This window comes from Tardiphaga sp. P4_G1 (assembly GCF_056401215.1).
In genome coordinates, this window is the sequence record NZ_JBFUJU010000005.1 from 172,339 (window position 1) to 227,465 (window position 55,127).

General features: G+C 61.7%; 57 protein-coding genes (2 of these 57 only partly in view). 34 read left to right on the top strand and 23 right to left on the bottom strand.

Annotated elements, in window-relative coordinates; translation table 11 throughout:
• The 8 genes from AC1DUY_RS13495 to AC1DUY_RS13530 form a co-directional block, all read left to right on the top strand.
• Positions 1 to 336: the 3' portion of a flagellar hook-basal body complex protein gene (locus AC1DUY_RS13495; RefSeq protein ID WP_478114860.1), read on the top strand. The gene continues 1,521 nt to the left of window position 1, outside the view; only the last 336 of its 1,857 coding nucleotides appear in the window; its start codon lies off the left edge, out of view; the stop codon is at positions 334 to 336.
• Between the two features lie 58 nt (positions 337 to 394).
• The gene (gene flgK / locus AC1DUY_RS13500) at positions 395 to 2,296 is read left to right on the top strand and encodes a flagellar hook-associated protein FlgK (protein WP_478114862.1); all 1,902 of its coding nucleotides are present in this window, start codon (positions 395 to 397) and stop codon (positions 2,294 to 2,296) included.
• A 7-nt stretch (positions 2,297 to 2,303) separates the two neighbouring features.
• A complete protein-coding gene (locus AC1DUY_RS13505; protein ID WP_478114864.1) occupies positions 2,304 to 3,926 on the top strand; it encodes a flagellin in 1,623 nt (540 codons plus the stop codon).
• Positions 3,927 to 4,209: 283 nt separating this feature from the next.
• A complete protein-coding gene (locus tag AC1DUY_RS13510) occupies positions 4,210 to 6,447 on the top strand; it encodes a DUF1522 domain-containing protein (protein WP_120291378.1) in 2,238 nt (745 codons plus the stop codon).
• 382 nt (positions 6,448 to 6,829) lie between these two features.
• Positions 6,830 to 9,112 carry a DUF1522 domain-containing protein gene (locus AC1DUY_RS13515; protein WP_231079898.1) on the top strand — a complete coding sequence of 761 codons (2,283 nt, stop codon included), beginning with the start codon at positions 6,830 to 6,832 and terminating at the stop codon, positions 9,110 to 9,112.
• A gap of 256 nt (positions 9,113 to 9,368) precedes the next feature.
• Positions 9,369 to 9,746 (top strand): flagellar biosynthesis repressor FlbT, encoded by a 378-nt coding sequence (gene flbT, locus AC1DUY_RS13520; RefSeq protein WP_089265190.1) that lies wholly within the window; start codon positions 9,369 to 9,371, stop codon positions 9,744 to 9,746.
• 3 nt (positions 9,747 to 9,749) lie between these two features.
• Positions 9,750 to 10,115, top strand: a complete 366-nt coding sequence (flaF, locus tag AC1DUY_RS13525; protein WP_089265189.1) for a flagellar biosynthesis regulator FlaF — start codon at positions 9,750 to 9,752, stop codon at positions 10,113 to 10,115.
• Between the two features lie 95 nt (positions 10,116 to 10,210).
• On the top strand, positions 10,211 to 10,570 hold the full coding sequence (locus AC1DUY_RS13530) for a hypothetical protein (protein ID WP_478114867.1): 360 nt from the start codon (positions 10,211 to 10,213) through the stop codon (positions 10,568 to 10,570).
• Between the two features lie 9 nt (positions 10,571 to 10,579).
• Here AC1DUY_RS13530 and AC1DUY_RS13535 read toward each other — a convergent pair whose 3' ends face one another.
• The 4 genes from AC1DUY_RS13535 to AC1DUY_RS13550 all read right to left on the bottom strand — a co-directional run bounded on the left by AC1DUY_RS13535 (position 10,580) and on the right by AC1DUY_RS13550 (position 13,114).
• Positions 10,580 to 10,966 (bottom strand): hypothetical protein, encoded by a 387-nt coding sequence (locus AC1DUY_RS13535; RefSeq protein ID WP_439072480.1) that lies wholly within the window; start codon positions 10,964 to 10,966, stop codon positions 10,580 to 10,582.
• Positions 10,967 to 11,130: 164 nt separating this feature from the next.
• Entirely contained in the window at positions 11,131 to 11,625 is a 495-nt protein-coding gene (locus AC1DUY_RS13540; RefSeq protein WP_478114869.1) for a hypothetical protein, read from the bottom strand.
• 17 nt (positions 11,626 to 11,642) lie between these two features.
• Positions 11,643 to 11,990 carry a flagellar assembly peptidoglycan hydrolase FlgJ gene (gene flgJ, locus AC1DUY_RS13545; RefSeq protein WP_478114871.1) on the bottom strand — a complete coding sequence of 116 codons (348 nt, stop codon included), beginning with the start codon at positions 11,988 to 11,990 and terminating at the stop codon, positions 11,643 to 11,645.
• Positions 11,990 to 13,114 (bottom strand): flagellar basal body P-ring protein FlgI, encoded by a 1,125-nt coding sequence (locus AC1DUY_RS13550; protein WP_089265184.1) that lies wholly within the window; start codon positions 13,112 to 13,114, stop codon positions 11,990 to 11,992. The genes flgJ and AC1DUY_RS13550 overlap by 1 nt, the downstream gene beginning before the upstream one ends.
• A 327-nt stretch (positions 13,115 to 13,441) precedes the next feature.
• Here AC1DUY_RS13550 and AC1DUY_RS13555 point away from each other — a divergent pair, with 327 nt between their 5' ends.
• The 4 genes from AC1DUY_RS13555 to AC1DUY_RS13570 all read left to right on the top strand — a co-directional run bounded on the left by AC1DUY_RS13555 (position 13,442) and on the right by AC1DUY_RS13570 (position 15,906).
• Entirely contained in the window at positions 13,442 to 13,852 is a 411-nt protein-coding gene (locus AC1DUY_RS13555) for a flagellar assembly protein FliX (protein ID WP_478114873.1), read from the top strand.
• A 250-nt stretch (positions 13,853 to 14,102) separates the two neighbouring features.
• A complete protein-coding gene (gene dksA, locus AC1DUY_RS13560) occupies positions 14,103 to 14,513 on the top strand; it encodes an RNA polymerase-binding protein DksA (protein WP_068735634.1) in 411 nt (136 codons plus the stop codon).
• Between the two features lie 202 nt (positions 14,514 to 14,715).
• Entirely contained in the window at positions 14,716 to 14,979 is a 264-nt protein-coding gene (locus tag AC1DUY_RS13565) for a hypothetical protein (protein ID WP_120291376.1), read from the top strand.
• 138 nt (positions 14,980 to 15,117) lie between these two features.
• Positions 15,118 to 15,906, top strand: a complete 789-nt coding sequence (locus AC1DUY_RS13570; RefSeq protein WP_478114876.1) for a 2-keto-4-pentenoate hydratase — start codon at positions 15,118 to 15,120, stop codon at positions 15,904 to 15,906.
• 134 nt (positions 15,907 to 16,040) lie between these two features.
• On the opposite strand, the gene flgH is transcribed toward AC1DUY_RS13570, so the two are convergent.
• Genes flgH through flgF form a run of 4 tightly spaced genes read right to left on the bottom strand, consistent with a single transcriptional unit; the run spans position 16,041 to position 19,524 of the window.
• Entirely contained in the window at positions 16,041 to 16,793 is a 753-nt protein-coding gene (gene flgH, locus AC1DUY_RS13575) for a flagellar basal body L-ring protein FlgH (protein ID WP_478114878.1), read from the bottom strand.
• A gap of 5 nt (positions 16,794 to 16,798) precedes the next feature.
• Entirely contained in the window at positions 16,799 to 17,947 is a 1,149-nt protein-coding gene (flgA, locus tag AC1DUY_RS13580; RefSeq protein ID WP_478114880.1) for a flagellar basal body P-ring formation chaperone FlgA, read from the bottom strand.
• 11 nt (positions 17,948 to 17,958) lie between these two features.
• Positions 17,959 to 18,747: a flagellar basal-body rod protein FlgG gene (gene flgG / locus AC1DUY_RS13585; RefSeq protein ID WP_089265180.1), complete on the bottom strand. Its 789-nt coding sequence runs from the start codon at positions 18,745 to 18,747 to the stop codon at positions 17,959 to 17,961.
• A gap of 12 nt (positions 18,748 to 18,759) precedes the next feature.
• The gene (flgF, locus tag AC1DUY_RS13590) at positions 18,760 to 19,524 is read right to left on the bottom strand and encodes a flagellar basal-body rod protein FlgF (RefSeq protein ID WP_093756620.1); all 765 of its coding nucleotides are present in this window, start codon (positions 19,522 to 19,524) and stop codon (positions 18,760 to 18,762) included.
• 362 nt (positions 19,525 to 19,886) lie between these two features.
• On the opposite strand from flgF, the gene fliL reads away from it, so the two are divergent.
• The 5 genes from fliL (at position 19,887) to AC1DUY_RS13615 (ending at position 26,576) form a co-directional block, all read left to right on the top strand.
• Positions 19,887 to 20,378, top strand: coding sequence for a flagellar basal body-associated protein FliL (gene fliL / locus AC1DUY_RS13595; RefSeq protein ID WP_093756619.1), 492 nt, complete (start codon positions 19,887 to 19,889; stop codon positions 20,376 to 20,378).
• An 18-nt stretch (positions 20,379 to 20,396) separates the two neighbouring features.
• Entirely contained in the window at positions 20,397 to 21,596 is a 1,200-nt protein-coding gene (gene fliM / locus AC1DUY_RS13600; protein ID WP_410001823.1) for a flagellar motor switch protein FliM, read from the top strand.
• Positions 21,593 to 22,030 carry a DUF6468 domain-containing protein gene (locus AC1DUY_RS13605; RefSeq protein WP_089265176.1) on the top strand — a complete coding sequence of 146 codons (438 nt, stop codon included), beginning with the start codon at positions 21,593 to 21,595 and terminating at the stop codon, positions 22,028 to 22,030. The genes fliM and AC1DUY_RS13605 overlap by 4 nt, the downstream gene beginning before the upstream one ends.
• Positions 22,027 to 22,797, top strand: a complete 771-nt coding sequence (locus AC1DUY_RS13610; RefSeq protein ID WP_089265175.1) for a MotE family protein — start codon at positions 22,027 to 22,029, stop codon at positions 22,795 to 22,797. Before AC1DUY_RS13605 ends, AC1DUY_RS13610 begins: the two co-directional genes overlap by 4 nt.
• Before the next feature lie 98 nt (positions 22,798 to 22,895).
• Positions 22,896 to 26,576, top strand: coding sequence for a tetratricopeptide repeat protein (locus tag AC1DUY_RS13615; protein ID WP_478114884.1), 3,681 nt, complete (start codon positions 22,896 to 22,898; stop codon positions 26,574 to 26,576).
• A gap of 13 nt (positions 26,577 to 26,589) precedes the next feature.
• On the opposite strand, the gene fliP is transcribed toward AC1DUY_RS13615, so the two are convergent.
• Both fliP and AC1DUY_RS13625 read right to left on the bottom strand, forming a co-directional pair.
• Entirely contained in the window at positions 26,590 to 27,342 is a 753-nt protein-coding gene (gene fliP, locus AC1DUY_RS13620; protein ID WP_115029880.1) for a flagellar type III secretion system pore protein FliP, read from the bottom strand.
• Positions 27,339 to 28,421, bottom strand: coding sequence for a flagellar biosynthetic protein FliO (locus tag AC1DUY_RS13625; protein ID WP_478114886.1), 1,083 nt, complete (start codon positions 28,419 to 28,421; stop codon positions 27,339 to 27,341). The genes fliP and AC1DUY_RS13625 overlap by 4 nt, the downstream gene beginning before the upstream one ends.
• A 375-nt stretch (positions 28,422 to 28,796) precedes the next feature.
• Between AC1DUY_RS13625 and flgB the strand changes: the two genes are divergently transcribed.
• From flgB to AC1DUY_RS13675, 10 genes are all read left to right on the top strand, one after another.
• Positions 28,797 to 29,210 carry a flagellar basal body rod protein FlgB gene (flgB, locus tag AC1DUY_RS13630; protein WP_093756616.1) on the top strand — a complete coding sequence of 138 codons (414 nt, stop codon included), beginning with the start codon at positions 28,797 to 28,799 and terminating at the stop codon, positions 29,208 to 29,210.
• A gap of 29 nt (positions 29,211 to 29,239) precedes the next feature.
• Entirely contained in the window at positions 29,240 to 29,665 is a 426-nt protein-coding gene (gene flgC / locus AC1DUY_RS13635) for a flagellar basal body rod protein FlgC (RefSeq protein WP_089265171.1), read from the top strand.
• Between the two features lie 16 nt (positions 29,666 to 29,681).
• The gene (gene fliE / locus AC1DUY_RS13640; RefSeq protein ID WP_478114889.1) at positions 29,682 to 30,008 is read left to right on the top strand and encodes a flagellar hook-basal body complex protein FliE; all 327 of its coding nucleotides are present in this window, start codon (positions 29,682 to 29,684) and stop codon (positions 30,006 to 30,008) included.
• Positions 30,009 to 30,050: 42 nt separating this feature from the next.
• Positions 30,051 to 30,314: a flagellar biosynthesis protein FliQ gene (gene fliQ, locus AC1DUY_RS13645; protein ID WP_068735669.1), complete on the top strand. Its 264-nt coding sequence runs from the start codon at positions 30,051 to 30,053 to the stop codon at positions 30,312 to 30,314.
• Positions 30,315 to 30,327: 13 nt separating this feature from the next.
• Complete coding sequence (fliR, locus tag AC1DUY_RS13650) at positions 30,328 to 31,098, top strand: flagellar biosynthetic protein FliR (RefSeq protein WP_068735671.1); 771 nt, start codon at positions 30,328 to 30,330, stop codon at positions 31,096 to 31,098.
• Between the two features lie 10 nt (positions 31,099 to 31,108).
• Complete coding sequence (gene flhB, locus AC1DUY_RS13655) at positions 31,109 to 32,182, top strand: flagellar biosynthesis protein FlhB (protein WP_093756615.1); 1,074 nt, start codon at positions 31,109 to 31,111, stop codon at positions 32,180 to 32,182.
• Between the two features lie 160 nt (positions 32,183 to 32,342).
• The gene (cckA, locus tag AC1DUY_RS13660) at positions 32,343 to 34,916 is read left to right on the top strand and encodes a cell cycle histidine kinase CckA (RefSeq protein ID WP_478114892.1); all 2,574 of its coding nucleotides are present in this window, start codon (positions 32,343 to 32,345) and stop codon (positions 34,914 to 34,916) included.
• Between the two features lie 215 nt (positions 34,917 to 35,131).
• On the top strand, positions 35,132 to 36,169 hold the full coding sequence (locus AC1DUY_RS13665) for a Tim44 domain-containing protein (protein ID WP_439073058.1): 1,038 nt from the start codon (positions 35,132 to 35,134) through the stop codon (positions 36,167 to 36,169).
• Positions 36,170 to 36,359: 190 nt separating this feature from the next.
• A complete protein-coding gene (locus AC1DUY_RS13670) occupies positions 36,360 to 37,049 on the top strand; it encodes a lectin (protein ID WP_478114894.1) in 690 nt (229 codons plus the stop codon).
• A 181-nt stretch (positions 37,050 to 37,230) separates the two neighbouring features.
• Positions 37,231 to 37,938, top strand: coding sequence for a glutathione S-transferase (locus tag AC1DUY_RS13675; RefSeq protein ID WP_478114896.1), 708 nt, complete (start codon positions 37,231 to 37,233; stop codon positions 37,936 to 37,938).
• Between the two features lie 19 nt (positions 37,939 to 37,957).
• On the opposite strand, the gene AC1DUY_RS13680 is transcribed toward AC1DUY_RS13675, so the two are convergent.
• From AC1DUY_RS13680 to AC1DUY_RS13690, 3 genes are all read right to left on the bottom strand, one after another.
• Positions 37,958 to 38,632: a methyltransferase family protein gene (locus tag AC1DUY_RS13680; RefSeq protein ID WP_478114898.1), complete on the bottom strand. Its 675-nt coding sequence runs from the start codon at positions 38,630 to 38,632 to the stop codon at positions 37,958 to 37,960.
• Between the two features lie 103 nt (positions 38,633 to 38,735).
• Positions 38,736 to 38,906 carry a hypothetical protein gene (locus AC1DUY_RS13685; RefSeq protein WP_170849544.1) on the bottom strand — a complete coding sequence of 57 codons (171 nt, stop codon included), beginning with the start codon at positions 38,904 to 38,906 and terminating at the stop codon, positions 38,736 to 38,738.
• Positions 38,907 to 39,062: 156 nt separating this feature from the next.
• A complete protein-coding gene (locus tag AC1DUY_RS13690) occupies positions 39,063 to 39,536 on the bottom strand; it encodes a hypothetical protein (RefSeq protein ID WP_231079917.1) in 474 nt (157 codons plus the stop codon).
• A gap of 201 nt (positions 39,537 to 39,737) precedes the next feature.
• Between AC1DUY_RS13690 and AC1DUY_RS13695 the strand changes: the two genes are divergently transcribed.
• Complete coding sequence (locus tag AC1DUY_RS13695) at positions 39,738 to 41,390, top strand: fumarate hydratase (protein WP_439059325.1); 1,653 nt, start codon at positions 39,738 to 39,740, stop codon at positions 41,388 to 41,390.
• A gap of 115 nt (positions 41,391 to 41,505) precedes the next feature.
• Positions 41,506 to 42,180, top strand: a complete 675-nt coding sequence (locus AC1DUY_RS13700; protein WP_478114900.1) for a DUF429 domain-containing protein — start codon at positions 41,506 to 41,508, stop codon at positions 42,178 to 42,180.
• Positions 42,181 to 42,241: 61 nt separating this feature from the next.
• Here the strand turns inward: AC1DUY_RS13700 and AC1DUY_RS13705 are convergent, their stop codons facing one another.
• Complete coding sequence (locus AC1DUY_RS13705; protein WP_089265163.1) at positions 42,242 to 42,808, bottom strand: helix-turn-helix domain-containing protein; 567 nt, start codon at positions 42,806 to 42,808, stop codon at positions 42,242 to 42,244.
• Positions 42,809 to 42,917: 109 nt separating this feature from the next.
• A complete protein-coding gene (locus AC1DUY_RS13710) occupies positions 42,918 to 43,907 on the bottom strand; it encodes an SH3 domain-containing protein (RefSeq protein WP_478114901.1) in 990 nt (329 codons plus the stop codon).
• A 399-nt stretch (positions 43,908 to 44,306) separates the two neighbouring features.
• Between AC1DUY_RS13710 and AC1DUY_RS13715 the strand changes: the two genes are divergently transcribed.
• Positions 44,307 to 45,008: an Ig-like domain-containing protein gene (locus AC1DUY_RS13715; RefSeq protein WP_478114903.1), complete on the top strand. Its 702-nt coding sequence runs from the start codon at positions 44,307 to 44,309 to the stop codon at positions 45,006 to 45,008.
• On the opposite strand, the gene AC1DUY_RS13720 is transcribed toward AC1DUY_RS13715, so the two are convergent.
• The 4 genes from AC1DUY_RS13720 to AC1DUY_RS13735 all read right to left on the bottom strand — a co-directional run bounded on the left by AC1DUY_RS13720 (position 45,005) and on the right by AC1DUY_RS13735 (position 48,252).
• Entirely contained in the window at positions 45,005 to 45,577 is a 573-nt protein-coding gene (locus AC1DUY_RS13720) for an inner membrane-spanning protein YciB (RefSeq protein ID WP_439077823.1), read from the bottom strand. The genes AC1DUY_RS13715 and AC1DUY_RS13720 overlap by 4 nt on opposite strands.
• Positions 45,578 to 45,633: 56 nt before the next feature.
• A complete protein-coding gene (locus AC1DUY_RS13725) occupies positions 45,634 to 46,209 on the bottom strand; it encodes a hypothetical protein (protein ID WP_093756607.1) in 576 nt (191 codons plus the stop codon).
• 90 nt (positions 46,210 to 46,299) lie between these two features.
• Positions 46,300 to 46,623, bottom strand: a complete 324-nt coding sequence (locus AC1DUY_RS13730) for a hypothetical protein (RefSeq protein ID WP_478114906.1) — start codon at positions 46,621 to 46,623, stop codon at positions 46,300 to 46,302.
• A gap of 225 nt (positions 46,624 to 46,848) precedes the next feature.
• Positions 46,849 to 48,252, bottom strand: coding sequence for a carotenoid oxygenase family protein (locus AC1DUY_RS13735; RefSeq protein ID WP_478114908.1), 1,404 nt, complete (start codon positions 48,250 to 48,252; stop codon positions 46,849 to 46,851).
• 109 nt (positions 48,253 to 48,361) lie between these two features.
• On the opposite strand from AC1DUY_RS13735, the gene AC1DUY_RS13740 reads away from it, so the two are divergent.
• A complete protein-coding gene (locus tag AC1DUY_RS13740) occupies positions 48,362 to 49,096 on the top strand; it encodes a TetR/AcrR family transcriptional regulator (RefSeq protein WP_309948665.1) in 735 nt (244 codons plus the stop codon).
• A gap of 51 nt (positions 49,097 to 49,147) precedes the next feature.
• Here AC1DUY_RS13740 and AC1DUY_RS13745 read toward each other — a convergent pair whose 3' ends face one another.
• The 3 genes from AC1DUY_RS13745 to AC1DUY_RS13755 all read right to left on the bottom strand — a co-directional run bounded on the left by AC1DUY_RS13745 (position 49,148) and on the right by AC1DUY_RS13755 (position 51,651).
• On the bottom strand, positions 49,148 to 49,729 hold the full coding sequence (locus tag AC1DUY_RS13745) for an amino acid synthesis family protein (RefSeq protein ID WP_478114910.1): 582 nt from the start codon (positions 49,727 to 49,729) through the stop codon (positions 49,148 to 49,150).
• A 50-nt stretch (positions 49,730 to 49,779) separates the two neighbouring features.
• Positions 49,780 to 50,640 carry a fumarylacetoacetate hydrolase family protein gene (locus AC1DUY_RS13750; protein ID WP_478114912.1) on the bottom strand — a complete coding sequence of 287 codons (861 nt, stop codon included), beginning with the start codon at positions 50,638 to 50,640 and terminating at the stop codon, positions 49,780 to 49,782.
• A gap of 162 nt (positions 50,641 to 50,802) precedes the next feature.
• Positions 50,803 to 51,651, bottom strand: a complete 849-nt coding sequence (locus AC1DUY_RS13755) for a GntR family transcriptional regulator (protein WP_478114914.1) — start codon at positions 51,649 to 51,651, stop codon at positions 50,803 to 50,805.
• On the opposite strand from AC1DUY_RS13755, the gene AC1DUY_RS13760 reads away from it, so the two are divergent.
• From AC1DUY_RS13760 to AC1DUY_RS13770, 3 genes are all read left to right on the top strand, one after another.
• The gene (locus AC1DUY_RS13760) at positions 51,631 to 52,623 is read left to right on the top strand and encodes a zinc-dependent alcohol dehydrogenase family protein (RefSeq protein WP_478114916.1); all 993 of its coding nucleotides are present in this window, start codon (positions 51,631 to 51,633) and stop codon (positions 52,621 to 52,623) included. The two genes, AC1DUY_RS13755 and AC1DUY_RS13760, sit on opposite strands and share 21 nt — an antisense overlap.
• 40 nt (positions 52,624 to 52,663) lie before the next feature.
• The gene (locus tag AC1DUY_RS13765) at positions 52,664 to 53,563 is read left to right on the top strand and encodes a VOC family protein (protein WP_439066805.1); all 900 of its coding nucleotides are present in this window, start codon (positions 52,664 to 52,666) and stop codon (positions 53,561 to 53,563) included.
• A gap of 136 nt (positions 53,564 to 53,699) precedes the next feature.
• Positions 53,700 to 54,650 carry a tripartite tricarboxylate transporter substrate binding protein gene (locus AC1DUY_RS13770; protein ID WP_439059301.1) on the top strand — a complete coding sequence of 317 codons (951 nt, stop codon included), beginning with the start codon at positions 53,700 to 53,702 and terminating at the stop codon, positions 54,648 to 54,650.
• A 19-nt stretch (positions 54,651 to 54,669) separates the two neighbouring features.
• Here AC1DUY_RS13770 and AC1DUY_RS13775 read toward each other — a convergent pair whose 3' ends face one another.
• Positions 54,670 to 55,127, bottom strand: partial view of a hypothetical protein gene (locus AC1DUY_RS13775; protein ID WP_231079936.1) — the 3' portion only. Its footprint extends 181 nt past the window's final position; only the last 458 of its 639 coding nucleotides appear in the window; its start codon lies beyond the right edge, outside the window — the gene reads right to left on this strand; it ends in the stop codon at positions 54,670 to 54,672.

Genomic DNA, 55,127 nt, shown 5'->3' on the forward strand with positions numbered 1-55,127 from the left:
CTCCAGAGCGTATCGGTCAGCAATGAAGGACGCGTGGTCGGCAGCTACTCCAACGGCCGCAACATCGATCTTGCTGAAGTCAGCATTGCCACCTTCAACGGCGCCAACTTCCTCAAGCGCATCGACGGCGGTGCGTTCGAGACCACCAACGAATCCGGCGAAGCGCTGTACGGCAAGGGTGGCAGTATTTCCGGCTCGTCGCTGGAGTCGTCGAACACCGACATCGCCGACGAATTCACCAAGCTCATCGTCACCCAGCAGGCCTATTCGGCCAATACCAAGGTGATCACGACCACCAATACCATGGTTCAGGATCTGCTGAACGTGATGCGTTAATCGGAGAGCCGCATTTGCGGCCTTCTTCCCGCGTGAACCTTGAGAGCGACAGTTAGTTATGAGTCTGAACGACGCACTCTCCATCGCCATGTCCGGCCTGCGCGCCAATCAGGCCGCGATGTCGCTGGTCTCCTCGAATGTGGCCAATGCGGAAACGCCTGGCTACATTCGCAAGTCGACGGATCAGGTCGCAGTCAATTCCGGCAACGGCAGCAGCGTCCGCACCGTCGGCGTCAATCGCGAACTCGATCAGTATATCCAGGCGCAGCTCCGTACCGAAACGTCGGGCGCGGGCTATGCCTCGCTCCGGTCGAGCTTCCTGCAGCAGATGCAGAGCCTCTACGGCGATCCTGGTTCAGTCGGCTCGCTCGAATATTCCTTCAATGCCCTGACGACAGCAGTGCAGGCGCTGTCAACGAGCGCGGACAGTCAGTCGGCGCGGATCGGCGTGCTCAACGCCGCGCAAACACTCGCGCAACAATTGAATTCGATGACGCAGGGCATTCAGAACCTGCGCAGTGCTGCGGAAAGCGGAATCAAGGATTCCGTGACGACCGCCAACACACTGATGAAGCAGATTGCCAAGATCAACAATCAGTTGACGGCCAATCCGCAAGGCGGAACATCGACGGATTCCAACACCGCCGCGCTGCTCGATCAGCGCGATCAATACGTCACGCAGCTGTCGCAACTAATGGATATCCGCGTCACCACCAATGGCGCCAATCAGGTCACCATCTTCACCGGTTCCGGTGTGCAGCTGGTGGGCAACGAAGCGGCGACGCTGGCGTTTAATGCCCAAGGCACAGTATCGGCCGGCACGACGTGGAGCGCCGATCCCAGCAAAAGCAATCTCGGCTCGGTGGTGATCGAATTTCCGAACGGCGGATCGATCGACCTGACTGCTGCCGGCGCTATCAAGTCGGGCACGATCGCCGCATATACCGAACTTCGCGACAAGACGCTTGTCGAGGCGCAGAACCAGCTCGATCAGTTCGCAGCGTCGATCTCGAGCGCGCTCTCGGACAAGACGACGGCGGGAAGCGTCTTTCCCGTGCCGACGGTGCCGCCGACGACGCTGCCGCCGGGAACGCCGACCGGCTTCACGCTCGACGTATCGCAAATGAAGCCGGGCAATGTCATTCACTTCACGTATACGGATACGGCGACCAACACGCAGCGCGAAATTTCGTTCATGCGGGTCGATGATCCCAGCGTGCTGCCGCTGCAGAACACGGCAACAAGCAATCCGAATGATACCGTCATCGGCCTCGATTTTTCTTCGGGCTTCGGCTCGGTTCTGAATCAGTTGAACGCAGCGCTTGGCGGCCAGGCTACGTTCTCCGGCACGGCTGGTGCGCTCACCGTCGTCAACAATCCCGCATTCGCCAACATCAACGCGGCGTCGGTGACGGTTACGCAAGGTCCCACTGATCTAAGCAACGGCAGCCCGGAGCTGGCGTTGTTCACTGACAACGGCGCCGCCTATAGCGGTGGCATCAGCAAGAACGGTTCGCAGATGACCGGTCTCGCCGGCCGGCTGACGATCAACAATGCGATCGTCGCCGACCCCTCCAAGCTGGTGGTTTATAGCGGATCGACGGCAGCAGGCGACACGACGCGGTCGGCCCTCCTGCTCAATCAGTTGAACAATGCCAGTTTCACTTATTCGCCGGCGACGGGAACGGGCAGTGATACGGCACCGTTCAAGGGGACGCTGTCGAGCTATATGCGCCAGTTCGTCGGGCAACAGGGCGCTGCGGCGGATTCCGCCAAGCAACTCGCGGATGGCCAGAACGTCGTTCTCAATACACTCGACAAGAAGATGGCAGACGCGTCCGGCGTGAATATGGATGATGAGATGGCGCATCTGCTGTCGTTGCAGAACGCCTATTCGGCCAATGCGCGCGTGATGTCTACGGTCAACGAATTGTACAAAACCCTGATGCAGGCATTCTGAGGTAATCATGACGATCAGCGGTGTCGGCTCACGCACATCCTATATCGGATCCGGAATTACCAATCTGCGCGATCAGCTCGATGCGCTGACGCAGCAGCTGTCGAGCGGCAAGATCTCCAACACCTATGCAGGGCAGGGCAGCGGTCGCAGTCTCGCGATCGCGCTTCGCGCACAGATCAGTGGCGTTGCGGCCTATGCCGATACTGCGGTCAATCTGAACACGCGCATCGGAGTGGCGAACCTGTCGCTGCAGCGCCTCGTGGCGATCGGATCGGATGTCAAAGGCGCCGCCGTCAGCGCCGGCAGCAATTTCGACAATACCGGTCAGACGCCGGGGCAGAAGACCGCTTCGCTCGGCTTCTTCGATTCCGTCGATATGCTGAATGCGCGGTCGGGTGACCGCTACCTGTTCTCCGGCCGCGCCACCGATACGGCGCCTGTCGCTCCCGCCGACCAGATCATGAACGGCAATGGTGCGCTCGTCGCCGGCCTCAAGCAGGTGATCGCCGAGCGCAGGACGGCCGACCTTGGTGTCAACGCAAACGGGCGCGTTGGCAGCGCAGTCGGAACCCCGGTGACCTCGGTGGTGATCTCCGAAGAGGACGCGACGCCGGCACCGCCGGCTGTGGCGCAGCCATTCGGCATGAAGGTCACAGGTGTGTCCACGACGATTGCCGGTGCGACGGTCACCCAGCCGGTCGACCTGCCCGCAACCGTTCCGCCGACGCCGCCGGCAACGCCCGTGCAGAAATCGATGTCGATCGACCTCGGGGCGACCAACCCGAGTGTTGGCGATCAGGTCAAGTTCACCTTCACGATGCCGGATGGCACGAAGGAAGACATCGTCCTGACCGCATCGGATAAGACACCTCTGCCAGCCAATTCGTTCTTGATCGATCCCGGTCAGCCGAACGCCGTTCCGCCGGTGGCGCCGTCATCGACGGCGACCGCAGCGAATCTCAATACCGCGCTCGGCACAGCCATGAAGGATCTCGCCAACGGGCCGATGGTGGCGGCCTCTGCGATCGAGGCTGGCGACAATTTCTTCGACCAGCCGCCGCTGCGCGTCGGGTCGACGCCACTCGGCTCTGCGACCACGCTCGTTGCCGGCACGGCCGACAATACCGTGATCTGGTATCAGGGCGAGCAGGACACGGCTGCCAACGGCTCGGCCCGCGGATCGGCAGTTTCCCAGGTCGATACATCGATCAAGGTGCAATATGGCGCGCGCGCCGACGAGCAGGCACTGCGCGCGCAACTACAGACAGTCGCCGTGTTCGCGGCCGTGGCGGTCGATCCGGCACAACTCGGCAATGCGAGCTATGCCAAGAACGCCAGCGCGCAGATCGCGGCGCTGAACCAGCGCGTGGCGCAGAACCTGGCGGATATCCCCGGCCAGCAGACGATCCAGGACATCCAGGCCGACTTCGCCGGCGCGCAGGCATCGATCAAGTCGACTACGGATCGTCAGGTGCAGACCAAGGCGATGGCCCAGACGATGCTCGACTCCATCGAGGGCATCAATGATGACGAGGTCGCGACCAAAATTCTGGCGCTGCAGACCGCTTTGCAGGCTTCGTATCAGACAACGTCAAATCTTTATCAGATGAGCCTGGTTAAGTTTCTTTAACGAATTGCTTCGTGTTTACAACTTCGCCGGGTTTTGGTCGCCTCGTCAAAATCCGGGAAGCCCAACCCCCCAACGATACAAAAGCACTGATAACAAACGACAAAGCCCGACTTTTACGAGTCGGGCTTTGTCGTTTTGGGGGACGCGTGCAGGTAGTCAAACACACGCACAGGGAGCGCTAAATCCGCACAATTCCCTTTACGCAATTTTAGAACCTCAGCGTCATCTTCCCCATGTCGACCAAGAAGGTCGCTCGTTGTGTCTACCAGGAAGGTAACCAAACATGTCCGGCATTACACTCTCGTCCTCCGTCCGTCAGAACCTGCTCTCACTGCAGTCGACCGCGGATCTCCTCTCCACCACCCAGAACCGCCTCTCGACCGGTAACAAGGTCAACTCGGCGCTCGACAATCCCACCAACTTCTTCACGGCCCAGGGCCTGAACAACCGCGCCAGCGACATCAACAACCTGCTTGATGGCATCGGCAACGGCGTCCAGATCATTCAGGCTGCCAACACCGGCATCACCTCGCTGCAGAAGCTCGTCGACTCCGCGAAGTCGATCGCCAACCAAGCGCTGCAGACCACCGGCGGCTACTCCACCAAGTCGAACGTCTCCACCACGATCACTGGCGCGACTGCGTCTGATCTCCGTGGCACGGCCTCGTTCAGCAACGCTGTTGCTTCCAGCAACGTGCTGGTCGACGGTACCGCTGGCGGCACGACTGTTGCGACGATCGCCGACACGCTCGGTGGCGTGGCTGGTACGTTCAACGGCTCGGTTGTCCAGGACAACGCGGGTACCCCGGCGAACATCACCGGCGCTACACTGCTCTACGGTGCGACCGGTGCTCTCGCGGCTGACGCAACCGCTTCGGCGTTCAAGGACGGCGACGTTCTGACAGTGAATGGCAAGTCCATCACCTTCAAGACGGGCGCGGCCCCGACCGCCGGCACGATCCCGACCGGATCTAGCTATAGTGGCAACACGGTAACCGATGGTTCGGGCAACCAGACCGTCCTCCTGAACGCCACGACGAACGTGGCCGATGTCACCAACGCTATCGACCTTGCGAGCGGTGTTCGTACCGTTAGCTCGGTTGCCAACGGTGTTGCGACTTTGAGCGGCGCGGCTGCGACCATCACTGGTGGTTCGATCGCTCTGACGACGACCACCGGCGCCAACCTGCAGATCGACGGCAAGGCCGACCTGCTGAAGTCGCTCGGTCTGACCTCTTCGAGCGGTTCGGGCAATGCGTCTGTTACGGCCTATCGCTCGACCTCGGCTGCCACGCTCGGCACGCTGATCGAAGCTGGTTCGACCTTGAACGTGAACGGCAAGACCATCACGTTTGCGGCCGGCAATGCTCCGACAGCTTCGGCAACTCACACCGGCGTGTCCGGCAAGCTGGAAACCGACGGCAAGGGCAACTCGACTGTTTATCTGGGTGACGCGACTGTTGCGGACATCCTGAAGGCTGTCGACCTCGCCACCGGCACTCAGACTGCAACGCTTGCTGCGGGCGGTGCTACCCTCGCGACAACGGCCGGCACGACGAACTCGTCGATCGGCGCTGATGGTACGCTGAAGCTGAGCACGGGTATCACGTCCGACCTCAGCATCTCCGGCACCGGCAACGCTCTGAAGGCACTCGGTCTCGGTGGCAACACCGGCAGCGCGCTGAACTTCACGGCTAACCGTGGTTCGACCCCGGGCAGCGTGGACGGCAAGACGCTGAGCTTCACGTCGTTCAACGGCGGTACCGCGGTTGACGTCACCTTCGGCGACGGCACCAACGGCACGGTCAAGACGCTCGACCAGCTGAACACCAAGCTGCAGGCGAACAACCAGACGGCGACGATCGACGCTTCGGGCAAGCTGACCATCTCGGCGAGCAACGACTACGCTTCGTCGACGCTGGGCGGTACGGCCGGCGGTGTCATTGCCGGCACGGCAACCACCCTGCTGTCGTTCTCGACCGCAACAGCTCCGGTTGCAGACGCGACTGCCCAGGCAACTCGCGCCAACTTCGTGAACCAGTTCAACGGCATCTTGACCCAGATTGCCACCACCGCTCAGGACGCGTCGTTCAACGGCGTCAACTTGCTCGGCGGCGATACGCTGAAGCTGACGTTCAACGAAACCGGCAAGTCCACGCTGAACATCACCGGCGTCGACTTCGGACCGGCCGGCCTCGGCCTGTCCAACCTGACCTCGGGAACGGACTTCCTGGACAACGCTGCGACCAACAAGGTGCTCTCCACCCTGAACGTCGCGTCGAGCTCGCTGCGTGCCCAGGCTTCGGCTTTCGGTTCGAACCTCTCGATCGTGCAGACCCGTCAGGACTTCTCGAAGAACCTGATCAACGTGCTGCAGACCGGTGCGTCGAACCTGACCCTGGCCGACACGAACGAGGAAGCGGCAAACAGCCAGGCGCTGTCGACCCGCCAGTCGATCGCCGTCTCCGCGCTGTCGCTGGCTAACCAGTCGCAGCAGGGCGTTCTCCAGCTGCTCCGTTAATAACGGCGCACTGATCATACGAAAACCAGGCGGCGGGGCAGAAAGCCCCGCCGTTTTTCGTTGTCATAATCGCTGCTCAAAGGCCCGAAAAGCTTACGCTTTTCGGGCCTTTGCCATTTTGGGACAGTTTTACGAAAGCCTTAATCCGCTGTTAACCATATCTTAAATGGTCGTCGGTCATATTCGGCCCGTGTAGGAAGCAGGTAGGTCGAGAATCGACCGCGTTTAATCCGGGATCGCCATCAGGCGGGCCGAGATTCCTCTTCCAGAAGGGCGTCAAACTTCACCGGCAGCGTCGCGGCGAGACCGAGTCTCGTCCCAGACGTACCATGCGCAATGCGACCCGAAGGTCGGCATGCGCGGGGAACAGGAAGGTTACAACATGTCAGTCGTTCTCTCGGCGTCAGTTCGTCAGAATCTGCTTTCGCTGCAATCCACCGCTGATCTGTTGTCGACCACCCAGAACCGGTTGGCGAGCGGCAAGAAGGTCAATACGGCCCTCGACAACCCGACCAACTTCTTCACGGCTGCAGGCCTCGATAGCCGCGCCAGTGACATCAATAATCTTCTCGACGGCATCGGCAACGGCGTGCAGATCCTGCAGGCGGCCAATACCGGCATCACCTCGCTGCAGAAGCTCGTGGATACCGCGAAGTCGCTCGCGAATCAGGCGCTGCAGACCCCCGTGGGCTATTCGACCAAGTCGAACGTCTCCACCACCATCGCGGGCGCAACACCGGACGATCTGCGCGGCACCCAGACTTTCGCCAGCGCGACGGCTACCAGCAACGCGGTGTATAACGGCACGGCCGGCGGTACGACGCCGGTCACTGGAGGCACCACGCTGGGCGGCGTGGCGGCATCGCTGATCGGTACGGCCGCGCCTGACGGCGCCGGTACTGCGGCGTCGCTGTCCGGCACGTTGAAACTGATCGGTACGCCTGCCGGCGCGGCGACCATCGGCGCCACGGCACAGCCGAACGACGGCGACACCATGATGGTGAACGGCAAGACGATCACCTTCCGAACCGGGCCGGCACCCACCGCGGCCACCGCTCCCGTGGGGCTTGGCGTCGATAGCGTCAATACTAACGTGGTTACCGATGGCAACGGCAACTCTACGGTCTATCTCGGTACGGCGGGCGCCCCGACCGGTAGCGTGGCCGACCTGACCAAGGCCATTGATCTCGCTAGCGGTGTGCAGAAAGCCGTCATTTCCAACGGCGTCGCGACGGCTTCAGCGTCGTCCGGCACCGTCGCATCGATTGCCGCCGGCGTCCTCACGCTGTCGACGTCCACGGGTTCGGATCTCAACATCAGTGGAAAGGCGGATTTGCTGAAGCAGCTCGGCCTGACGACATCGGTCGGCGCCGGAACGGTTTCCGTCTCGCAATCGCGCACGACGGCTCCGGGCACCATCGGAAATCTGATCCAGAGCGGCTCGACACTTTACGTCAATGGCAAGACCATCACGTTCAAGGATGCGTCCGTTCCGGCAGCGGCCAACATCCCGGCCGGCTCCGGCTCGCCGGTCGGCTCCAACCTCGTCACGGACGGTAGTGGCAACACGACGGTCTATCTCCAGGGCGGCAAGATCTCCGACGTTCTCACGGCCATTGATCTCGCTACCGGCGTGCAGACTGCGGTCAATAACGCCGCGACTGGCGTCGCCGCTCTGACCACCACGCAGGGTTCTACCGCATCGACCGTTGCCGCCAATGGCACGTTCAAGATCAGCACCGGCACGATCCAGGACCTGTCGATCAGCGGCAGCGGCAATGCTCTCTCGGCACTCGGCCTCGCCGGCAACACCGGCACGTCGACCGTGTTTACTGCGGCACGCGCCGCAGGTCCCGGTGGCATCAGCGGCACGACGCTGACCTTCACGTCGTTCAAGGGTGGCACGCCGGTCAATATTACATTCGGCGACGGCTCCAACGGCACCGTCAAGACGCTCGCTCAGCTGAACGTCGCACTGGCCGCCAACAATCTGGCAGCCACGGTCGATGCGACCGGCAAGCTGGTGATCGCGGCGGGCAACGACTACGCGTCGTCGACCATGGGCTCGGTGCTCGATGGCGGCACCATGGGCGGCACCGTGACGTCGGCGCTGAGCTTCACCAGCGCTGCGCCGCCGCTTGTCGATCTGCCGTCACAGTCGACCCGCGCCAACTTGGTTGCGCAGTACAATAACCTCATCACCCAGATCACCACGACGTCGCAGGATGCATCCTTCAACGGCGTCAACCTGCTGGCCGGCGATACGCTGAAGTTGGTGTTCAACGAAACCGGCAAGTCCACGCTGAACATCACCGGCTCGGAATTGACGCCCGCCGGTCTGGGCCTGCCGACGCTCATTTCAGGCAGCGACTTCATCGACAACGCGTCGACGAACCAGACACTGAGCCAGCTCAATATGGCCAGCACGCAGTTGCGCTCGCTGGCTTCGGCGCTCGGCTCGAATCTCTCGATCGTGCAGATCCGTCAGGACTTCGCCAAGAACCTGATCAACGTGCTGCAGACCGGATCGTCGAACCTGACGCTGGCCGACACCAACGAGGAAGCCGCCAACAGCCAGGCGCTGTCGACCCGGCAGTCGATCGCCGTCTCAGCGCTGGCGCTGGCCAACCAGTCGCAGCAGAGCGTGCTCAAGCTGCTCCAGTAAGTCTGGCGGCCGCACCGAGATCACCGAACGGCGGGGGAAACTCCGCCGTTTTTCGTTGGTCGGGGTAGTCAGCGGGGTGTCGCCCGGCATCCTGGCTTTCCCCAGACTGAAGACGCCGGTCGCGGAACGCTGGTATTATTCGAATCGCAGGCGTATTTTCGGGGTTCCTGGATAGTGCATGCCCGCCCGAAACGTGGCACCAGATACCGTTGGCTTTGCATGTGGCCTCACGGCCGCTGCGGGGGAGGAGAGCTGAATGCCTTTGCGAGTCGAACTGAAGCCGGGTGAACGAATCATCATCGGTCAGAGCGTGATCACCAATTCCGATACGCGCACGGCGTTCCTGATTGATGGCGATGCACCGATCATGCGTGAGAAGGATATTCTGACGGCGGAGACTGCTACGACGCCGGTCAAACGAGTCTATCTCTGCGTGCAGATGATGTATCTGGAGAACGATATCCCGGCGTATCAGGAGCTATATCTCGGCTTCATCAAGGAATTGATCGAAGCGGTTCCGAGTTTTCGCGAGACGATTGAGGACGTTAGTAAGCTTATTTTAAGCGGCGCGCTTTACAAAGCACTCAAGGAATTGCGTCCGCTGATCAAGCGGGAAGAAGAGTTTTTGAGGTAGCGAATGTCGATCGGTGCTCAAGCCTACGCGCGTACTGCCCAGACCACGGCGACACCGAGAGACATCGAAGCCCAAGCCCTTCTGAAAGCAGCGCGCAAGCTTCAGGACGTTGTGGCAAACTGGGACCATACCGATGCTGGTCTCGACGAAGCTCTTCTGTTCAATCGTAAGCTCTGGTCGATCTTCGTTGGCGATGCCATCAATGACCAGAATCCCGAATCGATCGAGATCCGCCAGAATATCGCCAATATCGGCATCTTCGTGCTGACTCAGTGCACTGCCTTGCAGCACGTTCGCCAGGTCGAACATCTGCAGTCGCTAATCGATATCAATCGCAATATCGCCGCCGGTCTGTCCGGGCGTCCGTGAGCCTCCCTGAAATCCGTAACGATAGCTTAATGATCGGCGATGCCTAATAGCGCGGGATCAGCGGGCGATTCGAAACCGCGCGCGACGGGGCTGAGATGGCAGACGTTCTGAGCATTCTTTCGACGGCTTACAAGACCACCGTGCCGGTCACGGCAGGTAAGTATGTGGCGGTGGATCCCGAAACCTATAAGGGTAGCTGGGAAGGCAAATACGCCAACGGCAAGAAGTTCGAAATAGCCATCTCGCAGGTCGACGGCTTTCGTGCTCAGGTGAAGTACAAGAGCGAAGGAACCGTCAAGTATCAGCAGGTGCTGATCAAGGATAATTCGTTCCGGGTGGGCGATACGAAGTTCCAGCTCAACGGCGACAACAAGGCGATCATCAAGACCGTCGTGACCGATGCCGCGACTGGCAGCACCTATCTCGATACGGCCTACGCCACGCGCGATACGTGATCAGCGCAGTTAGACGCTGCGATCCGTTTCCATACGTCGATCAAGCAACTTTGCGTCCTGCTTCAGCGTGTCCATAGCGCGCAGATAGGCGCGGGAGCGCAGTCGCGATTCCTCGGGATATTGGTCGATCACCTGGTTGGACTTCTTGTCCACAGACACGAAGACGATCTCGCCTGCGCCCTTGTCGATGATGACTTCCTTGGAGATGCGTTCGCTGTCCATCTGCTGGTAGTTCGCCGCAGAAATGTTCGGCTGCAGTACACGGGGCGCTGCTGACACGGTCTTGTCCGGGGGGAGTTGCGTAGGCACAGCTTCACGCACCGCTTCTGGTGCGGGTCGTATCACTGGCGTGGCAACCGGTGCCCCCACCGGTTTGATATTGAAGTCGGCACCCATGGCAGCCCTCCTGGCTCCATTCGATAAATCCCGACCCGTTCCCAAACGACATTATGCACCGGACGGCTGAATCCGGTGCTTACTTGCGCGCTGCAATTTAAGTCAAAAGATAGCGATGCCGCGGCGCATCACACGCGCCCGCGGCCGTATGATCGGTTATACGATCAAAGTGACCGACTGACGACAATGGGCGTCATGTTGACCCGGCCCGGCTGAGCCTGCCGACCGGCCGCCGTATAGGTCTGCGGGATATTACGCTTCTGAACCTCGGCATTGACGCCGCGGACAATGCCTTCCGAAACTGCATGCGCGGTGGCGAGCACGGTCAGATTGACCTGCAGCATCGCACGGAACACGTCATGGTGCTTGCGCAAGGCCGAGAGCAGGTCGGGCGTCGTCTGCGCGAGATATGTCTGGCTGATCTTGAGCAGCGAGATCATCGCAATGTAGCGACGCGAAATGTCCGCCTTCGGAGCTTCGAGCTTGATAGCCTCGCGGATATGGCCGTTGCGGACCAGCGTTGTCTCCTGTTCGATGATGGCGAGCAGCTCGTTCATCACCTTCATGAGTTCGTCGGCGAGCTGACGGGCTTCCATCAGCGTCGCGACCGAACGCGGTGCGACGATCGGGGCGGCTTGCTGGCGTTGCGCATTGTTCATGGCGGTGTCCTCTGCGATCAGCTGGCGCGATTGGCTTGCTGGATGATGAGTGAACGAAAGACTTCGTTGGAGATGCCGACGCCGCCGGCCTTGGCGAAGGACTTCGAATATTCGTCTGTCAGCATCGAGCGCCAGGCACCGGTGCCGGTGGTGTCGCCGAACGGGCCTTCGCCCTTGATGCCCGATGTCATCTGCGAGAACATCGTGTTGATGAACATCGCCTCGAAATCTTCGGACTGCTTGCGCGTCTTGGCCTGAGCTTGCGGCGATACTTTCTGCAGCGCATCGATCAGGTTCTGATCGGGGCGGCCATTGATGGTCGGGTGCTTGGCCTGATAGGCGGCGACGGTGGTGTTGACGTTCATCACATCACCTCGATGTCGGCCTGGATGGCGCCTGCGGCCTTGATGGCCTGCAGGATGCCGATCAGGTCGCGCGGGCCGATGCCGAGGCCATTGAGACCGTCGACGAGCTGCTGCAGCGACACACCGTCCTTCACCAGAGCGAATTTCTTGCCGTCTTCGGTGACGCCGACACGTGTGCTTGGCGTGACGACAGTGCGGCCGTTGGAGAAAGCATTGGGCTGGCTGACATTGGCGCTCTCCGAAATCGTCACGGTGAGATTGCCTTGCGCCACGGCGACAGTGGCGACGCGCACGTCGCGGCCCATCACGATGATGCCGGAACGTTCGTCGATAATGATCTTGGCGGCCAGATCCGGTTCGACCTGTAGCTGCTCGATCTCGGTGAGCAGCGCGACGACGTTGCCCTTGAACTCCGGCGGGATCGACAGCTGCACGGTGGAGGGATCGATCGGCTCGGCGGTCTTGGATCCCAGGAAGTCGTTGACCGCGGCGGCAATGCGCTTGGCCGTGGTAAAGTCGGGGTTGCGCAAAGCGAGGCGCACATTGGGCAGGCGGTTCAGCGCGAATTCGATCTCGCGCTCGATAATGGCGCCATTGGCGATGCGGCCAACGGTGGGCACGCCGCGAGTGATGCTGGCGGCAGCGCCTTCGGCGGCAAAGCCATTGATGGCGAGGGAACCCTGGGCAACGGCGTAGACGTTGCCGTCGGCGCCGAGCAGGGGGGTGACCAGCAGGGTGCCGCCGGTGAGGTTCTTGGCATCGCCGAGCGCCGAGACGGTGACGTCCATCCGGGTGCCCTGGGTGCCGAAGGCGGGCAGGTTGCCGGTGACCATGACGGCGGCCACGTTGCCGGTGCGCAGCGTCTGGCCACGAATGTTGACGCCCATGCGTTCCAGCATCGCCTGCAGCGACTGGCGGGTGAACGGGATGTTGTTGAGGGTGTCGCCGGTGCCGTTGAGGCCGACCACGAGGCCGTAGCCGATCAGCTGGTTCTGCCGGACGCCTTCGATATTGGCGAGATCCTTGATCCGCGACGTCGCATGTGCCGACACCGCCTGCACGAGCAGCACGAGCAGCACCGCACAGGCCGTCTGACAGAATCGGATCGAAGGTAGGCTCGGCATCCTCTGCTCCCCGCTGAGGTCTTCACTGGACCGCTCGCCACTCCCATGACGACGATCCAGCCTTCACTATGCGAGTGCCGTGCCAGCGTTCTAAATCGGTATAAGACGTTGATTTATAATGTGAATGATAAAGGCTCTGGGGCTGGACAAGCGGCTTGCGCTCCGGCGAAAGTGCCGCCTGCGGCAGATTTTGCCGGGCCGTTTACGATTGATTAACCATAAAAGACGACCTTTCCGGTTGGAGGTCCGTTTACGCTCGCGATGGTACTGAGCGGACGGCAAGCCGCCGTGGGCCGGGATCGGCCATTACCCTTGCTGGACACGCCGATGCGCATTTACGGACCGAACGGCACTACATTCGGAGCCCCGTCGTCAGGAGCGAAGAAAACCAGTTCGACCGGGTTTTCGTTGCCTGATGCGACACCCACCTCCGAGACCAAACCGACCGTAGCGCCCCGGGCGGCCAACAGCATCGATGCGCTTCTGGCCATGCAGAGCGTCGAAGATCCCATGGAGCGCCGCAAGCGCTCGGTGAAGCGCGGCCGCGGTGCGCTCGATGTCCTCGACGAACTCAAGATCGGCCTGCTCACGGGCTCGATCACTCCGGCCATGGTGGCGCGGTTGCGCAGTGCGGCAGCCAACCTCAAGGAATCATCCGGCGAGCCCGGTCTGGACGCCGTGCTGTCCGAGATCGAACTGCGGGTCGAAGTTGAGCTGGCCAAGGCCGGCCAGGTCTGATCCGTTCGGAGCGGCCCCAAGTCCGGCTGGAGCCGCACAAGGTACCGTCTCGCCCTTCACACAGCCCTTTGACCAAAGACCGGGCCGAGGGGGGCCACGTGCTGCAGCTGCACGGTTCCGGCCCTGAAACCCGGCGGTGGATGGCCGTTCCGGAGGTATCCTGACGTTATTGTCTGTCACATGACCTAGCTATATAAGCTGCGGCGCGGCCGGTCATTTCCGGCGCCTTGCACGCATAGATGGATTGGCCTTGGACAAGTTGAAAAGCTATCGCCCCTCCGAAAAAGAGCCTTTCATGAACGACCGGCAGCGCGACTATTTCCGTGCGAAATTGCTGGCCTGGAAGGAAGAAATCCTCCGTGAATCGAAACTCACCCTGCAGGCTTTGCAGGAGGAGAACGTCAATCACCCCGACCTCGCCGACCGTGCATCGTCGGAAACCGACCGCGCCATCGAACTGCGGGCACGTGATCGGCAGCGCAAGCTGATCTCCAAGATCGACGCCGCGCTGCTGCGCATCGAGGATAATACCTACGGCTATTGCGAGGAGACCGGCGAGCCGATTTCGCTCAAGCGGCTAGAAGCCCGCCCGATCGCAACACTCTCCGTGGAAGCTCAGGAGCGCCACGAGAAGCGCGAAAAGGTTTATCGCGACGAATAGTCTTTCCGATACCAAACGGCCGCCCCATCGGGCGGCCGTTTTTCATTTCGGAGTTCCGGAAGGCAATCACGCATGCTGTGCGATGCAGTGATCTGCGATGACTGCACTGCAGCACGGCGACATTCTTAAACACGGGAATATGAACGTCATCATTCGCCGATAGGACGTAGGCTGGATCCACAAAAAAACGGGAGGATGAACAATGGCTGCGCCTGCCTCTTATGATCCCGATACGATCGCGCTGATGCGGAATGTTCTTCAAAAGGTAGTCGCAAGGGTGCCGGAGCAGCACCGCACCTCCTGCAATCAGGCCGCGATCGCCTCGCGCATCCTTGCGACTGCTGCGCAGGGCCGGCGTTCTGAAGATGTCCTGACTACTGAGGCTCTGGCCGAGGTGAAGGAGATCTTCACCGGGCCTGCGGGGATGCGTCGGCTTCATGAAGACCTGACCAGGGTCTTCGGCTGAACTCCAGAATCGAGGAGTTGAGTGGCGCGAGCGTCGGTTCGCGCCAGCAACGCTGCGCAACGTTGCCAAGCAGGATGGTGGTCGCTACCCGTTAGTCATATGTCGGCATGAGCCGTGTGACGAGCGAAGGGACCGCCGATGGAAAAGTATCTCGCGATCGCCGAAATCCTGGCTTACGTCCGCCATAACCGCACGCCGCTCGCCGCATTGCCGCCAGACGCGGTCCCGCATGACGAGGCCGATGGCTATCGCGTACAGGACGCGCTTCACAATTTGCTGTCGCCCGATTTCGGCTTGCAGGTCGGTTACAAGATCGGCTGCACAAGCGCGGTGATGCAGCAATATCTCGGTATTTCGCATCCTTGCGCCGGCGGACTCTATATGAGCGGTGTTCATGCCGCCGGAACGTCGCTGCGCTACAACGATTATGTACATGTCGGCGTGGAGTGTGAAATTGCGGTCCAGCTCGCGAGCGATCTGATGCCGTCGGGCGAGCCGTTCACAGCTGATGACGTCGCAACAGCGATCGATGCCTACCATCCGGCTATCGAGATCGTCGATGATCGTTATGCGGACTGGCGCAGTATGGATGCGCCGACACTGATCGCAGATGATTTCTTTGCGGCAGGATGTGTTCTGGGTGCGCCTGTTACTCGTGGCAAGGCGCCTGATCTTCTGTCGGTGATTGGACGTGCCGTCGTTAACGGCACGGAAGTGGGGCGCGGCAATGGCGCCGATGTTCTTGGTCATCCACATCATGCACTGGCTTGGCTTGCCAACCATCTCGCGGCCCGAGACAAGATATTGCGCGCCGGAGACTTCGTACTGACGGGCAGCCTAGTGCAAACGGCGTGGCTCAATGCCGGAGATCACGTCCGAATGGAATTGCTCGGACTGGGCAGCGTCGAGGTGGATTTCAAGAGCTGACGTTCAGCGCTTCGCCTGACCGCATTTGGAGTCTGTCCAGAACGACGACGGCCTTCCGCCAGGGGAGCTGACGGAAGGCCGCGCGTGAACATCTCATCGCGTGGGAGCACGATGAGATGTGGGAGTTCGTAACGTTAGAAGGGCAGCAGCACGTCCATCACTTGCTGGCCGTAGCGCGGCTGCTGGACATCCGAAATCTGACCGCGACCGCCATAAGCGATGCGGGCCTGCGCGATCTTGGCGCTGTCGATGGTGTTGTCGCTCTGAATGTCTTCCGGACGCACGATGCCGGCGACGATCAKTTCGCGGATCTCGTAGTTGACGCGGATCTCCTGCTTGCCCTCGACTACGAGGTTGCCGTTCGGCAGCAATTGCGTGACCACAGCGGCGACGCTGGTTTGCAACGCTTCCTGCCGCGCCACCGATCCTTTGCCGTCGCTCGACGACGATCCATCAGCCGTCAGCAGACGGCCGGGCAGGACCGAGGCCGCCGAACCTGTCAGCAGTTTGCTGCCCGCAAAGTCGGTGATCCCCGAGTTTTCCGTATTGGTACGGCTGCGCTGGGTCTCGTTGGCGATATTGGCCTTGTCGGTGAAGTTCACGGTGACCGTCAGAATGTCGCCGATCTGGCGCGCGCGCTGATCCTTGAAGAACGCGCGCGATCCACTGCGCCACAAGGAGTTGGCGTTGTAGGACGCGACCTCCGGCTTCGGCATTGGCATCTGCACCGGCTTGTAGCCGGGCTGCGTCGTCGGGTTCTCGATCGCCGTGAGCGCGGGTTTCTCGCCGATGGACGCGAGACGGTCGATCGATGAACAGCCGCTGGCAGCAAGGCCGACCGTCAGAAGCGCAGCGCCGGTGGCGAAGGGACGATGGAACTGGAACATCAACTTTACTCAGCTTTTCGAGAAACAGGCACGTGGTCGTTGGCAGCGAGCGCGACGGGAGAGGTGGCAGCGGGAGAGTTGGCCAGGGGAGGTCTGGCCTGGGAGATTTTTTCGGACGGGAGGGACTCGCGGGTTGGGGCAAGAGTTGGCGCGGGAGCTTCGACTTGCGCGGGGAGACGCGGCGACGGAGCGGAAACGGCGACCTGGCCGCGGCCGACCACGACGCCGGAGACGGTGCGCTTGGACTGCAGGTTGATCACATTGACCACGTCGCCTTCGGTGCCGCCTTCGATGGCCTTGCCGCGGAGCGTGAGGTAGAGCCCGGCGGTTTCGTAGATCAGCGTCACCGCCTGATCGCGGGTGACGAGGTCAGGCTTGGCGAGGTCGGCATTGCGGATTGCCTGACCGGCGCGCAATTGGCGGCGGCTCTGCATGCCCACGGCGCGGTCGCGCGTTACGCCATCGTTGCCGACTTCGGCTTTCGGGCGACGCTCGATGACAACATCGGAAGATTTCAGCACTTCATTGCGTTCGACGCCGCGGACCAGCACCGCCGCTTCCACGGTCTCAACGGCACTGCCGGTGAAACGCAGCTTGGTGGCAGATACATTGGAATCGTTGCCGATCGCAAAGGTGACGTCGAAACGGCCGCTACGTGCGTCGAAGCGGGCCGCGACAGGCTGCAGTGCGCCGGTATTGCTGGCGTCAAGCTGCAGGCCCTGGACTTCGCGATCGAAGGTCAGGCTCAGATTGGCGGCGGCACCAAGGCCGTGGCGGTTCTCCAGCGCCTGCGCGACCTGGTTCTCGATATCTTTGCTCTCGATGCTACGCGACAGCCGCGTCACGGTGATGGACTTGAGCTCGCGTGTATCGACGCCAATCACCTGATGCTGCCGCAACGCCGCGATGACCTGCGCGGTTGACAGCGTGCCGACGGTGCCGAGATCGGGCGCCCGATAGATAGCGATCTGCGCGGTGGGGCCGGCATTGTCGATGACGTCGCCAATCCGCACCACGTCGCTGGACACGGTGACATTGGCGCGCAGCGTTGGCGATGCGATGACCTCGTCGCGCTGCGCCTGGCCGAGCGCAGCGGTGGCCGCTGCAGCGAGCAGGGCGGTGGCGAGGAGAAGCGAACGCATGGCTGATGTCATGATCATTCTCCTCAGCGGAACATGCCGGCGGTGGATTGCAGCATCTGGTCGGCCGCGCTGATGACCTTGGCGTTCATCTCATAGGCGCGCTGCGCAGCGATCAGGTCCGAAATTTCGGTGACGACTTCGACATTGGCCATTTCGAGGTTGCGCTGCTGCATGTCGCCGAAGCCGTCGGCATTGGCGACGCCGTCCTGCGGCGGACCGGAGGCAGGTGTTTCGGTGAACAGGTTGTCACCGATCGAATTGAGACCGGCCTTGTTGATGAAGCGGGTGAGGCTGATCTGGCCGAGAACGGTCGGGGTCGTCGAGCCCGGTACGATCACCGAGACCTGGCCCTGGGCATTGATCGAGAGTTGCGACGACGCCTGGGGAATCGAGATCGTCGGCTGCAGCAGGTTGCCCTGCGGGTTGACGATGCGGCCCTGCTGGTCAGTGGAAAACGTACCATCGCGGGTATAGGCGAAGGTGCCATCGGTGAGCTGGATCTTGAAGAAGCCTTCGCCGCGGACCGCGATATCGAGATCGCCGCCGGTCGCCGACAGCGTGCCCTGAGTCATCATGCGCGGAGTGCCGACGGTCTTCACACCGCCGCCGATGTCGACGCCGACCGGAATGACCGTGCCCTGATCCGATGCTTGCGCACCGACGCGGCGAACGTGATCGTAGATGAGGTCCTGGAATGCGGCACGCTGCTTCTTGAAGCCGGTCGTGCGCATGTTGGCGATATTGTTCGAGATGACCTGGACGTTGAGTTCCTGGGCCGCCATCCCGGTCGCGGCAGTGTAAAGAGCGCGCATGGGTCAGATTCCTTAAGCCGGAACGTCGGCAAGTTTTTCGATGGCGGAACGCCGCGCGTCGCCTTGCGACTGCAGCATGTTGGACAGCTCGGTATAGGCGCGGGTGACGTCGATCATCCGGGTCATTTCGACGACCGAGCTGACGTTCGACTTTTCGATGAAGCCCTGATTGAGCTTCGATGTGGTGGACGGCTGCGGATTGGCGCCGGGACCGGCCGAGAACAGGTTGGAGCCTTCCTTCACCAGCCGCTGGGGCTGCGCGAAGTTGACCATGCGAATCTTGCCGCGCACGGAGTCGATGCGGTTGATGCCTTCGAGCACCGTGACCGTGCCGTCTTGCGAGATGTTGATGTCGTGGTCGGTCTGCTGGAACACGATCGGGCCATTGGCGCCGAGCACCGGTGCGCCCGATGCAGTCACGAGCTGGCCCTGCGAATTGATCTGCATGCCGCCGTCGCGGGTGTAGCGCTCGCCGTTCGGGGTCTGCACCGCGAGGAAGGCGTTGCCGTCGATGGCAATATCCAGCGGATTCTTGGTCTGCTCGGTCGCGCCGCCGGTGAAATCATGCATCGTGGCGCGGTCCTGGACGAAGGACACGCGGCGGTCGCGGCCGACGAAGTTGTCTTCGCGGGCGGCCGGGCTCAGATATTCCTCGAAAATCGTCCGCTCGGCCTTGAAGCCGCTCGTGTTGATATTCGCAATGTTGTTCGCCACGACGTCCATCTGACGCCGAAGCGTCATCTGCCGTGACAGTCCGACGAGAAGCATATTCTCCATCGGTGGTTCTCCCCTAAGTTCGCGCGGGTCGCTCTCCCAAGCTCGCCGCGGATCCCGTAAACCGCACAGCTCTCCCAAGCCGCGGTTCGCAGACTACTTAGCGAAAGCCGTGCCAAGTCAAAAAGCTGATATTTTTCAATTTGTTGGTGGTTTTCAGGGCGCGAAAGCAGGCGGCAGAAAGGTCTTGTTGACCATATTTGCCGGCAGAATTTTCCTAGTTGAGCGTCAAAAGAAAGATTCCGTTAACCATTGCGACCTAGCGTCACGATCACACAGGGCCTTGGGCGCTGGCAGCATTTGTATCGCGTCTTTATTGCCTGCTTTGCAGCATCGAGCTCATCCCAACCCCGGACGGGCAGGCGATGGCGGATACGGAAACTTCAGAAAGCACCCCGACCGGGGACGAGGCGGCAGCTCCCAAGAGCAAATTCAAGCTGATCGCAATCGTCGCGGGCGTGCTGGTGCTTGCAGCGGGCGGTGGCGGCTGGTTCTTCCTGAAGGGGCACCCTAAGGAAGAGAAGAAAGAGGCGGCGCCGGCTGCGAAGCCGCTCGCCTTCATCGATGTGCCGGAAATCCTGGTGAACCTTGCCGGTCAGCCGGGCGAGCGCGTGCAATATCTCAAGGCCAAGATCGTGCTCGAGGTGAAGGAAGCGCCGCTCGTGGCGCAGATCACGCCGTCGATGCCGCGCATCACCGACATGTTCCAGGTTTACCTGCGCGAACTGCGCACCACCGATCTGAACGGCTCCGTTGGCATGTTCCGGCTGAAGGAAGAGCTGACGCGGCGCGTCAATGCCGCGATCTCTCCTCATCACGTGAACGCTGTGCTGTTCAAGGAAATCCTCATTCAGTGAGGAATTGGATTTAGGCTGATGTCTACCGAACAGGTCGATCAGGACGCAATTGCCGCCGAATGGGAAGCGTCTCTGGATTCAGAGGATCCCGTTGAGGCGGCGAAAGCGGCTGCCGAAAACGAACTCACCGGCACTATGGCGGAGCAATGGGCCGCCATGGTCGAGGACGGCGGTCGCGATATCGGCGGCGGCAAGAACGGCGGCGAGCGCGTTCTCTCGCAGGAAGAAATCGACAACCTCCTCGGCTTCAGCGTCAACGAGGTTCATCTCGACGAGAATTCCGGCATTCGCGCCATCATCGATTCCTCGATGGTGTCGTATGAGCGTCTGCCGATGCTCGAAATCGTGTTCGACCGTCTGGTGCGGTTGATGACCACGAGCCTGCGCAATTTCACCTCCGACAACGTCGAAGTCTCGCTCGATCGCATCACTTCGGTGCGTTTCGGTGACTATATGAATTCGATTCCGCTGCCCGCCGTGCTGTGCGTGTTCAAGGCAGAGGAGTGGGAGAATTTTGGTCTCGCCACCGTCGATTCCAGCCTGATCTATTCGATGATCGACGTGCTGCTCGGAGGCCGCCGCGGTCAGGCTTCGCTGCGCATCGAGGGCCGTCCCTACACCACCATCGAAACCAATCTGGTGAAGCGCCTTATCGAAGTCGTGCTGGCGGATGCTGAGCAGGCGTTCCGGCCACTGTCGCCCGTGGCCTTCACCATCGACCGGCTTGAGACCAATCCGCGCTTTGCCGCCATCAGCCGTCCAGCCAATGCCGCCATCCTGGTGCGCCTGCATATCGACATGGAAGATCGCGGCGGCAATATCGAATTGCTGCTGCCCTATGCGACGATCGAGCCGATCCGCGCCGTGCTCATGCAGATGTTCATGGGCGAAAAATTCGGCCGTGATCCGATCTGGGAAAGCCATCTCGCCACTGAAATTGCTCAGGCCGAGATCGCCGTCGACGCCGTGCTGTATGAGGCGGAGATCCCGTTGAAGCAGCTGATGCTTCTCAAAGTGGGTGATACGCTGCCGCTGGAAATGCGGGCGGATGCCCTTGTTGCCGTCCGTTGTGGAGCCGTGACCTTGACTGAAGGTCGCATGGGCCGTGTCGGCGACCGCGTTGCCATTAGAGTCACGAAACAATTACGCAAGCCTAACACAACCTTCGCCATGTTTGAGAAGGCTGATGAGCAAACTAAATTGATGGAGGCACAATGAGTCATTCATTAGGAATTGTGATCGAGAGCCTGGTTGCGGTGCTTCTGATCCTGACCATCGCCTATTGCATGTTGCTCAATAAGCGCCTGAAGCGCCTCAAGGCGGACGAGCAATCGTTGAAGGCCACGATCGGCGAGCTCATCACCGTGACCGAGATCGCCGAGCGTGCGATCGGCGGACTCAAGCTTACCGTGCGCGACGTCAATGAGAATCTGGGCAGCCAGATTTCGGCGGCAACGGCGCTGGCCGATCAACTGAAAGCCCAGCTCGCCGAGAGCGACGCTGTCGTGCGCCGGCTGTCGAAGATTGCGGTGGCGGCACGGCCGCTCACCGAAACCGACCCTGATGCGCCGCGGGTATCCGCAGCGCGGGCCAATGCCGCGGCAGCGCAGGCGTTTGCCGAACGGAGGAGGCCTGACGGCATCGCTGCATGAAAGCTTTTCGGGACGTTCGTATTCTTCCTGTCGTCTTGGTGGCGGTTTTCGGGCTGGCGATTCTCAAGATCGCCGGCCTGGTGATCGATGGCGGCTACGTGTTCAACTACGATCCGCAGCCGCAGCCTACGAAAGGATCGTGGGCGCAGGAGATGTTCAACTTCCCGGGCGGCAAGCCAGTGGACGGCGATATTACCGGCTCGGTGTCAGCCAAGAAGGAAGAGCCGAAGCCCGCGGTAGCGGCGCCTGCAGCGATCGAACCGACCAGCAACCCGCCTGTCGAACTGTCTCCTCAAATCTCGCCGGCCGAACGGGCGATCCTCGAACGGCTGCAAGCGCGCCGTCAGGAGCTGGAAGCGCGTGCACGCGAGATCGACATTCGCGAGAGCCTGCTGAAGGCTGCAGAGAAGCGCATCGAAACCCGTGTCGATGAATTGAAGGGCGTCGAAGCCGGTATCAAGACGGCGAACGACCAGAAGAGCGAAGTCGATGCCGCCCGCTTCAAGGGTATCGTCACCATGTATGAAAGCATGAAGCCGAAGGACGCGGCGAAGATCTTCGACCGGCTGGAAATGCCGGTGCTGTTCGAGATCGCCTCGCAGATTGCGCCTCGGAAGATGTCCGACATTCTCGGTCTGATGCAGCCGGAAGCCGCCGAACGCCTCACCGTTGAACTGGCGCGCCGCGCCTCGGGCGGCGAACGATCTGCCGCGGCGGTCGAACTGCCCAAGATCGAAGGCAGGCCGATCCAGCAGGGCCGGAATTAAAGAAATTAATTAACAAATCCTTAGAGCGCGGAATCTAGATTCAACACAGGGCGGGCGACTGGTCGTCCTTCGAGCATCGGGCTGAGAGACACTTCTGAATGGCACGGACGGCTGCCGTTGCATGTTGGACGCAAGCTCGCGCATGGACGCGGGCCGTTCGACGTTGCGTGGTGGTCGCGGGCATTGTCTGTCTTGCGCTGTCGTTCCCGGATGCCGCATCTGCGCAAGCGGTGAGGGGCACCGCCAGCATGGGCACGTCGGGCGGCTATGGCCGCATCGTGCTGAAGCTTGCCGAGGACGTGGAGTCCGAGGTGACGCAAGCCGGCACCATTCTCGTCATTCGCTTCAAGCGGCCGGTCGATATTCCTGTCGAGATTCTCGGCGATGCCGCCCCCGACTATATCGGCTCCGCACGCCGCGATCCCGATGGCACGGCGATCCGTCTCGCTTTGTCACGCAGGGTGACCGTCAATTCGATGACGGCGGGTGAGCGCATCTTCATCGATCTGTTGCCCGACAGCTGGAAGGGCATGCCGCCCGGTTTGCCGCAGGATGTGGTCAAGGAATTGTCGGAGCGTGCGCGCGCGGCAGAGCGTGCCTTGCGCCAGCAACGCGCTGCCGCGGAAAGCCAGAAGAAGCCGCCGATCCGCGTACGCGCATCCGTGCAGCCGACCTTCGTGCGCTTCGTGTTCGAGACTGGCGGCGTCGGTGTGTCGTCGGTGCTGAACGAGAAGACGCTGACGCTGACCTTCAATGCCGGTCTGGTGTTCGATCTCGCCGATGCCAAACTGTCTGCACCCGCCAATGTCGCATCGATCGGTCAGGCGATGGACGGCAACCGGACCGCCGTCGAGATCGGCTTGATCGGCGACGTCGATGTGAAGTCGTTCCGCGAGGACAAGAGCTACGTCGTCGACATCGGCTTCCAGCAGAATGAAAAGCCGTCGCCGCTGGCCAAGCTGCCGGTGGCCGCTCCTGCGGACGAGAAACCGCCGGTCGCGGCGAAGCCTACCGAGGTCGAGAAGCCCGCCAGCGTTCCGGCACAGCGCTCCGGCGAGATCGTGCCGCCGACCTCCGAGACGATCGCAAAAGAGATCGTTCCGGAGAAGAAGGTCGAGGTTGCGACGGCTGCACCGGCAGCGCCCGTCGCGGCAGCGAAGCCGGAAGAGCCAAAGCCCGAGGCGGCCAAGGTCGCTGAATCACCCAAGCCTGCGCCGGCAGCCGAGCCTGTTGTCGTAGCTCCTGCCAAAGAAACAGCGCCGCCTGCGCCTGTCGTTGCGGCGGCCCCCGCTGCTGCATCCGTTGCTGCTGCGCCGACCGAACCGGCGGGCATGCCGGTTGAGGTCAAGCGCAGCAGCGACGGCGTGCGCATAGCCTTTGCCTTTCCATCGCAAACGCCGGTCGCTTTGTTTCGTCGCGGCGATATCCTGTGGCTGGTGGCAGATTCGACGCGGCCCATCGACACCGCGCCGATCCGCCGCGACAGCGGATCGATCATTGCCGATGTGAGCACGATCCCGCTGGAGAAGGGGCAGGCGATCCGCATCCGCCTTAATCGCCCACAACTGGCTTCGCTCACGACCGACGATCCTGCCGGCGCGGGACAGGCCTGGTCGCTGATGCTGGCCGATACACGTCAGACGCCGTCGCAGCCGCTGTCCGCCGTGCGCAACATTGCCGATCCCACGCGCGCCAGCGTGCAGGTGTCATTGGCCAAGCCCGGTCTGAAACATCGCCTGGTCGACCCGGATGCGGGCGATACGCTCAACATTATCACCGCGTTGCCACCATCGCGCGGATTTATCCGCCGCCAGGACTTCGTTGAATTCTCGTTGCTGGAATCGATTCACGGCGTCGTGGTTCAGGTGAACTCCGACGACGTGTCCGTTGAAGCCAGTATCGACAAGGTGATGCTCACCAAGCCCGGCGGCCTGACGCTGTCGGCAGCCGATGCGGCGCCGCAGCGCGCCTCGACGGTCGCCCGGCCGATCTTCGATGTCGGCCAGTGGCGCAAGGATCAGGAAGGCCCGTTCAACGCGCGCTTCGACGAGTTGATTGACGCGATGTCATCAGCCGAAGCTAGTTCGCTGCCGCAGGCGCGGATGGATCTGGCCAAATTCTACATGGCACGCGGCATGTACCACGAGGCCAAGGGCGTCGCCGATCTCGCGATCGCGGACACCAAGGTCGGCGAGGAGAGCCCTGTCGCGCTGATCGTTCATGCGGTGGCCAGCGCGATGATGGGGCGTCCCGAACAAACCCTGAAGGATATCGCCAATCCGGTGCTCGGGCCGGGTTACGATGGCGAATTGTGGAAGGCGCTCGCCTACGCCAAGCAGGAAAAATGGGTCGAGGCGCGCGAGCGTTTCAAAAATGCCGAGTTCACGCTCGCCGCGCTGCCGGCCGATCTGCAACGCGCGGCCTTGATGCTGGCGCTGCGGGCCTCGCTCGAGGTCAAGGACTATGCGGGCGCGTCGTCGCGCGGCAGTGAGCTCGAAACGGTCGGCATCTCGCCGGAGATCAAGCCCGCGGCCATGCTGCTCAGCGGCTGGCTCGATGAGGCGCTCGGCCGGGAGAAGGATGCGCTGTCGAAGTATCAGGACGTCACCGGGTCGGTGGATCGTCAATCCGCAGCGGAAGCCAAGCTGCGCGAAATCAATTTGCGCCAGAAGCGCAACGAGATCAGCAGCGAGGACGCGCTGCATGATCTCGAAGTGCTGGCGGTGACATGGCGCGGCGATGGCACGGAAGTGCAGGTGCTGCAGATCCTGTCACGCATGTATGCCGAACTCGGCCGCTACAATGACTCGCTGCTGGCTGCCCGCACAGCCACCGAGCGCCAGGCCAACAGCGAAGCCGCGCGCCAGGTGCAGGACGAAGCTCAGGCGCTATTCTCGCAGATCTATCTGTCGCCAAAGGGTGACAGTCTGCCGCCGGTCGATGCGCTGGCGATGTTCTACGAGTTTCGTGAGCTGACACCGATCGGCCGTCGCGGTGACGAGATGATCCGCCGTCTTGCAGATCGTCTCGTAGCTGTCGATCTGCTCGATCAGGCCGCCGAGCTATTGCAGTATCAGGTCGATCACCGTCTCGAAGGCGCTGCGCGCTCGCAGGTCGCTGCACGTCTGGCGATGGTTTATCTGATGAGCCGCAAGCCCGACCGCGCCATCGCCGCGCTGCGCACCACGCGGATCGCCGATCTCAATGGCGAGCTACGTCAACAACGGCTGCTGCTCGAGGCGCGGGCACAGAGCGACATCGGCCGCCGCGAACTGGCGCTCGACATCATCTCTCATGTCACCGGGCGCGAAGCGATCCGGCTCCGCTCGGATATCTACTGGTCGTCGCGGCGCTGGCGCGAGGCCTCAGAGCAGATCGAACTCTATTATGGCGACCGCTGGCGGGATTTCTCGCCGCTGACGCCAAGCGAAAAGAGTGACATCATCCGTGCTGTCGTGGGTTATGCGCTGGCGGAAGACGCCCTCGGTCTCGCGCGTTTCCGCGAAAAGTATGCGCCGCTGATGAATGTCGGTGCCGACAAGATCGCCTTCGACACCGCGAGCAAGCCGACCTCGACCAACTCTTCGGAATTTGCCGCCATTGCCAAGATGGCCGCGTCCGTCGATACGCTCGACGGCTTCCTGCGCGAGATGAAGACGCGCTTCCCCGAAAGCAGCGCCAAGGCGATCCTGCCAGGTGCCAGTGCCGATCCGATGCCGACCGGCTCGGTGCCGCCGCGACCGCTGGTCAATGTCCGCAAGATCGAGATGACGCGGTAGAGGATAAGCCTCGCTACTGTCCGTAACTCTGCACCAGACTGCCGGCGACCAGCGACCAGCCATCCACCAGCACGAAGAAGATCAGCTTGAACGGCAGTGACACCACCGCCGGTGGCAGCATCATCATGCCCATCGCCATCAAGACCGAGGCGACCACGAGATCGATGATCAGGAAGGGCAGGAACAGCAGGAAGCCGATCTCGAAAGCGCGCTTCAGCTCGGAGATCATGAAGGCCGGCACAAGGATGCGGAGCGACAGGTCGTCAGGCGTCGCTGGAATTGGCTCGCCCGACAAATCCATGAACAGCTTGAGATCCTTCTCGCGCACGTTCTTCTGCATGAAGCCGCGCAGCGGAATGGATGCACGCACCAGGGCTTGTTCGACGGTGATGTCGTTGGAGATCAGCGGCTTGATACCGTCGTCATAGGAACGTTGTAGCACCGGTCCCATCACGAAAGCCGTAAGGAACATCGCCAGCGCGATGATCACCGAGTTCGGCGGAGCCGTCGCTGTACCCAATGCGGTGCGCAGCAGCGACAGCACGACCACGATGCGTGTGAATGACGTCATCATGATCAGGATCGACGGTGCGATCGACAGCACCGTCAACAACGCAATCATCTGCACCGCACGTTCGGTGACGCCGCCGCCACCGCCGCCGAGATTGATGCTGATGTCCTGCGCCATCGCGGGACCTGTGAGGGTCCCGGCGGCGATCAGAACTGAAAGGAAAAATACTCTACGCGGGAGGTTCGCCGAACTCACGAACTGGACTTTGGCCGTCCCAGCAGGGAGGCCATCTCGTCTTCGAGATTTTCAAAACCCGATTTGACCGGCGGGACGACTGGCGGCGCCTCCGCACGGGCAGGGCTGGCGATCGAGACTTCCGGCGATCGCGAAGCCGGACGGATCGATGGTGCCTCAGGCGCCACCGACGGAGCGCCGACCCGGGGCTCAGGCGCATCCTGGCGGGTTTCGCCGGCAGGGCGGCGCAAGGCTGCTTCGAGGCGCTGCGCCATATCGGCGAGGTTCTGATCGGCAGACGACACGGGTGCTGCCGGAGCGGGCGCAGGGGCTGGCGTCGGTGCGGATGGCGCGACGATCGGGGCGGGCGTTGGGGCAGCAACAACCGGAGCGGGCGGTGTCGGTGCTGCTGCGACGGGACGGTCCGGCGTGCGGGGCTGCGGCGTGGTGCGGATCGGCGGATCGGCACGCATCGGGCGCGGCATCATTGGCTCGCTACGTGGCATCTCGGCACGTGGCATTTCACTTCGCGGAATCGGCCGCTGCGGGAAAAGGTCGTTGCGTGGGGCCGGTTCGGGGCGCGGCGCAGGTTCCGGCGCTAGGCTGGCCACCGGATCGGGACGACGCTCCGGCAAAGGCGCGGCCGGGCGGCGTGGCTCTTCGATAAAGGAGGGGCGCGCGGGACGCGGCGCTGGCTCCGGTACATGCGGTTCGGAATCGAAGCCGGAGTCGTTGCTCTCTGCCCAGCTCGGGGCTTCAGGCAGCGATGGGCCACGGCTTGCCACATCGGCGGCGAGGCCGCCGCGCTGCGGGGCCTGCTCGCGGCCGGGCATGGCGCGGACGATATTGGGCTCGACGACGATGTCCGACGGGCCACCGATCATCAGCAGGTGTTCGACATTGTCGCGGCGGACCAGCACCAGGCGGCGGCGGCCGTCCACGGCGGCGGCATCGATCACCGCGAGTCGCGGCAAGCGCCCGCGGCTGGTGTTGTTGCCCAGCCGGTTGCCAGCGAATCGGCGCACCAGCCAGGCGGTAAGCCCGATCAGCGCCAGCACGACAACGAAGGCCAAGATAAATTGCACCGATGATTGCATCATAAAGTCCCCAGCCAGACAGGGGGGCTGCAACGTCCACGTCCAGAGCTGGAGGTGTCATACCCCCGCACGCCCCGCACGCAGCGTGAATCACGCCCCATCTGTTAACGCCCCACGGCAGAACCTGCCGTTGGTTAATAATAAACTATGAATCGCCGCAGCCAAAACGACTTCTGCCGCCCCGTCGTATGGCCGATGGGGATGGTTAATCGGCCAATTCAGGCAAAAAAGCGTTGGCATTTGCGAAAAACGTCAATTTTGCAGCATTCATTTACGGTTCGGTAACAAGTACCGCCGGAAATTAACTTCGTATTAACCATGCAGGCGGCAAATTCTGCCTAGCTCAGGACACTCCGTCCGGGCGGGCGGAGAAGGCCGATGGCGATCAGCGACATGCCGATGTTGTCGGCGCTGCGCACCAAGATGCAGTGGCATCAGGAGCGCCAGCGTGTGCTGGCCGAAAATATCTCCAATTCGGACACTCCGAACTTCCGCCCCCGCGATCTCGTGGAACCGAAATTCGACAAGGCCGGGAACACGTCCGTCACCGCCGGCGGCATGGGCTCGCTGCCGATGATGCGCGCCGCCGGCACCAACATCCTGCCGACCGGAGGCTCGGCCTCTTTCAACCAGAACAGCCGGGTCGGCTACGAGACCCGCCCCGCCGGCAATGCCGTCAATCTGGAAGACGAGATGCTCAAGGTCTCGGCCAACCAGATGGACTATGCCGCCGCAACCTCGCTCTACACCCGCAGCCTCGGTCTGTTGAAGACCGCTATCGGCAAGCGCTGACGCCGCCGCGCGCATAAAGGGAGCTCATCATGGCAGACGATATCAGCGACTTCTCGCGTTCCATGGGCATCGCGACCTCCGGTCTGCGCGCCCAGGCGGGCCGCATGCGGGTGATTTCGGAAAACATCGCGAATGCGCAGTCCACAGCGCAGACTTCGGGTGGCGACCCCTATCGCCGCAAGGTGCCGACCTTCAAATCCGAGCTGGACCGCTCGCTGGATGCCCGCATCGTCGGTCTCGGCCGCATCAGGCCCGACCAGTCTGCGTTTCCCACGCGCTATGAGCCCGGCAATCCCGCGGCGGATGCCGCCGGTAACGTCAAGTACCCCAACGTGAACTCGCTGGTGGAAATGACGGACATGAAGGAAGCGCAGCGCTCCTACGAAGCCAATCTCAACATCATCAGCGCCACGCGCCGGATGATCCAACGCACGCTCGACATCCTCAAGGCCTGAACAGGACAGCTGAACCATGGCAACTCCCTCTGTCGCCGCCAATGCTTACTCGGCCCTCTCGCGCATCATAGACGCCGGCGGCGGCGTCGGTGGCGGTCTCAACAAGGCGGCGGACGCCGGTGGTGGTCAGTCGTTCGGCGCGGTCCTCAAGGACGCGCTGGGCAGCGTGCTCGATTCCGGCCGCAAGTCGGATGCGCAGACCATCGCAATGGCCAACGGCAAGGCCAATGTGATGGACGTGGTCACGGCAGTTGCGGAAACCGACGTCGCCGTGTCGACGCTGGTCTCGGTGCGCGATCGCGTCATCCAGTCCTACGAAGACATCATGAAGATGCCGATCTGATCTTCCTCATCACGAACACCGCGTAACACAAGGATTACTGCAATGACCGGCCCCGAAACTCTCGACGTTGCCCGCGATGCGATCTGGACGATTGTGATCGTGTCCGGTCCGCTGATGGTCGTGGGCCTCCTGGTCGGCGTCGTCGTGTCGCTGGTGCAGGCGCTGACCCAGATCCAGGAACAGTCGCTGGTCTTCGTGCCGAAGATTCTTGCGGTCTTTGCCACCATGATGCTGACGCTCCCGTTCATGGGGGACGCATTGTCGAGCTACATGTTGCGGATATCGTCGCGAATCATCGGGGGGTGATGCACAATCCCGTATGCGCATCGATGTCTCGCTTCTGCCCGCTCTCGCCGCTGCCTTCATGCTGGCCTTCGCCCGCATCGGTACGATGGTGATGTTGATGCCGGGCTTTGGCGAAACCAACATTCCCGCACGGGCCAAGCTATCGATCGCATTGGGACTGACCCTTCTCATGCTGCCGGCGCATCGCGGCGCCTATAACGTCGATATGGGATCGATCGTGCCGATGCTGGTTCTGCTGGTGCATGAGATCATCATCGGCGTCGTGCTCGGCGCCACCGCGCGCGTCACGCTGTCGGCGCTGCAGGTCGCCGGATCGATCATCGCGCAGCAACTCGGTCTCGGCTTCGTCACCTCGGTGGATCCGACGCAGGGTCAGCAGGGCGTGCTGATCGGCAATTTTCTCACGATGCTCGGCATCACGATGCTGTTCGCCACCGATACGCATCACCTCGTGATCGCCGCCATTAATGACAGCTACAAGATTTTCGCGCCCGGCGAGATCATGTCGACGGGCGACGTGGCGAAGCTCGCGACCAATGCCTTCGCGGCGGCCTTCAAGATCGGCACGCAGCTTGCTGCGCCTTTCCTGGTGTTCGGCCTCGTCTTCAACATGGGGCTTGGCGTGCTGGCACGGCTGATGCCGCAGATGCAGGTCTATTTCGTCGGTGTACCGCTTTCGATCATGATCGGATTCCTGATCTTCGCCGTTGTGCTCGCAACCATGATGGGGACCTACCTCGAATACGTCACCGGCGTCATGCAGCAAATGATGCCGCGGATATAGGGGCGCGCGGATGGCCGACGACGATTCCGAGAAGACACATGACCCCACGCAAAAAAAGCTCGACGATGCCCACGAACGCGGCGACGTAGCCAAAAGCCAGGAGGTCAATACCTGGTTCCTGCTGGCGGGTGCGACGCTGGTCTTGTCGACCTTCAACGGCTCGGTCGGCGGCGGGCTGCAAACGCCGCTTAAAAATCTTCTGCAAAATTCCTGGATGATACGGACTGACGGGCCCGGACTTTTGATGCTGGCCAAGAGCCTCTGCATGTCCATTTTGTCCACCATGGGCATGCCGATCCTGTTTCTCGTGATCGCCGCGCTCGCGGGCAATCTGATCCAGCACCGGCTGGTGTTTTCCACCGAAGGTCTGGTGCCCAAGTTCAGCAAGCTGTCGCCGATGGAAGGCGCCAAGCGTGTCTTCGGCAAGCAGGCGCTAGCCAATTTCCTGAAGGGCCTGTTCAAGCTCGTCCTGCTCGGCGCCGTGATGTGCGCGGTGCTGTGGCCCGAGCGTTTTCGTCTCGATGCGCTGATCCATATCGATCCGTCGGCGATCCTTGGCATCACCACATCGCTGACACTGCAGCTGATGGGTTCGGTAGTGGCGATGCTCGCCTTCGTCGCCATTGCCGACTTCTTCTTCCAGTACCGCACCTGGTACGAGAAGCTGAAGATGTCGCTGCAGGAAGTGAAGGAAGAATACAAGCAGTCCGAGGGTGACCCCCACATCAAGGGCAAGATCAAGCAGCTGCGTCAGCAGAACATGAAGAAGCGCATGATGGCAGCGGTGCCGAAGGCGTCGGTGATCATCACTAACCCGACGCACTACGCCGTGGCGCTGTCTTATGAGCGCGGCATGACCGCGCCGATCTGCGTCGCCAAAGGCGTCGACAACATCGCGCTGAAGATCAGGGAGGTTGCCGGCAAGCACGATATTCCGATCGTCGAGAACGTGCCGCTGGCGCGCGCGCTTTACGCCACCGTCGAGATCGACGAGGAAATTCCGGGCGAACACTACCATGCGGTGGCCGAAGTCATTGGCTACGTCATGGGCCTGAAGCGCGGCCTGTCCGGGCGCCCGTCATGATTCAGGGAAGGGCCGGGCAAGGGGCCGGGAACGTGTTGCGAATCGGCGGATTGGAAGCGAATAGGCCGACGCGGCGCTTGCGTAAGGCCAGCCGATTGATGCACTCAGGAGGCGCGCAAACCCGCGCTGCCGCAACTGCCAACAGGCGACGAACCGTCCGATGACTGCCGAGACCGACCACGATCGCCAATCGATGACGGCGCAGAATCCGGTTCTGCACGAGCCGGCCCGGCGCAGCGGCAGCATCGTGCTGGTGCTGCTGATTGCCGCCGCGATCATCGCCTGCGCCGTGGCATTCATGACTCTCGGCCGCGCCCAGGCGCAGCCTTATATTCTGGGCCTGCTGGCGCTGCTGGCGATGGTCGGCCTGTTCGTTTTGTTCGCCTTTGCCGCCGGTATTGTCCGCTTTGCCGATCGCACCTCCGACGATCCGATCATGCGCACCGTGGCCGATCACGCCTTTGACGGTATCGCGGTCACCGATGCGCGGGGCCATGTGGTCTATGCCAATGCTGCCTATCTCACATTGACCGGCGCGGCCTCCGCACAGGATGCGCGACCGGTCGAGCGCGTCTTCATCGGTAATCCGGATGTCTCCGAAGCCGTCTTCCGCCTGCTGAAGGCTGCCCGCGAGGGCAAGCGCCAGCAGGAGGAAGTCCGTGTCGCAGCGCCCGACGGCAGCCACGGCCGCTGGCTGCGCATGCGCGTGCGTCCACTGGGTGAGGGCAAGCGCGAGGCCAAATCCACGGTGTGGTCGGTGGCCGATATTTCCCGCGATCGGCAACGCCAGGAAGACGTGTTCCAGGAATTGCAGCACGCCATCGAATATCTGGATCACGCGCCTTGCGGCTTCTTCTCGGTCAACCCAAAGGGCGAGCTGGTCTACGTCAACGCCACACTGGCGAACTGGCTCGATCACGATCTTGCCGAGATCGGCTCCGGCGGTCTGAAGCTGACCGACATCGTCTCCGGTGACGGCGCCTCGTTGCTGACATCCATTGTGCCGATGCCCGGCGAAGTCAAAACCGAAGTCTTCGACATCGACCTGCGCATGCGCAACGGCAAGACCATGCCGGTGCGTCTCTATCACAAGCTCGCTTTCGGCGCCGACGGCGTGCCCGGAGCATCGCGCACCCTCGTCATCAGCCGCGCCCGCGACGAGCGCTCGGATCCGCAGCGTGCTGCCGAAGTGCGCTTCATGCGCTTCTTCGACCATACGCCGATGGCGATCGCGACGGTGGACCGCGACGGCACCGTGGTGCGCGGCAATGCCCGTTTCGCCAAACTGGCGCAGAGCCTCAACACATCGGGCGCCGTCAACAAGTCGATCCTGGCCGCCGTCAGCGACCGCGACCGCAACCAGCTCGTCGCGGCCATCGGCCACGCCGCCCAGGGGCAGGGCGATATCCCGCCGGTGGAAGCGCTGCTGGAAGGCGCCAAGGAACGCTGGGGACAGTTCTTTGTCACCGCCGTGGAGGAGAACGAGCGCGAGACCGAAGCCGCCATCGTCTACATGCTGGAGACCACCGAGCGCCGCACGCTCGAGAACCAGGTCAACCAGGCGCAGAAGATGGACACCATCGGCCAGTTGGCCGGCGGCATCGCGCACGATTTCAACAACGTGCTCTCCGCCATCATGATGGCCAACGACTTCCTGCTGAACGCGCACAAGCCGACCGATCCGTCGTTCCAGGACATCATGCAGATCAAGCAGAACGCGACGCGCGCGGCGACGCTGGTGCGCCAGTTGCTCGCATTCTCGCGCCGCCAGACGCTGCGCCCGACGGTGCTCAATCTTGGCGACGCGCTCTCGGATATCGATCTGCTGCTGAAGCGCCTGATCGGCGAGAAGGTCAAACTCGAAGTCGTGCACGGCCGCGATCTGTGGCCGGTGAAGGTCGACATCTCGCAATTCGAGCAGGTGATCGTGAATCTCGCGGTCAATGCGCGCGACGCGATGCCAGACGGCGGCGCGTTGACCGTGCGCACCGTCAACGTCTCTGCCGAGGATGCCGGGCGGCTGTCCTATAAGGGTATGCCGCCATCAGATTATGTGCGCATCGATGTCAGCGATACCGGCACCGGTATTCCCGCCGACATCGTCGAGAAGATCTTCGAGCCGTTCTTCTCCACCAAGGATGTCGGTAAGGGCACTGGCCTCGGCCTCTCAACGGTCTACGGCATCGTCAAGCAGACTGGTGGTTTCGTTTATGTCGATTCCGAGCCCGGCAAAGGCACCACGTTCCGTATCTTCCTGCCGCGCCATCATCAGGAAAAGGAAGTCGCTCCCGATCCGGCGATCGCAGCCGCCGTCGCCGCCAAGGAAGCCGCTGCCGACGCCAAGCCGCGCGCGGACCTGACCGGACAGGGCACCATCCTGCTGGTCGAGGACGAAGAGGGCCTGCGCGCGCTGAACGCCCGCGGTCTGCGCTCGCGCGGTTACACGGTGGTCGAAGCCGGCAACGGCGTCGAGGCGATGGAGCTATTCGACGAACAGAACGGTGCCATTGATCTTGTGGTGTCCGACGTGGTGATGCCGGAGATGGACGGACCGACGCTGCTGAAGGAGATGCGCGCCCGCAATGCGGATATTCGCATCATCTTCGTGTCAGGTTACGCCGAGGAAGCCTTCGAAAAGAGCCTGCCGGAAAACCAGCAATTCGCCTTCCTGGCCAAGCCGTTCGCCCTGAGCGCGCTGATTGCCAAGGTCAAGGAGACCATGGCGCCGAATTAACGGAGCGCCGGTGGCAATACCATCCTGCCTTCTAATGCGCATTCACCCCGCAATGCAGCATAAGTGTTTGAAAGCAAGATGACTCTTGCGCCAAAGGTTCAATGACGAGCCGCGACCGAGGGCCGCAGCGTTTACCCTCGAACGGTGCTTCCCTTTTAGGCTGGGGTAGCCATGTTAGGCGTGTTTTCCCCCTGCCGGGGATTGAGGGAATGACCATGACTTTCACGTTCAGCATGCGCGGCGTCGTCAAGACGATGGCCGTCGTCCTTTCGCTGGCGATGCCGCTCACAATTGCAATCTCCTCTGCCGACGCCCGCGTTGGCGGTGGCAGCAGCTCGGGCTCGCGCGGCAACCGCACGTTCTCGGCCCCGCCGAGCACGTCGACGGCGCCTAACGCGGCTCAGCCGTTCAACCGCACCATGCAGCAGCCGGGTTCGCCCGGCATGAACAGCGCGACCACGGGCGCAGCCAGCAAGGGCGGTTTCTTCAACCGTCCGGGCATGGGCATGCTCGGCGGCCTTGCCGCCGGCTTCCTCGGCGCAGGCCTGCTCGGCATGCTGTTCGGCGGYGGTCTGTTCAGCGGCCTCGGCGGTATCTCGTCGATCATCGGCCTGCTGCTGCAGGTCGGCCTGATCATCATCGTCGTCCGCCTCGCGATGTCCTGGTGGCAGCGTCGCAACCAGACGGCGTCGGCCTATGCCGGTCCGGCCAACTCGGCCTATACCGGCCCGGCCAATGGTCCCGACCAGAACCAGGCGCACATGAACCAGGCGCAGCCGGGTTATGGCGCGCAGCCGACCCAGCGCAGTGGCCTCGGTGGCTTTGGTTTCGGCGGCGGCTCGAATGACAAGCCGATCGAGATCGCACCGCAGGATTACGAAGCTTTCGAGAAGTTGCTCAGCGACGTACAGGCCGCCTGGTCGAACGAAGATGTCGAGAAGCTCGGCAAACTGTCGACGCCGGAAATGGTGTCGTACTTCGCCAAGGATCTCGCCGAGAACAAGGCGCGCAACGACATCAACAAGGTGTCGGATGTGAAGTTGCTGCAGGGCGACCTGGCGGAAGCCTGGCGCGAAGGCGACACCGACTATGCGAGCGTCGCGATGCGCTTTTCGCTGGTCGACAAGACGCTGGAGCGTGGCACCAACCGTCTGGTGGCTGGCAGCGAAACGCCGATCGAAGCGACCGAGATCTGGACCTTCGTGCGTCCGCGCGGCGCCGCTTGGGAACTGTCGGCGATCCAGCAGGCGTAAGCCTTGCGTCATCGAAATCGGACAAGCGCCGCGGATCATTCCGCGGCGCTTTTTTGTTGGCTCCATGCGTGTGCTTTGCACAGCGATGATCTCACAAGAGAGCGGGAATAATCCGCCGGATGATGTGTTGGTCAGTTGCGTTCCATCGCGACTGGCGTTGCGTGGCTAAAAAAACAAATTGGAGGAATCGATGCCCACTATTCTCTCGACCATGACCCGTCTCGGCCTATGCGCCGGTGCTGTGGCCGTCTCGCTCGCAGCAACGTCGCCATCGTTCGCGCAGGGCGCGGATACCAGCTTCTTCGTCACCAGCAATGGCATCGGCAATGGCGGCAATCTCGGTGGCCTCGCCGGTGCTGACAATCACTGCCAGACGCTGGCGCAGGCTGCAGGCGCGGGCGCCAAGACATGGCGCGCTTATCTCTCGACGCAGGCCGTCGACGGCAAGCCTGCGATCAATGCCAAGGACCGGATCGGCAACGGGCCGTGGAAGAATGCCAAGGGCGTCGTCGTCGCCAAGGATGTCGCTGACCTGCACGGCGCCAGCAACAACCTCTCCAAGCAGACCTCCCTCAGCGAGAAGGGCGAGGTCATCAATGGCCGCGGCGATACGCCGAATCGCCATGACGTGCTGACCGGCTCGCAGGCCGATGGCACCGCCTTCGCCGCCGGCGAGGATCGCACCTGCAAGAACTGGACGAGCAGCACCCAGGGGGCCGCCATGGTCGGTCATATCGATCGTACGGGGCTGAACGAAGAACCGCCGTCCAAGTCATGGAACACCTCGCATCCGTCGCGCGGCCCCGATGGCGGCTGCTCGCAGAACGACCTGAAGAGCACCGGCGGCGACGGTCTGCTGTACTGCTTCGCCTCGAATTGAGTCCCATTGCGATAGACGAGCAGCAACACCCACCGCCATGGCCGGCCTGTCCCGGCCATGGCGCGTTTTGCGGCGATAGCTGGACGACGGTGCGGAGTTCTCGCCGGACCAGCGCGGCGAACGAATTCCGCGGTGAACAGTTACCCTGGCACCCCTGACGCGACATTCGGCGAGGTTTCGCATGCGATATGAGCTGTATTACTGGCCGACGATCCAGGGCCGCGGCGAATTCGTGCGCCTGGCGCTCGAAGATGCCGGCGCGGACTACCGAGATATGGCGCGCGGCAAGGGCGGCATGGCCGCAATGACCAGGATGCTCGACAGCAAGAAAGGCATTCCGCCATTCGCGCCGCCATTCCTCAAGGCGGGCAGTATGGTGATCGGCCAGACTGCCAACATCCTGTTCTACCTCGGCCCACGTCACGGTCTAGCGCCGAAGTCCGAAGCGGCGCGACTGCAACTGCATGAACTCCAGCTCACGATCACCGATTTCATCGCCGAAGTGCACGACACCCATCACCCGATCGGCGTGTCGCTCTATTACGAGGATCAGAAAGGCCCGGCCAAAAAGCGCAGCGCTGAATTCCTGAAAGAGCGCGTGCCGAAATATCTCGGCTATTTCGAGCGGATATTAAAAGCCAGCGATGGCGCCTATGTCACCGGCCGCAAGGCGACCTATGTCGATCTGTCACTGTTCCAGATCGTTGAAGGACTGCGCTACGCATTTCCGAAACGCATGAAAAAATTCGAGCGGGAGATTCCGGGCCTAATCGATTTGCATAACCGCGTGGCGGTTCGCCCGAACATCAAGGCCTATCTCGACAGCGACCGCCGCATTGCCTTCAATAAGGACGGCATCTTCCGGCACTACAAGGCACTGGATAAATAGCGCAGCTCGCGTGGCGGGGTTACCAGAGCCCCGGACACAGACGATAGCGGACGCGCGTCGTATAGTCGGTGTAACCGGGGAGACCGTCCCGTAAGGTACGCTCTTCGGCCGTCGTGCGCCATGCGAACAGCACGGCCATGATCAGCGTCAGTGCGGCACTCCACCACGAGCCAAGCCAGAGGGATGTGCCGAGGAAAAACAGGATGGCGCCGCTATACATGGGATGACGCACGAGATGATACGGACCGGTATCGATGACGTGCTGGCCGCGGTCGCGTTGAAGCTTGATGACCGGTGCGGCGAAACTGTTTTCGCGCAGTACCCAGAATGAGATTGCCATTCCCGTGAGTGCGAGTGCCGTACCCGCGACCTGGACGCCAACGGTCATTTGCGAAAGACCGAAGCGCTGATCCAGCCCCGCAACGATCAGCCAGACCAGTGCCACGGTAAAGAACGCCACCATGAAGACGCGGTCCGCTGTGGGCTGCCCCTGCTGTACGACGGGGCGCATGCGTTCTTCAAACAGCGCGGGATCGATCTGGATCAGCCACAGGCCGCCGCCAAGGCCGAGCAGGATCATGAAGAGCAGAAATGACCACGCCGCCGGCCATTGCCAGGTCCCGGCGGCGGTGAATAAAACAGCGCCGATCACGCCGAACCAGACCAGCGTCCGTATCACGAGACGAACGATCATGCCGAACCCCTAAGCTGCGCATCCGATACCAGATTCGCGGCAGTGATGGGGCAGGCCTCGCGTCAACGCGACCGGCGGCTGGTTTCTGTCCGACGGTGCCGAGTTAAGCGAGCTGATCGATCCGGGTGCCCTGGCCGGGCGGCAGTGCTGCGCGCGGTGGGGGCGGCGCGGTGCGGCTGTCGTTGTCGTCGTTCTTCTTCGGCTCCGGCGGCTTTGCCTCGATCGGCTTTACCTCAGCGACCGGTGGTGCGCTGCTCACGCTTGAAACGCTCATTACAAATTCCCTGTTTCCAACTTTTGCAGTCGGACAATGGGGTGTGCGCCAACAAGGAGTTGGTAAATCAGGCGCTGCAATTTGCAGCAATCGGGGCGGATCGGAAACGGTGGTAAACGCGCCGTCCAGGACTTCACTACAATTGAAACGAAATACTCATTCGTCCTTGCCGCGGGAGATCGTGATGTTCGCCGATGTTTTGTTGCGGGTGCAGCGCAGGTCGAGCCGGCGATAGCGCAGCTTCACGTCGTCGCCGCGGAAAATCCCCATGCGGCCGAGACATCGCGTGGTGCCCTTCACCGTATCCGGCTTGGGGATTGTGAAGATGACGGCTGCCGCACTGGCGACGAGATCGGTGAAGGCTGGCGCCGGCTTGCGAGTCGCGGATGCCGCGTAAAGCTCGTTGCTGAAATTGCGGCTGGCGCAGCCAAGTCGCAACTGCTTCGCCGCCGGATGCGACAGGTAGATCACATTGGCTGCGGTGCGCCCGACGCTGAGCCCGTCGATCTGGCTCTTGAGCTGCCGCGCGAGATCATCGCAGCGGTCGGCGCGGGCAGGCGAGGCGACAAGGGTCACGGTGGCGAGCAGCGCCACAGCCGAAAAAATGCCGCGCAGGCGGTCGATGGACATTCCAGATTCTCCTCAATCCCCGGTCGCACTGAAACGCGGGACGCCACTTTATGCAAGGCGCGGCGGGCGCAGCCGGTTACTGCTGGAACGGGGGGATTATCCCCGCGATTGCGGGCCTGTCCCCCTGTTTTGAACCCTTCAAAACTGTCCGGAAACCGCCTACAAGGGCCTCAAATCCCCTCCCTTTTTGAGGCCCCATCCATGAACGCTCCCACCGCTTTCCCCGACCAGAAGCCCGTCCCGCCCTACAAGCACACTCCGCTGTTTCCGCTGGGCGCAGACACCACCCCCTACAAGAAGGTCACCACCGAGGGCGTGCGGGTCGAGAAAGTGCTGGGTAGGGACATGCTGGTGGTGTCGCGGGATGCGCTGAAGGCGCTCTCGGAGGCCGCGTTCGGCGACATCAACCACTATCTGCGCCCCGGCCATCTGCAGCAGCTGCGCAATATCCTGGACGACAGCGAAGCCAGCCCGAATGACAAGTTCGTGGCCTTCGACTTCCTCAAGAACGCGAACATCGCTGCCGGCGGCGTGCTGCCGATGTGCCAGGACACCGGCACGGCGATCATCATGGGCAAGAAGGGCTGCAACGTCATCACCGATGGCGACGATGAGGCGGCACTCTCGGAAGGCGCCCGCGACGCCTATCTGCGCCGCAACCTGCGCTATTCGCAGGTCGCGCCGCTGACCATGTATGAAGAGAAGAACACGGCCAACAACATGCCGGCACAGTGCGAGATCTATGCCGAGGGCGACGACGCCTACAAGTTCATGTTCATGGCCAAGGGCGGCGGCTCCGCCAACAAGAGCTTCCTGTTCCAGGCGACGCCGTCCGTTCTGACCAAGGATCGTCTGCTCGCTTTCCTCAAGGAAAAGATCATGACGCTGGGCACCGCTGCGTGCCCGCCCTATCACCTCGCCATCGTCATCGGTGGCACCTCGGCCGAGCTCTGCATGAAGACCGTGAAGCTCGCTTCCGCGCGTTACCTCGATGCGCTGCCCACGCAAGGTTCGCCGGACGGCAATGCGTTCCGCGATCTGGAGATGGAGCAGGAAATCCTCAAGATGACGCAGTCGTCCGGCGTCGGCGCGCAGTTCGGCGGCAAGTATTTCTGCCACGATGTCCGCGTCATCCGCCTGCCGCGCCACGGTGCGTCATTGCCCATCGGCCTCGGCGTGTCCTGCTCGGCGGATCGTCAGGTACTTGGCAAGATCACCAAGGACGGCGTCTATCTCGAAGAGCTTGAGCATAACCCCGCGCAGTATCTGCCACAGGTCGAACAGGCGCTCGGCGGCGAAGTGGTGAAGATTGATCTCAACCAGCCGATGAAGGACATTCTGGCGACGCTGTCGAACTACCCAACCAAGACGCGCCTGTCGCTGACCGGCACCATGATCGTCGCGCGCGACTCGGCGCATGCCAAGCTGCGCGATCGCCTCGAGAAGGGCGAGCCGCTACCAGATTACTTCAAGAACCACCCGGTCTATTACGCCGGCCCTGCCAAGACCCCGGAAGGCTACGCCTCCGGCGCGTTCGGCCCGACCACGGCCGGCCGCATGGATTCTTTCGTCGATCAGTTCCAGGCAGCGGGTGGCTCCATGGTGATGGTTGCCAAGGGCAACCGCGCTGTCGCCGTGCGCGAAGCCTGCAAGAAGCATGGCGGCTTCTATCTCGGCTCCATCGGTGGCTCGGCGGCAAATCTCGCCGAACACTGCATCAAGAAGGTCGAGGTGGTCGAGTATCCCGAACTCGGCATGGAAGCGATCTGGCGCATCGACGTCGTGGATTTCCCGGCCTTCATCATTATCGACGACAAGGGCAACGACTTCTTCAAGGAATTGAACCTCGGTTGATGCTGCGACCTCTTGGCGTCATTGCGAGCGCAGCGAAGCAATCCAGAAAGCTACAAGCGAAGACCGGATTGCTTCGTCGCAAGATGCTCCTCGCAATGACGGCTGAGAGGATGTCGTGACCTTCATTGGCCTCGATGGTTTCAATCAAGGCTGGGTCGCCGTCACACTCGACGGCGACCACCGCTCCATCGATTTCATCAGCGATATCTCCTGGCTTGCGACGCAGCGCTTTGCCCGTGCGGCCATCGATATTCCCATCGGTCTCGGCGATGACGGTGTGCGCAGCTGCGATCGGCTAGCGCGCAAGAAGCTCAGTCCGCATGGTTCGCGCGTATTCTCCGGTGGGCGCCGCTGGCTGTGGCAGGAGTTCAGCGATCCCGACCTCGCCAACGCGGAGGCCGAGAGGCGCGGGCAGAAGAAAGTCTCGCGCCAGCTCTGGCATCTCGGACCGAAGATCATGGAGGTCGACGGCTTCGTGCGGGAACAGCGCGATCTCGATATCCGCGAATCTCACCCTGAGCTCGTGTTTCTTCGTCTGAACGGCGATGCGCCGCTGCCGTCCAAACATGCGGAGGAGGGACTCGCGCTGCGCCGTCATCTGCTGCTGGCGAATGGCTTCAGCGAGATCGACGACTGGCTCACTGCCAGGCGCATACGCACCGGTGCAAAGCGGGATGATGTGCTCGATGCCTGCGCGGTGGCGCTGGCCGCGCGCGATTGCGTGGGCTGTCTGCCGGAAGGCAATGCACCGCGCGATGCGCTGGGCGTGCCACAGCAAATCTGGGTCTAGTTGAAGATCGTCAATTGATTCTCACACTGTGGGAGCAATTGACTGCTGGCGCTTACGTGGCTCAATCCTCCACGTCGCGCACGACTCCTTTCGAGTTCATGAGCGCATGCGTTCCCATGAACTTGATCAAGATCATTTCGATTGTGTTACAAAGATTGGGATCTTCAATTGCCAAGAATGATCCACGTTCGACGAGCGGCGCCTTGAACCAAAATCGAGTTTGATGATCTTTTACGCGGCGCCGTACATTGGTTCTGGATTTCCCAACGTAAACAGGACGTCCAGTAATATCATAGAACGCGTAAACGCCTCCAGCCTCTGGAATAGTTTCAAGATCGTAGGGGCTGAAGTCGGTCCACTCATGACCCGATACCTGAGCCTCGGTTTCGATTTGCTTTTCAATAATCTCAGGAACTTTTTGATTTAAAGCTTCTGAGATTTTTTTGCGGGTAGACTCTCGGGGATACCTCGTGTTGCCCTTATAGATATTCCAGATGCCTGGGTACGAGATTTTGGTTTTATCGGCCAATTCCTGGATGGACATCTTCTGTTCTGCCATCTGAACTCGAAGCCAGTCTCCAAACAGTTCAGTCTCGCCCTCAGTCTCTTCGCTCGACATGTCGGTCATTTGTTTCTCCCTTTAGCTTGTGTAGCAGAGGAAGATTGCTGCGCCTATCGGGTCTCTTGCAGCGGGGGATCGATGCACGGGATGACACATAAGAACCAATGGGACAGGTCTAACTGCAATTCGTCACCTGGCTCGAGCATAGCCGTCGCCACCAGCCGCGCACGCCGTCGTGGCTCTCCACCAGTGCCCAGAAGCCGCTGCAGGCGAGAACGCGCCTAGGGCCACCGTCGGCGCTGATCTCGCTGCCACCTTCGCCTTTGGCCGGCGTCCACTGCGCGTCCACATGCGGCGCCTGGAACAGTCCGCCCATCCGCGTGTCGCCATTGGCATACTGCGCGCCGACCTTGCTGGCTGAGACCCAGCCGCGGCCGCCATAGGGCTTTGGATGATTGCGCGGATAGCTGCTCTCGTCCTCATATTCCTTGCCGGGCGGCGCTGCGCCTTCGATCAGGAACCAGCCATCCTTGAAGCCGATGATGGAAAATTCCGTCAGCCAGCCTCCGTCAGGCACGTTCTCACCTTTGCTCTTGAATTTGTAGGGCGGCGGCAGTGTGCCGAGCACCTTGGCCTTCGTCGATGGCCCGGCGCGCACATTCAATCCGTTGGGGTCGCGGTCGGTCGACCAGCCATGGATATCGCAGGGAATGGCGCCATCCGGCAGCGTGCCGCGCGTCTTCAGCAATTCGGCGTGGAGTTGGCGATATTCCGCATCGTCATGCGCAGCGCTCAGTACACGCGGGATGTTGCTGTTCAGCGTGACGTCACGCGAGCGCAGCTCGGCTGACAGGGCGGTCAGCTTGCCGTCGCTGCGCGCGAGTTTTGCGACCAGCATCTCACCGGCATCGAAGGCGCTCGCTGGCGTCTTCGGATCGTTGGCGCCAGCTGGATAGATCGCGACATATCCGACCGGCGCCTGCGGATCGGACATGTCGACATGAAACGCCTGACCGGCCACGCGGTCCGGCGGCACGAAAGCCCAGGCGCTCGCAAACCACTCCGGTGTCTCCTGCGATAGCAGCTCCGGTGGTGGCGTCAGCGGTTGCGCAAAGGCGGTGCCGGCGCAGATGAGGCCGGCGATCAGGATGGCGATTCGGGTCATGGTTTTGTGTCGCGGCGCCAGCGATTTGGTTCGACAAAACGCGACTCAGGCTTGCAGCAACCCCGCTGAATTTCGGTCCGTGCGCGGGACTCGATTCTCCGGTGACTCGCAAGGATGCAGAGGAAAAAGAAAAGCGGTGACGACTCAGGCGGCGCTGTTCCAATAGGGATCAGACTGCAGACGAATTCGAGGCCGCGCCATGTTGGATGCTCTGAAGCTGAATGTGACGGTGGTGACCTTGTTGGCCGCGGCCAGTGCCGTCAACGGGATCATGTTTTATCAGTATCTGTGACGAATTGTTCACATCGGCATGCGGCCTCTCCGCATCCGGTTTTTGTGTTTGAACCTTTTCGCCGGCCACGCACCTCATCCCAGGGGTGGCAAACCGGAGTGTAACAGGTGAACAATTTTCATCTGGTCGTTGTCACTGCATGTGTGCTTGCAAGTCCGACCGCAGTCCTCGCCCAATCCATCATCCACTCCGAACAGACCCGCACCACGCTGGCATCATCCATCGATGCGACCGGCCGCACGACGCTCACGGCCTCCGTGACAAGCGAACGCGGCGGCGGTGTCCCCGGCGGCATTGTCCGCTTTGTCGATGAGACGACGCTCACTGTGCTTGGCTGGGTCGATGTGGCCCACCCGTCGCTGGTGGTCGAACGACTGCCGCCGGGTCCGCATCGCTTCCGCGCGGACTATATGGGTACGTCGAATTATCTGCCTGTCGTGGTGCAGCCGAGCCAGTCGGCGGTGGTGGTCGAGATGGTACGGGGCACGCCGGCCGTGGCGGTGTCGTCGTCCGAGAATGCTTGTCCGTCTGGAGCGATGGTCACGTTGACGGCCGCGATTGCCAGCGGTGACGGCGTTCCGAAGGGCGCCGTGACGTTTCGTGATGGTGAGCAGATTCTCGCAGCCCATGTCGGCCTCGACCGCGCCGGCATGGCGTCATTCACCACCTCGGCGCTGGCGGATGGTGCGCGCTGGATCACAGCCGAATATGAAGGGGACGCGGTGCACGCTCCCGCGGCCTCGGCGCGGCTGACGGTAGATGTCGGAGTGGCCCGTCTGCGAAGCTCGCAATTGCGCGCCGGCGACTAGGCGCCCATCTGCGGCGCCGTCGCTGCAGCTGCGCGAAGCTTGCGGCTGATGATCACCCGAAACACGACATACTGGATCGCGAAGGCCAGCACCTTGGCGCCAATGGCTACGACCGACACATAGAACGCCCACAGCTTCATATCGCCGGTCATGGCCACAGCGATGACACCGGCGCCAAGCGCGAACATCAGCGCAGCCCAGGCATAGCCCGCAGCGGTCACATATTCAGGGATCGTCTCGCTGACGATGGGTGGCAGGTAGCGCAGCATCCAGCCCTTGCGCAGCATGATCGCACCGATGGCGAAATGTCCAATGCTGGGCTTGGCCAGCACGAAGCGCGGATCCTTGGTCAGCAGCGTCGCGCCGCCAAGCACGACCACCAGCGCGAGACTGGCATAGGTCATTACATCAAGCCTCGAGCCCTTGACGCGGGCATAGACGAACTGTGCGACGGCCCCCGCGATCGCCACGCAGGTTGCCAGCAGGACGTCGCCGGTGACGAGGTAGAGTACCAGGAAGACGATGGTGGAGAAAAAATCCTGGCCAAGTTTGGCGAATACGTCCTTCATCGCAGTGCTCCCAATGCAGTCGAGATGGTCAGGCGTCGATTTGCAGGCGAAGTGGATCAGGGCTTCAGCGGTTCAGCCGGTTTCACTGCACCATATTTCGCGCGACGATACTGTGGGTACCATTTGGTGAAGGCAACGGCAGAGTTGCGAGCGGCAAAAGCCACCGCAAAGCCGATCCATAGCGGCAGCGAGGGCATGTAAATGATCAGCATATCCGCCACCAGCATCAGCACAAATGCGCCGGCCCAAGCCCAGGTGAGGATGTAGTTCGCCTTCATGAAGCCGGGCAGCTTCGAGGTTTCGGCGTCGACCATCTCGCGGGCATATTGCAGCGTGAAGGGCAGGCGGATCGCCAGCGACAGCAGCACGATTGAGAGCAGGCCGACATCGACGGCGAGGCGGACGGCCACCGCGCTCCAATTGCCGTCGACCAGCGTGATGTAGCAGCCGAGCGCGCTGAAGATCAGCACCGAGCCTGCTGCGAGCATCTTCAGCGAGCCGCCGCGGATCACGTCCCAGACCACGATGCCGAGCGACAGCGCGGCTGCGGCGAAGAGGCTGATCGCGACCGATGACACCATCATCAGTATGGCGAAAGCACCGAACGGGGCGATGATGAGAAAGGAAGCCATGGCGTTTCCAGTTCGGGCTATCTTGACGTTGTGAAGGTGAGTTGCAGGCTCGCTTACGAGGTCGTCGCGTCGCTGCTCATTATCCTGCGATCATATGTCTTGTTGTGAGAGCGGGCAGACATTGCCGACCGGCGTGAAAACGTCACGAGAGGCCGAGGCGGCCGCGCCGGATGGTTCAATACCGACGAGCGTGGTCCCGGTCACAACCAGCACGAGGGCCAGGCTGCCCCAGCTTGCTGTCCGGGTCATCATGTCCGGCCTGCGATATGCGGTTCGTGCGAGAACGAACTGTGTCACAGCACCTGCGATGGCGACGGCAGTTGCGATCAGCACGTCTCCTGCGATCGCAAAGGTCGTGAAGAAGGCGATGGTGGAAAGGAAGCCGATGGCCAGCTTGGCGAGGACGTTGATCATGGCGTGGTTCCGCGCGCTTGTTGTTGAGTGAGACTTTATCTTTGTGCTTCAGGAGGCGGTGGCAGCCGCGCCGATCATCAAAAAGGCGCCACGCTATTTTCCCATCGCTCCATCTTTACGATGTCAAGATTTCTTCTAGGCCTTGCCCACGGGCTCGTCAACAAAAATCTTTACACTGTCAAAATTATGTGAGGCGAGATCTTTAACTGTCATTGAATCAATGGCTTAGAAGGAATCAACCCAGTTGCCGTGAAAGCCTGCTGGTACCCGGTGACCGAGCTGGACAAGAGCGATCGGCCCCGCGGCGACATCGGTGGCGTTGAACACCGCCAGATCGCTGCGGTTCTGCCGGGCGCGCCACACCACCGCGAGCAGCCAGCCGTCGCCTTCGGCTGCATCCTTGCCGCGCGCGACGAAGACGGGTTCGGAGATGCTGTCGCCGAGTGGCAGCATGTATTGGCCGAGCCTGACGCCGTCGCGCCAGACATGTGTGATCCCGGAAAAGGCCTTGCTGGCACCCGGTGCCGGGTTATCGCAGGCGTACCAGCCTTGCGTGCTGACGAGGCCGGAGCGGCGCTCGTCGATGCGCGGGAATTCGCCGGTGACGTCGTCGAGATAGGTGCGGGTGAAGCGATCGGTATTGGCTGATAGATCGAAGGTCCATCGACAAAGTCGCGCATTGGATTTCGCAGGATCTGTCGGCGAGCCATCAGGATGCGTGAACAGCGGCGCCTCCTCGGACTGCATGACGTCGGCGATGATGCGGTCGCCGTCCTCCCACGCATTCATCACATGGAAGACGTAGCAGGCTTCGGCGCGAAACCACTTGATATCATCCGCACTGCCGCCGCGCTTCATCACGCCGACATAAGAGCCCTTGTCCGGCTCCCACGCATAGGGCGGACGACCAGACCGGGCGCGATCCATGCTGCCGGTGATGGGCAGGATCGGAAACAGCAGGTGGTTCTCGGTGACGATGAAGTCATGCACCATGCTGGCATAGGGCGCATCGAAACGCTCGAAGCGCGTCACGATACCCGATGAATCGATCGCGCCGAACGAGATCGTCGGACTGAAGATACCGCGGGCGTTATAGCCGAAGAAATTCATTTCGCCGGTGACGGGATCGATCTTCGGATGCGCGGTGAACGGCCCGCCGATGCGCCCGCTATAGTTCTGATAGCCGAGCGTCTTCAGCGTGCCCGGTTCGATCTCGGTTGGCGCATGGCCTTCCTCCAGCGCGAGCAGGCGGCCGGCATGAAAGACGATGTTGGTATTGGCTGCACCTGAGTCATTGCCAAGCGAAGCCGGCGCGTCCGGCATTTTCTGCCCGAAGCCGCGATAGAGCGCGCGGCCGGCATCGTGCTCGGCGAGAAACTTCGGCGTGTGGATCCAGCGATTGCGATAGCTCGCGCGGCCGTTCTCGATGTGAAAGGCATGCAGCATGCCGTCGCCGACAAACCAGTGCGAGCCTTTGGTTTCGAATTGAGGATTGGGGCCGTTGCGGTAGAGCGTACCGTTGAGCTCACGTGGCAGTTCGCCGACGACTGTCAGGAACGGCGCGTCGCACTCCATCGGGATCGGCGCAAGATTGTCATGAGCAGCCTCGATCGGGTCCAGCAGCGCCATCGTCGTCTCCCATGCTGTTATCTTTACGTTGTCTAGATTGCTAGATGTGAGCGGTCGGCGCGTCAAGCAAAATCTTTACAGTGTAAAAATGACGACCTATAACATGACCATGACGAAGCAGACCAAGACCGCGAAACCGCGCCCCGTGCCGCAAGACCGCCGCAAGAAGGCCGCAGGAAATTCGCAAGCCAAGGGCGTGGCCAAAAAAACCGCTGGCGCCGAATCTCCCTATCATCACGGGGACTTGCACGGCGCGCTGCTGAAAGCCGCGGAAATCGTGCTGGAGCGCGATGGACTATCTGGCCTGACGCTGCGCGCCGTCGCCCGCGAAGCCGGCGTCTCGCATGCGGCTCCGACGCATCACTTCGGCGATCTCACCGGCCTCGTCAGCGAACTCGCCGCCATCGGTTTTCGCAACTTCAACGCCACAATGACTGCGGCTGGTGCGAGCGGCACGACGCCGCTCGAAAGCGCGCTCGCCCGCGCCAAGGCCTATCTCGCTTATGCACGTGCGCAGCCCGGCATGTATCAACTGATGTTTCGTACCGAGCGGCTCGACATGACGCGGCCGAATCTGCGCGAGGCCGCCAATGCATCCTTCGCCGGTCTTGCCAGCGTGGTCGGCGCACATCATCCGGGCAATGTCGCCACCGATGCGCTGACCATCGAACAGGCCGCACAGATCGCGCGGACGTGGTCGCTGGTGCATGGTTTCACCATGCTGACCCTCGATGGCCGGCTCACTGATATCCTGCGCCGCTTGCCTGATGGCACCGACGCAGAGAAGCTGTTCGTCGAGATGTTGAAGATCACCGTCGCCAGGGCGATGGAGACGCCGAAGTAGCGAAACTCTTTGCGAAGCGCCTGCGTCGTGTGCAGGCGCTGTTTGCGGTAGCTATCGCTGTCCGTCATGCACCGAGATATCGGACGCGGCCAGCCCGCCAATACGTGCATGCGGTCTTCCGCCGGTGGCCATCACCAGGCCGAAGGCGATCTCGTCGCGACGCGGGCCATCCCAGACAGTCATTTCAGCAGTGCTGAAATGACTGCGGACATAGGCCGCTTCGATATGGCCGAGCGGGACCATCAACCGTGTGCCGATCCCGCCGACGGTCTTCGCGGCCGGCACGATGGCTTTGGGCTGGCCGAGAATCTCGCGCATCGTCCAGCCGCCGGCCTCATGCCACACCGCTGCATGTTCGAGCTCGCCATCTTCACCGACGATCATGCCCTTGCCGTAGGCTTCGATCTTGTCCTTGCCGCCGAGCGCCTGAACGAGTTCGGCCGCAAGTGTGCGTCCAAGTTCGCGTAGTTGGGCCTGGAAGGCCATCAGGTCGGGCTCGTAGCGACCAGCAAAAGGATTGCGGATGATCGCAAGCGCCGTGCCGACATGGAGCGGCTGCGAGAGACGCGGCCCACGTTCGTGCCAGACCGTCTCGACGGAAATCTGGGTCTTGCGAATGTCATAGGATGTCATGGCTGACCCAGTCCGTGTTTTGCGAGCGTTGTGAGGAAGCCGTCCGCTGACTACTCGTCGATGACGGGATTGCTGAGGATGCCGAGCTTCTCGATTTCGACTTCGACGACGTCGCCGGCCTTCAGGAAGATCGGAGGCTTCCGCGTAAAGCCGACGCCGGCAGGCGTTCCCGTTGCAATGACGTCACCCGGGACGAGGTCGAAGATTTCCGACGCATAGTTGATCAGCCGGGGAATCGAGAAGATCAAAAAGGATGTGTCCGAGGATTGGACGATGTCACCATTCACGCGGGTTTCGAGCTTGAGCTTGGTGGGATCGCTGACTTCATCGGTCGTCACCAGCCACGGGCCGAACGGTCCGGTGCCGACGAAATTCTTGCCGGCCGCGATCTGCTGTGCGTGTCGCTGATAATCGCGGACGCTGACGTCGTTATAAATCGAATAGCCCGCGATGTGATCCATGGCTTCGCTCTCGGGAATGTGTCGACCGCCCTTTCCGATCACGACGGCGAGTTCACCTTCCCAGTCCAGGTGCGTGGAGACTTTCGGCCGGATCACCGGCTGGTTGTGGCCAACCTGTGAGCGCCAGACCCGCAGAAAGATCGGCGGGAATTCGGTGATCTGACGGTCCATGCCATGAGCCACCGCTTCCTTGTGGTGGTCGAGATAGTTGCGCACCGCGCAGACGATCTTTTCGGGGCGGGGGATCACCGGCAGGTAGCTGATGTCCGAGAGCTTCAGGTCCGGCTTGTGTCCGTCAACAATCTGGTCGCGCTTGGCGAAGTCGGGGCTGGCGATGAAATCGGCGAGCGTCGGATAGTGCGGGAGCGCCTTGCCGAGATCGACGATCGCGTCGTTGACGACGGCTCCCCAGCTCTCGCGCTGCTGATGGCTGAAAGACAATAGCTTCATGATGAGGTCTTCCTATGTAATCCTTGATATCGAAATTTCGTAAGTTTATTATATTTTCGAAAATAAAGCCTGGCAAGGGGGCTGGCGGCGCCTGCGGCGACTTTCCACGTGGGATGTTGGGCCTGCCGTCTGTTTCTTCGCCGGCAAGCCGGCAATCCCGTCTCAGGATTCGGTCAGCAGATGAGACGCGTATTTCACGACATTGTCGGAGGTGCTGCGGATGTGCTGGTCGATCAAGGACGTCGCGAGATTTGTATCGCGGGCAATCGCGGCCTGCATGATGGCGCGATGCTCACCGACCTTGTCGCGTGGTTGGGGGCGAAACATGGCGGACAGGTTTCGATAGCGTTCGGCGCGCTCGAACAGCGAAGCCCGAATGCCGAACAACGTCGGGGAGCGCCCGCACGACACCAGCGCCTCGTGAAACTGGCGGTGGGCGATCTGCCATTCCGGATTCTCGACGTGATTACCGGGAAGCCTTTCCTCAATGCGTCCCAGCCTGTGCAGGGTCGACATAACCGCTATTTCCCAGTCGTCTCCGCCATTTGCGATGGAGCGGCTGAGCAGTTCGATCTCGATCAGGATCCGGGTCTGGGTGATGTCGATCAGGTCGTCGCTCGTAACGGGCGCCACGCGAAAGCCACGCTGCTCCTCGGCAACGACCAGGCCGTCCGCCGTCAGCGACGTCAGCGCCTCGCGCAGCGTCGTGAAGCTTGCGCCGAAAGCGAGCTTCAAGGCATCGAATTTTAGCGGTTCGCCAGGCTTGAGCCGGCAAGCGACGATATCCTGACGCAGTCGGTGCGTGATATCGACTGCGAGTGTTTTGCCGAATTCTTTGCGCGATTTGACGGCCGAAGCAGTCATGGAATGGACCTCAGATTCCGCCGGCTGATGGTGCCGGCTGGTTGCAGAATGCCGGCGCATGACCGCTATTGCAATAATTTTCGCAATAGTACATATTTTCGAAAATACCTTCTGCAGGGTGGATTCATGAAGGCTGTGCTGGTTCATCGTCCCGGTGGTCCCGACGCGCTCGATTATGTCGATGTCGCCATTCCGGCTCCGGGCCCGAAAGAGGTGCGGATCAAGGCGGAGGCTTTTGGCGTCGGCCAGCCGGACGCCTTGATCCGGCGCGGCGTTTACAAGTGGATGCCGCCACTACCGGCCAATCCGGGGAATGATGTCGCCGGGCGCATCTCCGCGGTCGGTCACGGTGTTGTCGGTATCTCGGTCGGGCAGAAGGTTTTGCTGAGCGCCCGCGATCTGTCACAGCGCGGCGGCTGTTACGCCGAATATGTGGTGGCGCCGGCCGATGCCATTCATCTGTTGCCTGATGCCGTCGATCTTCAGGACGCCGTCTGTCTTGCCAACTATCAAGTGGCCTGGGCGCTGCTCCATGAATGCGGTGGGCGTAATCCCGCTGGCAGTGTGCTTGTGATTGGTGCTGCGGGCGGCGTCGGTACGTCGATCGTGCAATTGGCGAAGCTGGCAGGCATGACGGTGATCGGTACGGTCAGCACCCCCGAAAAAGCCCGGTTCGCCAAATCCAACGGCGCCGACCACGTGATCTTCTATCGTGACGAGGACGTCGTCGCGCGGACGCGCGAATTGACCGGGGGGAGCGGCGTCGGCCTCGTGCTCGACCATGTTTGCGGTCCCGAATTCGTCTCCTATCTTGGCGTGCTCGGCAAATGGGGGACGCTGGTCTCCTACAACGCCTTCGCCGGCCTTCCCGAAGAAAACTTGATGGGAGAGATGCGGAAGTATCTCGACGTCTGTCCGGCTATCCGCTGTTTCTCCTTTCACATCTACGATCATGACCGCGATGCGCGCCGCGCCATCATGGGGAAGTTGATCTCGCTGCTTGGGCGCGGGGAGATCAAGCCCGCAATCTCGGCACGGCTGAAATTATCCGAGGTCCGGCAGGCGCACACGCTGCTGGAGTCCGGGGGCGCGCTCGGCAAGATCATCATGACCCCGTAGGCGAACGGCTATCGGTCTGGAACGAGATACGGAGGACCACATGATCAAGGTAAAACGCATCAGGCATGTGACGTTCGTTACGCCTGATATCGACAGGCAGATCGACTACTATCAAACGGTGGTCGGACTCGGTGTGGTGACGCGTGACGCCAGTCGCGCATCGCTGGCCACCGACTCGGATGAACTCGCCGTCGTCCTGCAGCGTGGCGATCAGGCGGCCTGTCGGCGATTGACCTTCGAAGTGGCGCTCGATCTGGATTTCGCCGACCTGGTGGCTACACTGTCGCGCGCTGGAATTGCGGCTGAGATCCAGTCCGATCCGCTTCCTGGCGTGTCCCGTTCGGTGCTGTTCCGCGACTTCGAGGAAATGGAGATCGAGCTGCTTGCGGGGCCGACATTCGCTGTCGCGGAGCAGCCTGTCGGCGGCATTGCAGCCGACCGCCTCGGCCATATCGCGCTCTACACGCAAGACCCGCTGAAGGCGTCGAAGTTTTATGGTGACGTGCTGAATTTCCGGGTGTCGGACTGGATCGAGGACGCCTTCGTCTTCATGCGGTGTGGTTTTGATCATCACTCCGTCAATTTCGCGCGCGGCCCGGGTCGGCGATTGCATCACGCGGCGTTCGAGCTCCGTGATGCCTCGCACATGCATCGCGCCTGCGACCTGCTCGGGCGCAAGAAGATGCAGATCCTGTGGGGGCCGGTGCGTCATGGCCCGGGCCACAATGTTGCGATCTATCACCGCGACCCCGATGGCCATCTCATCGAACTGTTCTTCGATCTCGATCAGATGATCGATGAAGATCTCGGCTATTTCGAACCACGCCCATGGCACCGGGATCGTCCGCAGCGCCCCAAGGTCTGGGTAGGTCTCCCCCGAGATATCTGGGGGCCGGCTCCATCGCCGGAGCTCGCGGAGTTCAAACGCAAGGCGACATGACATCGCTGCCGACAAAGTCGCCGCCATGAAGCGACAGATCGGCACCACGGCGATCAGTGCTGAAGAAATAAAAGGGGAGGAAATAATGAGCCAGCGGTCGAAATCTATTCGGGGCAGAGTTCTCGCATGCCTCGGGGTGTCTATATTTATAGTCTCGTCGATCGACGTGCCTGGCGCCTCAGCGCAAGTATACCCAAATCGTGTCATTCGTATCGTTCACGGTTTCGCATCGGGTGGGGCGGCGGACACGCTCTCCCGCGTCGTTGCCGACGGGCTGGCGAAACAGCTCAATGAGACCGTCATCGTCGAAGCGAAGCCTGGCGCAGGCGGGAATCTCGCATCGGACGCGGTCGCCAAGGCAGCGCCTGACGGATACACGCTCGGCCTTGTAACCGGAGGCCATGCGATTTCGGCAGGGCTTTACAAATCGTTGTCCTATCAACCCGTCGATAGTTTCGAGATGATCTCCACGATCGTCTACTACGCGCTCGTCGTCGCTACCCGCAGCGACTATGAAGCAAAGACGCTGGGAGAGCTCATCGCGCTCGCAAAGGCCAAGCCGGGATCCCTAAGTTTCGGATCGGTCGGCTTCGGCAGCACGCATCACCTTGCTGGCGAATTGTTGAAAGCAGCAGCCGGCATCGACGTGTTGCACGTGCCCTACCGCGGCGACTCCCAGGCGATCACCGCGCTACTCGCGGGCGATGTGCCGATGATCGTTGGCACCAGCGTGCTTGTTGCGCCGCAGATCGAGAGTGGTGCGGTGCGCGGCCTCGCCGTCACATCATCGACCCGGAGTGCTTTGCTGCCGAATGTTCCATCGGCCGGCGAGGCAGGTCTGAAGGGGTTCGATGTCAGGACGTGGGCCGGGCTGCTGGCGCCGAAGGGCACCCCACCGGGGATCATCGCCCAACTCAACGCGGCCGTTCTGAAGTCTCTGGCCGACCCGGGGATCAGGGCGCGGCTGGAAGCGGCGATCGGTGGCGAGGTGCGGGGAAGCACGCCGCCGGAAATGCGTGAATTGGTCACGTCGGAAATCGCGCGATGGACGGCGGTGATCGACGCGGCGAAAATACCGAAACTTTGACCGCACGATCGATCTGAACCTACTTGGCCGGGCCCGGGATGTTACGCGATGCCATCGCCAGTGCCGTAGCCCGGCCGCCGATGCCGATCACGCTGACCTTGTCCGTCTTGCAATCGAAGCCGCGGGCGAGTTCGTCAGCGGCTTTGCGGGCCAGCTCGTTGGCCTCCGGATTGGCCGTCACGTCGATATAGGCGACATGGCACACGGCGCCCGGCGGCAACCGCGTGACCACCAGCATCTGTTTGGATTTTGGCCGGCCATTTTTCTCGGGATCGTCGTTGTCGGCGATGTGCCAGCGCTGGATCATCGCGAATGGTTTGCCGCCAATGACGCGCCATTCGATCGTGTTGGTGGTGGAGTTGAACGGACCGAAGCCTTGCGATGCCGCCGGCTCCTTGTCAGCGGCGCTGGCGCTGCGTCCGACCGTGATGGTCTCGCGCAGGTCGTCCTCGTTCTTCACCACGACGAGACCAGCTG

What these genes read in the sequence shown, in the direction of transcription:
- AC1DUY_RS13690 (WP_231079917.1), bottom strand. Translation starts at nt 39,536, where the DNA reads ATGTCCATCGACCGCCTGCGCGGCATTTTTTCGGCTGTGGCGCTGCTC.
- AC1DUY_RS13535 (WP_439072480.1), bottom strand. Translation starts at nt 10,966, where the DNA reads ATGGGTGCCGACTTCAATATCAAACCGGTGGGGGCACCGGTTGCCACG.
- flgG (WP_089265180.1), bottom strand. Translation starts at nt 18,747, where the DNA reads ATGCGCGCTCTTTACACTGCCGCGACCGGGATGGCGGCCCAGGAACTC.
- flgF (WP_093756620.1), bottom strand. Translation starts at nt 19,524, where the DNA reads ATGGAGAATATGCTTCTCGTCGGACTGTCACGGCAGATGACGCTTCGG.
- flhB (WP_093756615.1), top strand. Translation starts at nt 31,109, where the DNA reads ATGGCCGACGACGATTCCGAGAAGACACATGACCCCACGCAAAAAAAG.
- AC1DUY_RS13605 (WP_089265176.1), top strand. Translation starts at nt 21,593, where the DNA reads ATGAGTCATTCATTAGGAATTGTGATCGAGAGCCTGGTTGCGGTGCTT.
- fliL (WP_093756619.1), top strand. Translation starts at nt 19,887, where the DNA reads ATGGCGGATACGGAAACTTCAGAAAGCACCCCGACCGGGGACGAGGCG.
- AC1DUY_RS13685 (WP_170849544.1), bottom strand. Translation starts at nt 38,906, where the DNA reads ATGAGCGTTTCAAGCGTGAGCAGCGCACCACCGGTCGCTGAGGTAAAG.
- flgK (WP_478114862.1), top strand. Translation starts at nt 395, where the DNA reads ATGAGTCTGAACGACGCACTCTCCATCGCCATGTCCGGCCTGCGCGCC.
- flgJ (WP_478114871.1), bottom strand. Translation starts at nt 11,990, where the DNA reads ATGAACGTCAACACCACCGTCGCCGCCTATCAGGCCAAGCACCCGACC.
- AC1DUY_RS13710 (WP_478114901.1), bottom strand. Translation starts at nt 43,907, where the DNA reads ATGACCCGAATCGCCATCCTGATCGCCGGCCTCATCTGCGCCGGCACC.
- cckA (WP_478114892.1), top strand. Translation starts at nt 32,343, where the DNA reads ATGACTGCCGAGACCGACCACGATCGCCAATCGATGACGGCGCAGAAT.
- AC1DUY_RS13670 (WP_478114894.1), top strand. Translation starts at nt 36,360, where the DNA reads ATGCCCACTATTCTCTCGACCATGACCCGTCTCGGCCTATGCGCCGGT.
- fliQ (WP_068735669.1), top strand. Translation starts at nt 30,051, where the DNA reads ATGACCGGCCCCGAAACTCTCGACGTTGCCCGCGATGCGATCTGGACG.
- AC1DUY_RS13720 (WP_439077823.1), bottom strand. Translation starts at nt 45,577, where the DNA reads ATGAAGGACGTATTCGCCAAACTTGGCCAGGATTTTTTCTCCACCATC.
- AC1DUY_RS13515 (WP_231079898.1), top strand. Translation starts at nt 6,830, where the DNA reads ATGTCAGTCGTTCTCTCGGCGTCAGTTCGTCAGAATCTGCTTTCGCTG.
- fliR (WP_068735671.1), top strand. Translation starts at nt 30,328, where the DNA reads ATGCGCATCGATGTCTCGCTTCTGCCCGCTCTCGCCGCTGCCTTCATG.
- AC1DUY_RS13510 (WP_120291378.1), top strand. Translation starts at nt 4,210, where the DNA reads ATGTCCGGCATTACACTCTCGTCCTCCGTCCGTCAGAACCTGCTCTCA.
- AC1DUY_RS13760 (WP_478114916.1), top strand. Translation starts at nt 51,631, where the DNA reads ATGAAGGCTGTGCTGGTTCATCGTCCCGGTGGTCCCGACGCGCTCGAT.
- AC1DUY_RS13745 (WP_478114910.1), bottom strand. Translation starts at nt 49,729, where the DNA reads ATGACATCCTATGACATTCGCAAGACCCAGATTTCCGTCGAGACGGTC.
- AC1DUY_RS13740 (WP_309948665.1), top strand. Translation starts at nt 48,362, where the DNA reads ATGACGAAGCAGACCAAGACCGCGAAACCGCGCCCCGTGCCGCAAGAC.
- AC1DUY_RS13565 (WP_120291376.1), top strand. Translation starts at nt 14,716, where the DNA reads ATGGCTGCGCCTGCCTCTTATGATCCCGATACGATCGCGCTGATGCGG.
- AC1DUY_RS13680 (WP_478114898.1), bottom strand. Translation starts at nt 38,632, where the DNA reads ATGATCGTTCGTCTCGTGATACGGACGCTGGTCTGGTTCGGCGTGATC.
- AC1DUY_RS13730 (WP_478114906.1), bottom strand. Translation starts at nt 46,623, where the DNA reads ATGATCAACGTCCTCGCCAAGCTGGCCATCGGCTTCCTTTCCACCATC.
- AC1DUY_RS13765 (WP_439066805.1), top strand. Translation starts at nt 52,664, where the DNA reads ATGATCAAGGTAAAACGCATCAGGCATGTGACGTTCGTTACGCCTGAT.
- AC1DUY_RS13550 (WP_089265184.1), bottom strand. Translation starts at nt 13,114, where the DNA reads ATGCCGAGCCTACCTTCGATCCGATTCTGTCAGACGGCCTGTGCGGTG.
- fliM (WP_410001823.1), top strand. Translation starts at nt 20,397, where the DNA reads ATGTCTACCGAACAGGTCGATCAGGACGCAATTGCCGCCGAATGGGAA.
- AC1DUY_RS13540 (WP_478114869.1), bottom strand. Translation starts at nt 11,625, where the DNA reads ATGAACAATGCGCAACGCCAGCAAGCCGCCCCGATCGTCGCACCGCGT.
- AC1DUY_RS13530 (WP_478114867.1), top strand. Translation starts at nt 10,211, where the DNA reads ATGGCAGACGTTCTGAGCATTCTTTCGACGGCTTACAAGACCACCGTG.
- AC1DUY_RS13505 (WP_478114864.1), top strand. Translation starts at nt 2,304, where the DNA reads ATGACGATCAGCGGTGTCGGCTCACGCACATCCTATATCGGATCCGGA.
- AC1DUY_RS13705 (WP_089265163.1), bottom strand. Translation starts at nt 42,808, where the DNA reads ATGACCGACATGTCGAGCGAAGAGACTGAGGGCGAGACTGAACTGTTT.
- AC1DUY_RS13695 (WP_439059325.1), top strand. Translation starts at nt 39,738, where the DNA reads ATGAACGCTCCCACCGCTTTCCCCGACCAGAAGCCCGTCCCGCCCTAC.
- AC1DUY_RS13625 (WP_478114886.1), bottom strand. Translation starts at nt 28,421, where the DNA reads ATGATGCAATCATCGGTGCAATTTATCTTGGCCTTCGTTGTCGTGCTG.
- AC1DUY_RS13555 (WP_478114873.1), top strand. Translation starts at nt 13,442, where the DNA reads ATGCGCATTTACGGACCGAACGGCACTACATTCGGAGCCCCGTCGTCA.
- AC1DUY_RS13570 (WP_478114876.1), top strand. Translation starts at nt 15,118, where the DNA reads ATGGAAAAGTATCTCGCGATCGCCGAAATCCTGGCTTACGTCCGCCAT.
- AC1DUY_RS13750 (WP_478114912.1), bottom strand. Translation starts at nt 50,640, where the DNA reads ATGAAGCTATTGTCTTTCAGCCATCAGCAGCGCGAGAGCTGGGGAGCC.
- flgC (WP_089265171.1), top strand. Translation starts at nt 29,240, where the DNA reads ATGGCAGACGATATCAGCGACTTCTCGCGTTCCATGGGCATCGCGACC.
- AC1DUY_RS13675 (WP_478114896.1), top strand. Translation starts at nt 37,231, where the DNA reads ATGCGATATGAGCTGTATTACTGGCCGACGATCCAGGGCCGCGGCGAA.
- flbT (WP_089265190.1), top strand. Translation starts at nt 9,369, where the DNA reads ATGCCTTTGCGAGTCGAACTGAAGCCGGGTGAACGAATCATCATCGGT.
- AC1DUY_RS13610 (WP_089265175.1), top strand. Translation starts at nt 22,027, where the DNA reads ATGAAAGCTTTTCGGGACGTTCGTATTCTTCCTGTCGTCTTGGTGGCG.
- fliE (WP_478114889.1), top strand. Translation starts at nt 29,682, where the DNA reads ATGGCAACTCCCTCTGTCGCCGCCAATGCTTACTCGGCCCTCTCGCGC.
- flaF (WP_089265189.1), top strand. Translation starts at nt 9,750, where the DNA reads ATGTCGATCGGTGCTCAAGCCTACGCGCGTACTGCCCAGACCACGGCG.
- AC1DUY_RS13615 (WP_478114884.1), top strand. Translation starts at nt 22,896, where the DNA reads ATGGCACGGACGGCTGCCGTTGCATGTTGGACGCAAGCTCGCGCATGG.
- AC1DUY_RS13735 (WP_478114908.1), bottom strand. Translation starts at nt 48,252, where the DNA reads ATGGCGCTGCTGGACCCGATCGAGGCTGCTCATGACAATCTTGCGCCG.
- AC1DUY_RS13725 (WP_093756607.1), bottom strand. Translation starts at nt 46,209, where the DNA reads ATGGCTTCCTTTCTCATCATCGCCCCGTTCGGTGCTTTCGCCATACTG.
- flgB (WP_093756616.1), top strand. Translation starts at nt 28,797, where the DNA reads ATGGCGATCAGCGACATGCCGATGTTGTCGGCGCTGCGCACCAAGATG.
- AC1DUY_RS13755 (WP_478114914.1), bottom strand. Translation starts at nt 51,651, where the DNA reads ATGAACCAGCACAGCCTTCATGAATCCACCCTGCAGAAGGTATTTTCG.
- flgA (WP_478114880.1), bottom strand. Translation starts at nt 17,947, where the DNA reads ATGACATCAGCCATGCGTTCGCTTCTCCTCGCCACCGCCCTGCTCGCT.